The organism is Candidatus Pelagadaptatus aseana (genome assembly GCF_040362265.1).
Classification (GTDB): domain Bacteria; phylum Pseudomonadota; class Gammaproteobacteria; order Pseudomonadales; family Cellvibrionaceae; genus Pelagadaptatus; species Pelagadaptatus aseana.
This window is the reverse complement of the sequence record NZ_BAABNJ010000009.1, coordinates 114,878-163,501: the sequence shown is the minus strand read 5'-3', so window position 1 is coordinate 163,501 and position 48,624 is coordinate 114,878. Positions and strand designations below refer to the sequence as shown.

At 52.9% G+C, this 48,624-nt stretch carries 46 protein-coding genes, 2 tRNA genes and 2 rRNA genes (1 of these 50 running past the window's edge); 32 read left to right on the top strand and 18 right to left on the bottom strand.

The genetic code is table 11. The features are described from left to right. The 3 genes from ACPXV9_RS14190 to ACPXV9_RS14180 all read left to right on the top strand — a co-directional run. Positions 1 to 196 (top strand): 23S ribosomal RNA (locus ACPXV9_RS14190); the annotation flags it as partial. Between the two features lie 194 nt (positions 197 to 390). After that, positions 391 to 506: ribosomal RNA gene (rrf, locus tag ACPXV9_RS14185) — 5S ribosomal RNA — on the top strand. 347 nt (positions 507 to 853) lie between these two features. Next, positions 854 to 2,353 carry an aldehyde dehydrogenase gene (locus ACPXV9_RS14180; protein WP_423898338.1) on the top strand — a complete coding sequence of 500 codons (1,500 nt, stop codon included), beginning with the start codon at positions 854 to 856 and terminating at the stop codon, positions 2,351 to 2,353. Positions 2,354 to 2,402: 49 nt separating this feature from the next. Here the strand turns inward: ACPXV9_RS14180 and ACPXV9_RS14175 are convergent, their stop codons facing one another. Then, a complete protein-coding gene (locus tag ACPXV9_RS14175; RefSeq protein WP_423898336.1) occupies positions 2,403 to 3,770 on the bottom strand; it encodes a glutamine synthetase family protein in 1,368 nt (455 codons plus the stop codon). A 309-nt stretch (positions 3,771 to 4,079) separates the two neighbouring features. Here ACPXV9_RS14175 and ACPXV9_RS14170 point away from each other — a divergent pair, with 309 nt between their 5' ends. The 6 genes from ACPXV9_RS14170 (at position 4,080) to ACPXV9_RS14145 (ending at position 11,052) form a co-directional block, all read left to right on the top strand. Further along, complete coding sequence (locus ACPXV9_RS14170) at positions 4,080 to 5,426, top strand: glutamine synthetase family protein (RefSeq protein ID WP_423898333.1); 1,347 nt, start codon at positions 4,080 to 4,082, stop codon at positions 5,424 to 5,426. Between the two features lie 28 nt (positions 5,427 to 5,454). Next, positions 5,455 to 6,834 (top strand): aspartate aminotransferase family protein, encoded by a 1,380-nt coding sequence (locus ACPXV9_RS14165; RefSeq protein ID WP_423898331.1) that lies wholly within the window; start codon positions 5,455 to 5,457, stop codon positions 6,832 to 6,834. A gap of 117 nt (positions 6,835 to 6,951) precedes the next feature. Next, complete coding sequence (locus ACPXV9_RS14160; RefSeq protein ID WP_423898329.1) at positions 6,952 to 8,058, top strand: extracellular solute-binding protein; 1,107 nt, start codon at positions 6,952 to 6,954, stop codon at positions 8,056 to 8,058. 98 nt (positions 8,059 to 8,156) lie between these two features. Beyond that, positions 8,157 to 9,305: an ABC transporter ATP-binding protein gene (locus ACPXV9_RS14155; protein ID WP_423898328.1), complete on the top strand. Its 1,149-nt coding sequence runs from the start codon at positions 8,157 to 8,159 to the stop codon at positions 9,303 to 9,305. Continuing rightward, a complete protein-coding gene (locus ACPXV9_RS14150; RefSeq protein WP_423898326.1) occupies positions 9,302 to 10,207 on the top strand; it encodes an ABC transporter permease subunit in 906 nt (301 codons plus the stop codon). The genes ACPXV9_RS14155 and ACPXV9_RS14150 overlap by 4 nt, the downstream gene beginning before the upstream one ends. Next, a complete protein-coding gene (locus ACPXV9_RS14145; protein WP_423898323.1) occupies positions 10,207 to 11,052 on the top strand; it encodes an ABC transporter permease subunit in 846 nt (281 codons plus the stop codon). The genes ACPXV9_RS14150 and ACPXV9_RS14145 overlap by 1 nt, the downstream gene beginning before the upstream one ends. A gap of 73 nt (positions 11,053 to 11,125) precedes the next feature. Here ACPXV9_RS14145 and ACPXV9_RS14140 read toward each other — a convergent pair whose 3' ends face one another. Further along, positions 11,126 to 11,428, bottom strand: a complete 303-nt coding sequence (locus ACPXV9_RS14140; RefSeq protein WP_423898320.1) for a YhbY family RNA-binding protein — start codon at positions 11,426 to 11,428, stop codon at positions 11,126 to 11,128. 109 nt (positions 11,429 to 11,537) lie between these two features. On the opposite strand from ACPXV9_RS14140, the gene rlmE reads away from it, so the two are divergent. The 7 genes from rlmE to ACPXV9_RS14105 all read left to right on the top strand — a co-directional run bounded on the left by rlmE (position 11,538) and on the right by ACPXV9_RS14105 (position 17,911). After that, positions 11,538 to 12,173: a 23S rRNA (uridine(2552)-2'-O)-methyltransferase RlmE gene (gene rlmE / locus ACPXV9_RS14135; protein ID WP_423898318.1), complete on the top strand. Its 636-nt coding sequence runs from the start codon at positions 11,538 to 11,540 to the stop codon at positions 12,171 to 12,173. A 155-nt stretch (positions 12,174 to 12,328) separates the two neighbouring features. Further along, on the top strand, positions 12,329 to 14,242 hold the full coding sequence (gene ftsH / locus ACPXV9_RS14130; protein ID WP_423898354.1) for an ATP-dependent zinc metalloprotease FtsH: 1,914 nt from the start codon (positions 12,329 to 12,331) through the stop codon (positions 14,240 to 14,242). A gap of 73 nt (positions 14,243 to 14,315) precedes the next feature. Further along, the gene (gene folP / locus ACPXV9_RS14125) at positions 14,316 to 15,143 is read left to right on the top strand and encodes a dihydropteroate synthase (RefSeq protein WP_423898316.1); all 828 of its coding nucleotides are present in this window, start codon (positions 14,316 to 14,318) and stop codon (positions 15,141 to 15,143) included. 25 nt (positions 15,144 to 15,168) lie between these two features. After that, positions 15,169 to 16,512 carry a phosphoglucosamine mutase gene (gene glmM, locus ACPXV9_RS14120; RefSeq protein ID WP_423898313.1) on the top strand — a complete coding sequence of 448 codons (1,344 nt, stop codon included), beginning with the start codon at positions 15,169 to 15,171 and terminating at the stop codon, positions 16,510 to 16,512. Between the two features lie 112 nt (positions 16,513 to 16,624). Then, positions 16,625 to 17,362, top strand: a complete 738-nt coding sequence (gene tpiA / locus ACPXV9_RS14115) for a triose-phosphate isomerase (RefSeq protein WP_423898311.1) — start codon at positions 16,625 to 16,627, stop codon at positions 17,360 to 17,362. Between the two features lie 48 nt (positions 17,363 to 17,410). Beyond that, a complete protein-coding gene (secG, locus tag ACPXV9_RS14110; protein ID WP_423898308.1) occupies positions 17,411 to 17,812 on the top strand; it encodes a preprotein translocase subunit SecG in 402 nt (133 codons plus the stop codon). Positions 17,813 to 17,824: 12 nt separating this feature from the next. After that, positions 17,825 to 17,911 (top strand) — tRNA-Leu (locus tag ACPXV9_RS14105). 95 nt (positions 17,912 to 18,006) lie between these two features. On the opposite strand, the gene ACPXV9_RS14100 is transcribed toward ACPXV9_RS14105, so the two are convergent. Continuing rightward, on the bottom strand, positions 18,007 to 18,759 hold the full coding sequence (locus ACPXV9_RS14100) for a hypothetical protein (RefSeq protein ID WP_423898305.1): 753 nt from the start codon (positions 18,757 to 18,759) through the stop codon (positions 18,007 to 18,009). A gap of 174 nt (positions 18,760 to 18,933) precedes the next feature. Between ACPXV9_RS14100 and ACPXV9_RS14095 the strand changes: the two genes are divergently transcribed. Continuing rightward, a complete protein-coding gene (locus tag ACPXV9_RS14095) occupies positions 18,934 to 19,701 on the top strand; it encodes a hypothetical protein (RefSeq protein ID WP_423898302.1) in 768 nt (255 codons plus the stop codon). Positions 19,702 to 19,788: 87 nt separating this feature from the next. Beyond that, positions 19,789 to 20,367, top strand: coding sequence for a hypothetical protein (locus ACPXV9_RS14090; protein ID WP_423898300.1), 579 nt, complete (start codon positions 19,789 to 19,791; stop codon positions 20,365 to 20,367). On the opposite strand, the gene ACPXV9_RS14085 is transcribed toward ACPXV9_RS14090, so the two are convergent. From ACPXV9_RS14085 to ACPXV9_RS14075, 3 genes are all read right to left on the bottom strand, one after another. Beyond that, positions 20,368 to 22,008: a phospholipase D-like domain-containing protein gene (locus ACPXV9_RS14085; protein ID WP_423898297.1), complete on the bottom strand. Its 1,641-nt coding sequence runs from the start codon at positions 22,006 to 22,008 to the stop codon at positions 20,368 to 20,370. It lies immediately after the preceding gene. A 142-nt stretch (positions 22,009 to 22,150) separates the two neighbouring features. Next, entirely contained in the window at positions 22,151 to 22,534 is a 384-nt protein-coding gene (locus tag ACPXV9_RS14080) for a hypothetical protein (protein ID WP_423898295.1), read from the bottom strand. After that, a complete protein-coding gene (locus tag ACPXV9_RS14075; RefSeq protein WP_423898293.1) occupies positions 22,531 to 22,755 on the bottom strand; it encodes a hypothetical protein in 225 nt (74 codons plus the stop codon). Before ACPXV9_RS14075 ends, ACPXV9_RS14080 begins: the two co-directional genes overlap by 4 nt. A 259-nt stretch (positions 22,756 to 23,014) precedes the next feature. Here ACPXV9_RS14075 and ACPXV9_RS14070 point away from each other — a divergent pair. The 9 genes from ACPXV9_RS14070 (at position 23,015) to ACPXV9_RS14030 (ending at position 32,776) form a co-directional block, all read left to right on the top strand. Next, positions 23,015 to 23,091: transfer RNA gene (locus ACPXV9_RS14070), tRNA-Met, on the top strand. A 325-nt stretch (positions 23,092 to 23,416) separates the two neighbouring features. Beyond that, positions 23,417 to 23,872, top strand: coding sequence for a ribosome maturation factor RimP (rimP, locus tag ACPXV9_RS14065; RefSeq protein ID WP_423898292.1), 456 nt, complete (start codon positions 23,417 to 23,419; stop codon positions 23,870 to 23,872). Between the two features lie 39 nt (positions 23,873 to 23,911). Further along, entirely contained in the window at positions 23,912 to 25,414 is a 1,503-nt protein-coding gene (gene nusA, locus ACPXV9_RS14060; protein ID WP_423898289.1) for a transcription termination factor NusA, read from the top strand. A 22-nt stretch (positions 25,415 to 25,436) separates the two neighbouring features. Then, positions 25,437 to 28,058, top strand: a complete 2,622-nt coding sequence (infB, locus tag ACPXV9_RS14055) for a translation initiation factor IF-2 (protein WP_423898286.1) — start codon at positions 25,437 to 25,439, stop codon at positions 28,056 to 28,058. Between the two features lie 23 nt (positions 28,059 to 28,081). Then, positions 28,082 to 28,465, top strand: a complete 384-nt coding sequence (rbfA, locus tag ACPXV9_RS14050; RefSeq protein ID WP_423898284.1) for a 30S ribosome-binding factor RbfA — start codon at positions 28,082 to 28,084, stop codon at positions 28,463 to 28,465. Positions 28,466 to 28,470: 5 nt separating this feature from the next. Continuing rightward, positions 28,471 to 29,409, top strand: a complete 939-nt coding sequence (gene truB / locus ACPXV9_RS14045; RefSeq protein ID WP_423898282.1) for a tRNA pseudouridine(55) synthase TruB — start codon at positions 28,471 to 28,473, stop codon at positions 29,407 to 29,409. 168 nt (positions 29,410 to 29,577) lie between these two features. Continuing rightward, positions 29,578 to 29,847 (top strand): 30S ribosomal protein S15, encoded by a 270-nt coding sequence (gene rpsO / locus ACPXV9_RS14040; RefSeq protein WP_423898281.1) that lies wholly within the window; start codon positions 29,578 to 29,580, stop codon positions 29,845 to 29,847. 224 nt (positions 29,848 to 30,071) lie between these two features. Beyond that, entirely contained in the window at positions 30,072 to 32,219 is a 2,148-nt protein-coding gene (pnp, locus tag ACPXV9_RS14035) for a polyribonucleotide nucleotidyltransferase (protein ID WP_423898278.1), read from the top strand. A gap of 206 nt (positions 32,220 to 32,425) precedes the next feature. After that, positions 32,426 to 32,776 carry a hypothetical protein gene (locus tag ACPXV9_RS14030; protein ID WP_423898277.1) on the top strand — a complete coding sequence of 117 codons (351 nt, stop codon included), beginning with the start codon at positions 32,426 to 32,428 and terminating at the stop codon, positions 32,774 to 32,776. A gap of 7 nt (positions 32,777 to 32,783) precedes the next feature. Here the strand turns inward: ACPXV9_RS14030 and panB are convergent, their stop codons facing one another. From panB to dksA, 9 genes are all read right to left on the bottom strand, one after another. Continuing rightward, the gene (panB, locus tag ACPXV9_RS14025; protein WP_423898352.1) at positions 32,784 to 33,611 is read right to left on the bottom strand and encodes a 3-methyl-2-oxobutanoate hydroxymethyltransferase; all 828 of its coding nucleotides are present in this window, start codon (positions 33,609 to 33,611) and stop codon (positions 32,784 to 32,786) included. A 43-nt stretch (positions 33,612 to 33,654) separates the two neighbouring features. After that, positions 33,655 to 34,296 (bottom strand): deoxynucleoside kinase, encoded by a 642-nt coding sequence (locus ACPXV9_RS14020; protein ID WP_423898350.1) that lies wholly within the window; start codon positions 34,294 to 34,296, stop codon positions 33,655 to 33,657. A gap of 76 nt (positions 34,297 to 34,372) precedes the next feature. Next, positions 34,373 to 34,864, bottom strand: a complete 492-nt coding sequence (gene folK, locus ACPXV9_RS14015) for a 2-amino-4-hydroxy-6-hydroxymethyldihydropteridine diphosphokinase (RefSeq protein WP_423898274.1) — start codon at positions 34,862 to 34,864, stop codon at positions 34,373 to 34,375. A gap of 13 nt (positions 34,865 to 34,877) precedes the next feature. Further along, positions 34,878 to 36,230, bottom strand: a complete 1,353-nt coding sequence (gene pcnB, locus ACPXV9_RS14010; protein ID WP_423898273.1) for a polynucleotide adenylyltransferase PcnB — start codon at positions 36,228 to 36,230, stop codon at positions 34,878 to 34,880. Positions 36,231 to 36,903: 673 nt separating this feature from the next. After that, positions 36,904 to 38,304, bottom strand: coding sequence for a sigma-54-dependent transcriptional regulator (locus ACPXV9_RS14005; protein ID WP_423898270.1), 1,401 nt, complete (start codon positions 38,302 to 38,304; stop codon positions 36,904 to 36,906). A gap of 63 nt (positions 38,305 to 38,367) precedes the next feature. Then, the gene (locus ACPXV9_RS14000) at positions 38,368 to 41,316 is read right to left on the bottom strand and encodes an ATP-binding protein (protein WP_423898269.1); all 2,949 of its coding nucleotides are present in this window, start codon (positions 41,314 to 41,316) and stop codon (positions 38,368 to 38,370) included. Further along, positions 41,313 to 41,483 carry a hypothetical protein gene (locus ACPXV9_RS13995; RefSeq protein WP_423898268.1) on the bottom strand — a complete coding sequence of 57 codons (171 nt, stop codon included), beginning with the start codon at positions 41,481 to 41,483 and terminating at the stop codon, positions 41,313 to 41,315. Before ACPXV9_RS13995 ends, ACPXV9_RS14000 begins: the two co-directional genes overlap by 4 nt. Positions 41,484 to 41,591: 108 nt before the next feature. After that, positions 41,592 to 42,494, bottom strand: coding sequence for a tRNA glutamyl-Q(34) synthetase GluQRS (gene gluQRS / locus ACPXV9_RS13990; protein WP_423898267.1), 903 nt, complete (start codon positions 42,492 to 42,494; stop codon positions 41,592 to 41,594). 14 nt (positions 42,495 to 42,508) lie between these two features. After that, complete coding sequence (dksA, locus tag ACPXV9_RS13985; RefSeq protein ID WP_423898265.1) at positions 42,509 to 42,952, bottom strand: RNA polymerase-binding protein DksA; 444 nt, start codon at positions 42,950 to 42,952, stop codon at positions 42,509 to 42,511. A 208-nt stretch (positions 42,953 to 43,160) separates the two neighbouring features. Here dksA and sfsA point away from each other — a divergent pair, with 208 nt between their 5' ends. After that, complete coding sequence (gene sfsA / locus ACPXV9_RS13980) at positions 43,161 to 43,904, top strand: DNA/RNA nuclease SfsA (RefSeq protein ID WP_423898263.1); 744 nt, start codon at positions 43,161 to 43,163, stop codon at positions 43,902 to 43,904. Here sfsA and ACPXV9_RS13975 read toward each other — a convergent pair. The 3 genes from ACPXV9_RS13975 to ACPXV9_RS13965 form a co-directional block, all read right to left on the bottom strand. Next, positions 43,891 to 44,208, bottom strand: a complete 318-nt coding sequence (locus ACPXV9_RS13975; RefSeq protein ID WP_423898262.1) for a Rieske (2Fe-2S) protein — start codon at positions 44,206 to 44,208, stop codon at positions 43,891 to 43,893. The two genes, sfsA and ACPXV9_RS13975, sit on opposite strands and share 14 nt — an antisense overlap. A gap of 5 nt (positions 44,209 to 44,213) precedes the next feature. Continuing rightward, positions 44,214 to 45,104 (bottom strand): protease HtpX, encoded by an 891-nt coding sequence (gene htpX, locus ACPXV9_RS13970; RefSeq protein WP_423898261.1) that lies wholly within the window; start codon positions 45,102 to 45,104, stop codon positions 44,214 to 44,216. Between the two features lie 123 nt (positions 45,105 to 45,227). Beyond that, entirely contained in the window at positions 45,228 to 45,506 is a 279-nt protein-coding gene (locus tag ACPXV9_RS13965; RefSeq protein ID WP_423898258.1) for a TfoX/Sxy family protein, read from the bottom strand. 123 nt (positions 45,507 to 45,629) lie between these two features. Here ACPXV9_RS13965 and ACPXV9_RS13960 point away from each other — a divergent pair, with 123 nt between their 5' ends. The 4 genes from ACPXV9_RS13960 to ACPXV9_RS13945 form a co-directional block, all read left to right on the top strand. Next, positions 45,630 to 46,322, top strand: a complete 693-nt coding sequence (locus tag ACPXV9_RS13960) for a M15 family metallopeptidase (protein ID WP_423898255.1) — start codon at positions 45,630 to 45,632, stop codon at positions 46,320 to 46,322. Between the two features lie 86 nt (positions 46,323 to 46,408). Further along, the gene (gene cysE, locus ACPXV9_RS13955; protein ID WP_423898253.1) at positions 46,409 to 47,248 is read left to right on the top strand and encodes a serine O-acetyltransferase; all 840 of its coding nucleotides are present in this window, start codon (positions 46,409 to 46,411) and stop codon (positions 47,246 to 47,248) included. 391 nt (positions 47,249 to 47,639) lie between these two features. After that, entirely contained in the window at positions 47,640 to 48,278 is a 639-nt protein-coding gene (locus ACPXV9_RS13950; protein WP_423898347.1) for a GGDEF domain-containing protein, read from the top strand. Then, positions 48,275 to 48,624 carry the 5' portion of a hypothetical protein gene (locus tag ACPXV9_RS13945; protein WP_423898250.1) on the top strand. 448 nt of this gene lie beyond the right edge of the window, so 350 of the gene's 798 nt are visible here — the first part of the coding sequence; the start codon lies at positions 48,275 to 48,277; its stop codon lies beyond the right edge, outside the window. Before ACPXV9_RS13950 ends, ACPXV9_RS13945 begins: the two co-directional genes overlap by 4 nt.

Genomic DNA, 48,624 nt, shown 5'->3' with positions numbered 1-48,624 from the left:
GCATTGCCCGGTAGCTATGTTCGGACGGGATAACCGCTGAAAGCATCTAAGCGGGAAGCCTCCTTCAAGATAAGCTTTCCCTGGGAACTTGATTCCCCTAAAGGGCCGTTGAAGACTACGACGTTGATAGGCTGGGTGTGGAAGCGTTGTGAGGCGTTGAGCTAACCAGTACTAATTGCCCGTGAGGCTTGACCATATAACTGATGTAACTGAGTGATGACTCAGAGATAACATCGGACAGATTGAGTCAAATGCGACAGAACGAAACGTCATAGCGTTGTGTTTATTACATTACAACTTTTTACTCGAAAGAGTGCTTTTTACCACCCTATTTGAAGCGGCTAGAGCCCTGATTAATCAGATAAGACTCGAATCCTTCATACCAGTTTGTCTGACGACCATAGAGCATTGGTACCACCTGATCCCATCCCGAACTCAGAAGTGAAACGATGCATCGCCGATGGTAGTGTGGGGCTTCCCCATGTGAGAGTAGGTCATCGTCAGACACTAAACATAAATCCCTCAGCACCTCGTGCTGGGGGATTTTTTTTAGCTCGATGTTCTAGTGTTACTACAACGGCTCATGTGACTACGCCCTGTTCCACCGGAACGGGTGGAGGACTCCGAAGGAGCCCGAAGGGTCAGAAGCGGAGCTTCTGATCAATGTAGGTCATCGTCAGACTTTAATACCAAACCCCTGATCGCTAGCGCGATCAGGGGTTTTTTCGTTTAAACCCTGCAGAAAACGCACGATCCCCTGAACTTCAACTTTCATAAATGATTACCGACCTGACTCCTGCTATCGCTTAGGATTGATGCTTTACTAATAAGATCCTGAAAATAGGGGAATGGAATGTCTGCAAATACCTTTGAACACTGGAAAGAAAAAGCTGCATTGCTGAGTATTGAGGGGCGGGCTTTTATTAATGGTGCTTATTGTGACTCTGTTTCCGGTAGTACTTTTGACTGTGTTAGCCCGATTGATGGCAAGGTATTAGCTCAGATTGCTGAATGTAGCGGGGACGATGTCGAAATTGCTGTCGCTAATGCCAGAACGGTTTTTGAAGCAGGAACATGGTCTGAATTACCACCGGTAGAGCGCAAGAAGATACTGATTAATTTCGCCCGGTTAATCGAAGCTAACGCTGAGGAGTTGGCGTTGCTTGAAACACTGGATATGGGTAAACCCATCAGTGAAAGTCTCAGTGTGGATGTTGCCGGTGCTGCGCGCTGTATCGCCTGGAATGGTGAAGCAATCGACAAGGTATACGATGAAGTAGCGCCTACTGGCAGTAATGAATTGGGCTTGGTTACCCGGGAGCCTCTGGGTGTTATTGCGGCGATCGTGCCCTGGAATTTTCCGCTGTTGATGGCCTGCTGGAAGCTTGGACCAGCGCTCGCTACAGGCAACAGTGTGGTTCTGAAACCCTCTGAAAAGTCTCCTTTGACAGCAATACGCATTGCCGAGCTTGCGGTTGAAGCCGGTATCCCGGCGGGTGTTCTGAATGTTGTGCCCGGTTTCGGTAAACCGGCGGGTGAGCCCTTGGCGGCACATATGGATGTTGATGGTTTGGTGTTTACAGGCTCCACTGGAGTAGGCAAGCATCTGATGGGAATCGCTGGCACTACTAATATGAAGCGTGCCTATATGGAGTGCGGCGGCAAGAGCCCGAACATTGTGTTCCCGGATGCCCCTAATCTGGATGAGGCCGCACAGTCTGCGGCGGAAGCGATTTTCTATAATCAGGGTGAAGTGTGTACAGCCGCATCCCGCTTATTGGTGCACGAAGATATTAAGGATAAATTCCTGCAAAAAGTTATCGATGCCGGTCGTAAAATGCAACCGGGTCACCCGCTGGATCCAGACACCACTATGGGCGCCATCGTTGATGATGTGCAGATGGAGCGAGTTCTCTCGTATGTGGTTAAGGGTTCTGAACAGGGCGCTCAACTGGTGTTAGGCGGTGAGCGCGTACTGCAGGAAACCGGTGGCTACTACGTGCAGCCGACCATCTTTGATGGGGTAAATATGGATATGGCGATTGGCAGTGAAGAAATTTTTGGGCCGGTACTGTCGTGTATTACCTTTAAAACGGAAGAAGAAGCACTCGCAATAGCAAACAATACAGAGTTTGGCTTGGCTGCAGCGGTGTGGACTTCCGATATTACCCGAGCCCATAAGATGGCCAGGAAATTACGCGCTGGGAGTGTCTGGGTAAACTATTACGACGGTGGTGATATGACAGCACCCTTTGGCGGCTTTAAACAGTCCGGTAATGGCCGTGATAAGTCTATTCACGCGCTGGAAAAGTACACTGAGTTGAAAGCGACCTGGATTAACCTCAATCCGTAAGTAATCAGCTGCACAGAAAAATAAACCCGCTTAAAAGCGGGTTTATCGTTTATACCGAGTTCAAATACCAGTCGAATTCCAGCGGTGTAATTTGACTGTGAAAGACTTCCATTTCACTGTTCTTAATGCAGCAAAACAGGTTGTGAAATGTCTCGCCAAAAGCCTCTTTAGCCCATTCACTGTCTGCAAACAGGGCGATGGCTTCCTGCCAGTGACGGGGATTGGTCGCCTGGGTTTTCTCGTAGGCATTACCCTCAATCGCCGGTGTGCAATCCAGTTTATTTTCCAGACCGGTTGTAATGCCTGCCAGAACAGCAGCAACCACCAGGTATGGGTTGGCATCGGCACCGGCCACGCGGTGTTCGATACGTGTATTGGCTTCATCGCTGTAGGGTATTCTGAGGGCAACAGTGCGGTTGTTATAGCTCCAGTGAGGGTTCATGGGGACATAGGAGTCCTTCTGGAAACGGCGGTAAGAGTTGGCGTTGGGCGCGAACATCAGCATGGCATCACGCATGGTCTGTTGCAGGCCGCCGAGAGCATGCTGCATTGCTTCCGTAGGCTCACCTTCCGGTGCTGCAAACACATTGTTACCGTCTTTATCCAGCAGGCTGATGTGAATATGGGTGCCGCTGCCCGCTGTGTCAGCGTAGGGTTTGGCCATAAAGGTAGCCTGGAAGTTGTGTTTACGGGCCACGCTTTTGATAACACGTTTTAGCAGGATGGCTTCATCGCAGGCTTTCAGAATGTCATCGGAGTGACTGACGTTGATTTCAAACTGCCCAGGTGCGTATTCCGCGACGGCAGCCTCTGCGGGTATGTTTTGGGCTTTAGCAGTCTGGCGCACGTCCTCAATAAAATCACTGTAGCTTTCAAGATCAGCAAGGTAATAGACCTGGGTGTTGTCGTCGCGTTGGCCGCTGGCGGGATTGATGGGGGGTTGTGGTGCACCACTGGTTGTATTGTTTTGATCCAGCAAGAAGAACTCCAGTTCAACAGCGATCACCGGGTAAAAGCCCATGGCATTGATGCGCTCGAGACAGTGTTGCAATACCACCCGAGGGTTGCCGGTAAACGACTTGCCGCTTTCATCAACAATATCGAGAAGTAGCTGTGCCGAGGGGCGAGAATTCCAGTCGATGCTCGCTAGACTGCCGGGAATCGGGTAGCAAAATGTGTCTTTGTCACCAATATCCAAACCCAGACCGCTGTCCTCATTGCACTCGCCGGTAATTTCGCAGGCCAAGGTAGACAGAGGTAGATTGATGCCGTTCTTGTAGACCTTATGAAGTTTGTCTCCCTCGACCCGCTTGCCCCGCAGCAAGCCGTTACAGTCAGGGAGTAGCAGCTCGACGAATTCTGGGGGTCGCATTTGATCAAGAGTGGACTGATCGGCCGGATTTGGGATTGTGCTCATAGGGGCTCCACATTGGTTGTACTTGGCGTTCTTGTTATTAATCAGGTTGTGGTTTTACAGCTTAACCCAATCCGCAAGGATTCTTGTTCGCTTTTATGCAACAAATGTTGCATTTATGTTGAAGTTTGGTTTGAAAAAAACACATTGATTGAGGGGGCTCTGGCAAAGTAGTTTTTAGAAACGGTGAAACACAGCTGTCATAAACGCGCAGTGACAGAAACTGCTATCTTAAGACAGACCATTTGCCGTTCAGTGATTAGGCAGTTAACCGTTACATCAGAAAATTGAATTAAAACAACAAGGCTATTTATGACTATCGATATAGGCACTTACTTAAAAGAACACCGCGTTGAGGAGGTGGAGTGCCTGATCCCCGATATGACTGGTAATGCCCGGGGCAAACTGATCCCGGCCAAGAAATTCGTCAAAGAAGAATCGCGACTGCCCGAAAGCGTTCTGGTTCAGGCCGTCAATGGTGCCTGGTCCGATGAGCACGAAGAATTACTGGGCAGTGATCTGGATGGCGATATGGTGTTGCAGCCCGATCCCAGTACGGTCCGGGTTGTACCCTGGGCAAAAGAGTCGGAGCCGACAGTACAGATTATCCACGATTGTTACACTGCCGATGGCGAGTTACACCCATTAGCTGCCCGAAGTGTATTGCGCCGGGTATTGGAGCTCTACGAAAAAGAGGGCTGGAAGCCGGTTATTGCCCCCGAAGCCGAATTCTATTTTGTTCAGAAAAACGACAATCCGGACATGGAGCTGGTGCCGCCGATTGGGCGATCTGGTCGCCATGAGCGCCCGGGTCAGGCCTACAGTATCGATGCGGCCAATGAATACGAAGATGTCATTGACGATATGTACGACTACTGCGATGCCATGAATCTGGATCTGGACACCCTGATCCACGAATCCGGTGCCGCTCAGTTTGAGGTCAACTTCCTTCACGGTGATCCGCTGGATCTGGCTGATCAGATATTTATCTTTAAGCGCACCGTGCGTGAGACCGCATTGCGCCACGATATCTACGCCACCTTTATGGCCAAGCCTATGGAGAAAGAGCCTGGCAGTGCCATGCACATTCATCAGAGTGTTGTGGATATCAAAACGGGTAAGAACATTTTTGTGGATGACAAGGGTGAAGAAAACGATCTGTTCCGCCATTACATTGGTGGTTTGCAGAAATACACCCCCTATGCGTTGGCGTTCTATGCACCCAATGTGAACTCCTATCGTCGCTTTACCAAGGATATCGCCGCGCCCATCAATCTTTGCTGGGGCTATGACAATCGCACGACGGGGATCCGAGTGCCGGCAAGCAGTCCTCAGGCCAAGCGTGTGGAAAACCGTTTTCCGGGGATGGACGCCAACCCCTATCTGGCACTGGCAGCCTCTCTGGCATGCGGCTATCTGGGCATGAAGCAGAAAATCGAACCTTCTGAACCAACCGCTCACAGTGCTTATGAAGAAGACATTGCGGTGGCAAGAAGCCTGCTGGAAGCACTGGATCTGCTGCGCAGTTGTGAGCCTCTGGCGGAGGTGGTGGGCAATCGTTTTGTCAGAGCCTATTGCGCCGTAAAAGAAGTGGAATACGAAGAATTTAAGAAGGTGATCAGCTCCTGGGAGCGTGAATACTTGTTGTTGAATGTTTGATAGTTGAAATAAAAGTTTGGAGTAACCGATGACTGAGCAGTTAACTCAATTACAGTCTTTGGATGAGAAGCATCATATTCACCCGTTCACCGATCAGGGTGATTTGAATGATCGGGGCACTCGCGTCATTACCAGAGCCGAAGGCGTTTATCTTTGGGATGCTCATGGCCACAAATTACTGGATGGCATGGCGGGGCTCTGGTGTGTCAATGTGGGCTACGGCCGCAAAGAACTGGCGCAAACCGCCTACGATCAGATGATGGAGCTGCCTTATTACAACAGCTTCTTCCAGTGCACCACACCGCCGACTATCAAGTTGGCAGAGAAACTGGCGGAGTTGGCGCCCGAGCACATTAATAATGTCTTCTTCACCGGCTCTGGCTCCGATTCCAATGACACGATTTTACGTCTGGTTCGTCATTATTGGGCCTGTCGCGGTGAGCCAATGAAGTCGGTGATCATCAGTCGTAAAAATGGCTATCACGGCTCAACTGTAGCCGGGGCCAGTCTGGGCGGTATGACCTGGATGCACGAGCAGGGCAACCTGCCAATTCCGGGTATTGTTCACATCGATCAACCCTACTGGTTCGGGGAAGGCGGTGACGAAGATCCTAACGAATTCGGTCTGCGGGTGGCACGTCAGCTGGAAGAGAAAATTCTCGATTTGAGTGTTGATCGCGTCGCTGCCTTTATCGCCGAGCCGATTCAGGGCGCAGGCGGTGTCATTATTCCCCCTGAGACCTATTGGCCAGAAATTCAGCGCATCTGTGACAAGTACGGCATTCTCCTGATCTCCGATGAAGTGATTTGTGGTTTTGGTCGAACCGGCAAATGGTTTGGTGCCGATTATTTTGGTGTTAAGCCAGACTTTATGCCCATCGCCAAGGGCCTGTCTTCCGGTTATCTGCCCATTGGTGGCGTAATGATCAGTGATCGCGTGGCCGACGTCCTCAAGAACGATGGCGGCGAGCTGGCCCATGGGTACACCTATTCTGGCCACCCAGCGGCTGCGGCTGTGGCGTTGAAGAATTTACAAATCATTCAGGATGAAAAATTGGTTGAGCGGGTAGAGCAGGACATAGGCCCGTATCTGCAAAAACGTTGGCGAGAACTGGGCGATCACCCTCTGGTTGGTGAAGTGCGCGGTGTTGGCCTGATTGGTGCTTTGGAATTGGTCAAAGACAAGGCCAAGCGTGAGCGCCATCCGGGGAATGGCAAAGTCGGCACTCTGTGTCGGGATGCCTGTACGGCCAATGGCCTGGTGATGCGTGCGACAGGCGACACCATGCTGGTATCTCCGCCGTTGGTGATTACTCATGAGCAGGTCGATGAACTGGTTGAAAAAGCCCGTAAAGCGCTCGATGACACCTTGCAGGCGATCGAAGATGGTGCACTGGCTGAAGATTGATGACGCCTTGAAACGAATTAAAACAATTGACTGAAGAGCGGGAACTTTTTACTTTCAAGGTTCCTTATTGATGGTCATAAAAATAAAACTCTACTAAACCGAAAGGAAGGAAGAACTATGCATAAGCTTGTGAAAACGACTCTGGCAGCCGCCGTGCTGTCTGCCGGTGTAACCGGTACTGCAGTAGCAGAAGAGGAAAAAGTCCTGAATGTATACAACTGGTCGGACTACATTGCTGAAGACACTTTGGCGAACTTTGAAGCCGAAACCGGCATCAAAGTCACCTATGATGTGTTTGACAGTAACGAAGTACTGGAAGCCAAACTGCTGGCCGGTAACACCGGCTTCGACGTAGTGGTTCCATCCCTGTCGTTTCTGGCGCGTCAGATTCAGGCCGGTGTATTTATGCCTCTGGACAAGTCCAAGTTGACCAACTATGGCAATCAGGACGAAGGGCTGATGCAAACCATCGCCACCTTGGACGAGGGTAATACCCACTCCATCCCTTATCTGTGGGGTACCACCGGTATTGGCTTTAACGTCGATAAAGTGAAAGAAGTTCTGGGCGAAGACGCTCCGACTGATAGCTGGGATCTGGTTTACGATCCGGCCAACCTGGAAAAACTGCACAGCTGTGGCGTGGCCTTCCTGGATGCGCCAAGCGAAATCATTCCCGGTGTGCTGCACTACCTGGGTGAAGATCCCAATACCTTTGACACCAAGCTGATCAAAGGCAAGGCTCAGGATCACCTGATGAAGCTGCGCCCGCACATTACCTACTTCCATTCTTCTCAGTTCATTAACGATCTGGCCAATGGCGACATCTGTGTGGCTGTAGGTTGGTCTGGTGATATTCTGCAAGCCTCTGACCGTGCTGCCGAAGCTGAGAATGGCGTCGAAGTTGCTTACGTGATTCCTAAAGAAGGTGCGCTGACCTGGTACGATATGCTGGCCATTCCTAAAGATGCCAAGCATCCAAACAATGCTCACCTGTTCCTGAACTACCTGTTGCGTCCGGATGTAATGGCAGGTATTTCCAACTACGTTTGGTACGCCAGCGCCAACAAAGCGTCTTTGCCAATGGTTGATCAGGAAATTCTGGATCACCCGGGTATCTACCCAACTGAAGATGCGGCCAAAAACCTGTGGACCGGCAAAATGACGCCACCAAAAGTGGATCGTGCCTACACTCGTACTTGGACCAAAGTTAAAACCGGTAAGTAATACTGGTCAGGGGTCTGCGGGCCCCTGTTCGACCCTTTTTTTAAGGCCGTAGTTTTGCGGCTATTCTCTACAAAGCAAAGATTTTACTCTGGATTGTTATGGCTACATCAGATGGTAGCCCGGCTGTTGCGGTAACAGCGGCCGGCGCTCAAAAAGAAAAGAAGAAAGATTATCTGCAGATTAAAAATGTCAGCAAGCTGTTTGGTGACTTTACCGCTGTGGATGATGTCAGTGTCAATATTCACCAGGGTGAGATTTTTGCTTTGTTGGGTGCGTCCGGTTGTGGCAAGTCAACGTTGCTGCGCATGCTGGGTGGTTTTGATTTGCCTACCAAAGGTGAGATTTGGCTTGATGGTGAGAATCTCGGCACGCTGCCGCCTTATTCCCGCCCAATTAATATGATGTTTCAGTCCTATGCGCTGTTTCCGCATATGACTGTGGAAAAGAACATCGCGTTCGGTTTGCAGCAGGATAATATTCCCAAATCAGAAATCGGAGATCGGGTCACGGAAATGTTGCGGCTGGTGCAGATGGAGCGTTTTGCCAAGCGCAAACCCCATCAGTTGTCCGGTGGTCAGCAACAGCGCGTGGCTCTGGCGCGTTCTCTGGTTAAGAGTCCGAAATTGTTGCTGCTTGATGAGCCGCTGGGGGCGCTGGATAAAAAACTGCGCACTCAGGTTCAGTTGGAGATCGTCGACATTATTGAGCGTTTGGGTGTTACCTGTGTGATGGTGACTCACGATCAGGAAGAGGCGATGACCATGGCCAGCCGCATTGCGGTTATGAACGCTGGTGAGATTAAGCAGGTAGGTGAACCCCATCTGGTCTATGAGCAGCCTAACTCCCGTTTCTCTGCCGAGTTTATTGGTTCAGTAAACCTGTTCGAGGGTGAGCTGAACGAGGATCATCCCGATTGGTGCTCAGTAAGTTGTGACGCCACGGGCGGTGATTTGTACATTGGTCACGGTCTGACTGGTAGCAAGGGCATGGAGTGTGCTCTGGCGGTTCGTCCAGAAAAGATTGCGGTTTCTGCAACCGAGCCCCAGCAGGAAAATAACAAATTTAAAGGCAAGGTTGACGACATCGCCTATCTTGGCAGTCACTCTGTGTACCATGTGCGTCTGCCATCTGGCTTTATAGTGATGGCCAATGCCATGAATGCTGACCGACATTCGGATCGTTTTACCTGGGAAGATGACGTCTGGTTATCCTGGGAAGACGATGCCGGGGTGGTGTTGATGTCATGATCAAGAAGCTGCGCTCCTGGCTGCCAGCAAGGCACTGGTCGGTGACCAGCGTTCCCTATGTCTGGTTGCTGCTATTTTTTGCCGTCCCCTTTCTGATTGTTCTGAAGATTTCGTTTTCGGAGGCGCAGATTGCCATGCCTCCGTTTTCCGATCTCGTCGAATTTGACGGGGAGGTATGGGTTCTCAGCCTGAACCTGTTGAATTACCTCTACCTGCTGACAGACGATCTGTATGTCAGTGCTTATATGAGCTCTGTAGGCATTGCTATCAATTCGACCATTTTGTGTCTGCTGGTGGGCTATCCAATGGCCTATGCCATTTCCAGAATGCCGCAGTCCACCCGTAACATTATGTTGATGTTGGTGATTCTGCCCTCCTGGACATCGTTCCTGATTCGCATCTACGCCTGGATTGGCATCATCAAGAACAATGGGCTGCTCAACAATATGTTGATGAGCATGGGGTTGATTGATGAACCACTGAAAATTCTCCACACCGAGCTGGCTATCTACATCGGTATTGTTTACGCCTATCTGCCCTTTATGGTGTTGCCGCTGTACACCAATCTGGTGAAGCTTGATGGCCGTCTGTTAGAGGCTGCCTCCGATTTGGGTGCCGGCCCTGTGAAGACTTTTCTGACGGTTACCCTGCCATTGTCCAAGCCGGGCATTATTGCCGGTTCCATGCTGGTGTTTATTCCGGCTGTGGGTGAATACGTGATACCCGAGTTGCTGGGTGGTTCGGAAGCGTTGATGATCGGTAAGGTGTTGTGGCAGGAGTTCTTCAACAACCGCGACTGGCCCGTGGCCTCGGCGGTAGCAATCATTATGCTGATATTGTTGTTGGTGCCCATCATGATGTTCCACCAGAGCGAGGCAAAGCAGCTGGAGGAAAATAAATAATGAACGTATCCAATAAGACTTCCCTGCTGGGTAAGCTGTCACTGGTGTTCGGTTTTGGTTTTCTCTATCTGCCGATCCTGATCCTAATGTTTTACTCATTCAATGAGTCGCGTCTGGTGACGGTTTGGGCGGGCTTCTCGTTCAAGTGGTACGGCGAGCTGTTTCGTGATGCCCAGATGATGAACGCAGCCTGGATGAGTGTGAAAATTGCTTTCTGGAGCGCCTGGGGTGCTGTAATACTGGGTATTATGGCGGGACTGGTGATGGTTCGCTTTGGAAATTTCCGCGGTAAAACCCTGTTTGCCGGCATGATTACGGCACCGCTGGTAATGCCTGAAGTGATTACCGGCCTGTCGCTGTTGCTGCTGTTTGTGACCATGTCCGATCTGTTGGGCTGGCCAGAGGGCCGGGGCATGCTGACCATCTGGATTGCCCATGTCACTTTCTGCACGGCTTATGTGGCGGTGGTGATTACCTCGCGGTTGCGAGATATGGATGATTCGCTGGAAGAAGCGGCCATGGATCTGGGGGCTACGCCTCTCAAGACTTTCTTTGTAATCACCCTGCCGATTATCGCTCCGGCGATTATTTCTGGCTGGTTGCTGGCCTTTACCCTGTCCTTTGATGATCTGGTGATCGCCAGCTTTGTTTCCGGGCCTTCTTCGACGACGTTGCCAATGGAGGTGTTCTCTTCCGTGCGACGTGGTGTGAGCCCCAAGATCAATGCACTGGCTACCCTGATGGTGCTGGTGGTTACCATTGGTGTTGTTGCTGCCTGGTGGGTGGCGCGGCGGGAGGAGAAGAAGCGCATTATCGAGGAGCAAATGGCGGCAGCCGAGGGCTGATCAGCCGGATGATGTTGTTAAACCCCTGTCAGGTTCACCTGCAGGGGTTTTTTATTGCCTGTTTCTTTCGGCGTCAGTGGCTGACGTTGGACAGTTTCAGGTTGGGTCGTTTGGCGGCACGGAAAATCAGGGCGACTTTGCCGATTTCCTGAACCAGTTCGGCGTTGGCCTGTTTTACCATCTCGGCGGAAACCTGCTTGCGCAGTTCGCGGTCGCCAATCATCAGTTTTACCTTGATCAGCTCATGGTCATCCAGAGCCCGGTTCAGCTCTTCCATCAGACCTTCACTCAGGCCATTGCCGGCAACGGTGACGACCGGCTTCAGGTTGTGGCCAATATTGCGATATTGTTTTTTCCGCTCTGGGGTTAAAGGCATTATACTGTCTCTTTGGTTTGGAACATGAATGGGGGTATGCCCCTAGGGCCATTGTACCTCAAATGGTCTCCAGCCAAGTATCAATGAATCGCGGCAAATCACTTCTTTTATGACTAAATCCAAAGGCTCACGTTCAAAAAGCAGCAATCGCTGGCTCGATGAGCATTTCAATGACCAGTATGTACAGCGCTCCCAACAGGATGGCTATCGCTCCCGAGCCAGCTACAAGCTGATCGAATTAATAGAAAAAGACAAATTGGTGCGCCCGGGAATGACCGTGGTGGATCTGGGTGCTGCCCCTGGTGGCTGGTCGCAGGTGGCGGCTGAACTGGTTGGTGACAAGGGGCGGGTCATCGCTTCGGATATTTTACCCATGGATTCTCTGGCCGATGTCCACTTTATTCAGGGCGATTTTACCGAAGATGAGGTGTTTGAAGAGCTGATGACGGCACTGGGGCCAAATAAAGCAGACCTTGTAATGTCGGATATGGCCCCCAATATGAGTGGTATGGCCGACGTTGATCAGCCGCGGGCCATGTATCTGGTTGAACTTGCTCTGGATATGGCGCGTAACACCCTGAGACCCAAGGGGAACTTCGTCGCCAAGGTGTTTCAGGGCGAGGGCTTTGATGAATATCTTAAAGATGTGCGTGTATCCTTTCAGACAGTAGTCACGCGCAAACCCAGTGCCTCAAGACCCCGTTCGCGGGAGGTCTATATCGTTGGCAAGGGCTTTAAAGGTTAAGGAATCATCGAAGCGGTTGCTGATGGGTCAAGTTTTGTTGAATCCTGTTGCTGCTTCGGGGTCATAAGGCTATCTTAGAAACAGCAGTACATTTTTATAGAAGTAACTTGTTTGGTGAAGTCTGAGCAAGGTGTGAGGGTAACTCTTTGAACGATATGGCAAAAAATCTGGTGTTGTGGCTGATCATCGCAGCGGTGCTGTTAACGGTCTTCCAGAATTTCAGTCCACAAACCACTCAGGAAAATCTGACCTACTCCGAATTTGTTAAGGAAGTTCAGGCGGATCAGGTTCGCGAAGTTACAATTGACGGCTTGGTGATTAAGGGGCAACGTCACGACAGTTCGCACTTTGAGGCGATCCGGCCTCAGGTAATGGACGATCGCCTGATGGATGACCTGCTCAACCATGGCGTGGAAGTGAAAGGCACCCGTCCGGAGCAGCCCAGCATCTGGCAGCAGTTGCTGGTGGCCAGCTTCCCAATCCTGCTGATCATTTTTGTCTTTATGTTCTTTATGCGCCAGATGCAGGGCGGGGCCGGTGGGCGCGGTGGCCCCATGAGCTTTGGTAAGAGCAAGGCCCGGTTGCTGGGTGAAGACCAGATCAAAACCACCTTTGCCGATGTGGCAGGTGTTGATGAAGCCAAAGAAGATGTTCAGGAGCTGGTTGAGTTTCTGCGCGATCCCTCCCGCTTCCAGCGTCTGGGTGGCCAAATTCCCCGAGGCGTTCTGATGGCGGGCCCTCCGGGTACGGGTAAAACTCTTCTGGCCAAGGCTATTGCCGGTGAGGCCAAAGTGCCTTTCTTCTCAATTTCTGGCTCCGATTTTGTCGAAATGTTCGTTGGTGTGGGTGCGTCCCGGGTCCGCGATATGTTTGATCAGGCCAAGAAGCAGGCTCCTTGCATCATCTTTATCGATGAAATTGATGCCGTGGGCCGTCATCGTGGTGGCGGTCATGGCGGTGGTCACGACGAGCGTGAGCAAACCCTCAACCAGTTGCTGGTAGAAATGGACGGTTTTGAAGGCAATGAAGGCATTATTGTTATTGCTGCTACCAACCGCCCGGATGTATTGGATAAGGCGTTGCTGCGCCCCGGTCGTTTTGATCGTCAGGTGTTTGTCGGTTTGCCGGATATTCGCGGTCGTGAACAAATCCTCAAGGTGCACATGCGTAAAGTGCCGTTGGATGACAAGGTAAAAGCCTCCATCATTGCCCGTGGCACCCCCGGTTTTTCCGGTGCCGATCTGGCCAACTTGGTTAATGAAGCCGCTTTGTTTGCCGCTCGTGCCAACAAGCGTGTGGTGACCATGGAGGAGTTTGAAAAGGCCCGCGACAAGATCATGATGGGTGCCGAACGCAAGACCATGGTCATGAGCGAAAAAGAGAAAGAGAACACCGCTTATCACGAAGCAGGTCATGCCATTGTTGGTCGTTTGGTGCCTGAGCATGATCCTGTGCACAAGGTAACCATTATTCCTCGCGGTCGCGCTCTGGGGGTGACCCAGTTTCTGCCCGAGGACGACAAATACAGTTTGAGCAAGCGTGCTCTGGAATCCCAGATCTGTACCTTGTTTGGTGGCCGTATTGCCGAAGAGATGACTCTGGGCTTTGAAGGTGTGACCACCGGTGCCCAGAACGATATCGAGCGGGCTACCAGCCTTGCCCGAAACATGGTGACCAAGTGGGGTCTGACTGAAAAGTTGGGGCCATTACACTATGGCGAAGACGATGGCGGTATGCCCGGCACTCCCGGACCTCTCAATTACTCTGGCGCCACATCAAAAACAATCGATGAAGAAATTCGTCGCATTGTGGATGAGTGCTACAAGATTGCCGATAAACTGCTGCATGAAAACAGGGACATTCTGGAATCCATGAAAGATGCCCTGATGGAGTATGAAACCATTGATGCTGAGCAGGTTGATGATCTGATGGCTCGCAAGCCAGTGCGCCCGCCGCGTGATTGGCACGATGATGATTTTGGCGGTAATGCGCCAAAAGATGCTGGAGACGAGGTGCAAGAGAAAGATAAGGGCGCCAATCCGATTGGTGGTCCTGCTCAGCATCACTGAGCCTGACGGAAGATGTTATGGGCCCGGCGACTTTGGTCGTCGGGCCTTGTTCGTTTAAAGAGTGTCCTCTGTAATGATTGCCGATCTGGATTTATCTGTTCCCCGCATTATGGGGATTTTGAATGTTACCCCTGATTCTTTTTCCGATGGTGGCGCTCTGTATAAGAGTCGCCGACTGGATCTGTCTTCGGCCTTGTCGGCCGCCGAGAAGATGATCCGGGATGGTGCTGATATCATTGATGTGGGTGGCGAATCCACTCGCCCCAATGCCGATCCGGTTACTGTGGCTGAAGAGCTCGATCGGGTTGTACCGGTGGTTGAAGCATTGGTTACAGAGCTGGGGGCCAGAGTGTCGGTGGATACCAGTACTCCTGAGGTGATGGCCCAGTCAGCGGCTGTTGGTGCCGCTATGCTCAATGATGTGCGTGCGTTGCAGCGGCCGGGCGCTGAAGCGGCGGCATTGGCAACGGGATTGCCTGTTTGCCTTATGCACATGCAGGGGCAGCCCAAGACCATGCAGATTGAGCCCGTTTATCAGGATGTGGTGGCTGAGGTGATGGCTTTTTTATCCGGACGCATTGGGTCACTTCTGAGCTTGGGCTTCGAGCGTGACAAGTTGCTTGTGGATCCGGGGTTTGGTTTCGGCAAGACCGTTGAGCACAATTTGTTGCTGCTGCAGCAGTTGCCTCGCTTTGAGGAGCTTGGTTGTCCGGTTTTGGTGGGTATTTCCCGTAAATCAATTTTTCAGCAGGTGCTCGGCCGGGCCGTGGATCAGAGACTGGCGGGTAGTCTCAGTGCGGCACTCTTGGCTGTTCAGCGTGGGGCCAGTATCATGCGCGTCCACGATGTTGCCGCCACTCGGGATGTGTTGCTGTTTATGAGTGCGGTTGAGCAGGCTTAGGTCTGCGTAAGTAATGGGGAAGCAAATGACGCGTAAATATTTTGGTACCGATGGCATCAGAGGTGAAGTTGGTAAGGGGGTCATTACGCCTGATTTTGTGCTGCGTCTTGGCTGGGCCGCCGGTAAGGTTCTTGCGGAGCGCGCCGAAGGGGATTCAAAGCTGATCCTGATCGGTAAGGATACCCGCATTTCCGGCTATATGTTCGAATCTGCGCTGCAGGCGGGGCTGATCAATGCCGGTGTCGATGTCGGTTTGTTAGGGCCTATGCCCACGCCGGCTATTGCCTATCTGACCCGGACTTTTCAGGCTCAGGCGGGCATTGTCATCAGTGCCTCCCATAACGCCTATCAGGATAACGGCATCAAATTCTTCAGCGGTACTGGCACCAAGTTACCCGATGATATTGAGCTGGCCATTGAAGAGCAGCTGGACAAACCCATGGAGACGGCGGCCCAACTGGGCAAGGCGTTGCGGATCAATGATGCTGCCGGTCGCTATATTGAATATTGCAAAGGTACCATGCCCTGGGGGTTCAGCCTGAAGGGCTTGAAACTGGTGCTGGATTGCGCCAATGGTGCCACCTATCATGTGGCGCCCGATGTGTTTCGCGAACTGGGTGCCAGCATCGATGTCATCGGCGCAGAACCTGATGGCCTGAACATCAATGAGCAGTGTGGTTCTACCAAGCCTGGTAGATTGCAGTCGCGGGTACTGGAAACTGAAGCCGATCTCGGAATTGGTTTTGATGGCGATGGTGATCGGCTGGTGTTTGTGGATCACAAGGGCGAGCTGGTTGATGGTGATGAGATTCTCTACCTGATTGCCGCGGATCGTCAGCGTTTTGGTTCCGGGTGTGATGGCGTTGTCGGGACCTTGATGAGTAACTTTGGCTTTGAGCTGGGGCTTGAAAGATTGGGTATTCCCTTTGAGCGCGCCAAAGTCGGTGATCGTTATGTCATAGAGAAAATGAAGCAGAATAACTGGCTGCTGGGTGGTGAGAACTCTGGTCATATTGTCTGTGGTGACGTCAGTACCACCGGTGATGGCATTATTGCTGCGTTGCAGGTGTTGCTGGCCCTGTCCAGATCTGAGCAGAGTTTGCATGAGACCAAGCAGGGCATGCGCAAGTTGCCCCAGACCATGATCAATGTGCGCATCAACGGCAAGGTTGATCTCAACCATTCCGAGCTTGATGATGCCGTGTCTAAAGCCGAATCCGATCTTGATGGTAAAGGCCGGGTGCTGTTGCGTCCCTCAGGTACCGAGCCTTTGATTAGAGTGATGGTGGAAGGGGAAGATCTGCCTCTGGTTAACCAGTTGGCACAGGATCTGGCGGCTGTCGTTGAGAAGTTGTTTGCCAGCGCATAGGCCGCTCTGTCAGCGATTGTAAGTTACAGCGTTCTCCTATAAGATTGGCGCCCCTTTTTAGGGGGCTTTTGTAAAGCTCGGAACGGAACCTGAACAATTGGGTATAGAGAACATGCGCCAACCACTGATACTCGGCAACTGGAAGATGAATGGTTGTACCGACAGCAATCGGGCTCTGTTGCAGGAGCTTGCTGCAGGTTGGTCGGGGCAGGCCCAGGTGGGAGTTTGTCCGCCAGCGGTTTACATTGCTCAAACTCTGGAGCTGCTGTCGGGTACTGATATTGCTGTGGGTTCACAGGATGCGAGTAAATACCAGTCCGGCGCTTACACCGGTGAGCTGGCTGCGCCCATGTTGGCAGAGCTGGGTTGTCGTTACGCCATCGTCGGTCACTCTGAGCGTCGCCAGTATCATGGCGAAACCGATCAGGATGTTGCCGATAAGGTAGCCACTGTTTTGGCGGCCAAAGTGACACCGGTACTGTGCGTGGGCGAGTCCCTTGAGCAACGTGAATCCGGTCAGGCGCTGGCAATCATTGCTGAGCAACTGGATGCCGTCTTGAGTCAGATTGGTGAAGAGGCCTTTGAGGATGTCGTTGTTGCCTATGAGCCTGTTTGGGCCATTGGTACCGGTAAAACGGCATCCCCAGAGCAAGCTCAGGAAGTGCATCAGTTTATCCGTGAAAAGCTTGGACAGGCTGGTGCCAGTGTTCAGGTTTTGTATGGTGGTAGTGTTAAAGCCGATAATGCCAGCGAGCTGTTTGCTCAAGCCGATATTGATGGCGCGCTGGTTGGTGGCGCTTCCCTGAAGGCGGAAGATTTTCTGGCCATTTGTGAAGCGGCGAATCGCTAAAGATTATTTATAAATGGTTGCCTTGTTGGCAACTTGCAGGATGGAAAAATGGAAAGTGTAATTCTCGTAGTTCATGTGTTGGCGGCAGTTGCGATTATTGCCCTGATTCTGCTGCAGCAGGGCAAGGGTGCAGAGGCTGGTGCTTCATTTGGTGGCGGTGCCTCTCAGACTGTTTTCGGCAGTGCCGGTGGCGGTAACTTTTTTACCCGCGCTACAGCAATTCTGGCAACCATATTTTTTATTACCAGTTTTGGTTTGGCGGTTGTTGCCAAGCAAAAAGCCGGTATTACCGATCTGCCAGATATGCCTTCCGTGGAGTTTTCTGAGGAAGTTCCAGCAGCTGTTGAGGCTGGTGCTGATGAAGTAATTGGTGATATCCCTCAGGCGGAAACTTCTGTAAAATCGGCCGCCGGTGATATCCCGGCAGCAGAAATTCCTGCTACTGAGTAATTCTCTGAATATGCCTAGGTGGTGAAATTGGTAGACACGCCATCTTGAGGGGGTGGTGAGCGATAGCTCGTGCGGGTTCAAGTCCCGCCCTAGGCACCATACAAATAAAAAGCCCGGCTGTGAAAGCAGTCGGGCTTTTTTATTCCCACATATTCACGCGCTTTCATAGCGCGAGTTGAAGAGAATGGTACCAATCAGGCCTTGGTTGAGATGCCAGAGTCCCCGAGTCTTTCCACTCCTGAGAAAAGCAATGTCTGGCGAGTGCGGGCATCGATTGCCTCGTTTGCAAGTTCAACCGCCGGGTTAGAGGATGAGGCTCCAGAATTGGTGTTGTCATCCGGTTGGGCAATATTCAGGTAGGTGTTTGCCAGATTCTGCTGGTTGCGGGCGACAGCCAGCGTTTCTATGTCGCTGTTATCCAAGTCTGCATTGCGCAGGGTGGCCCGGGCAACAGGGCCGGGTTGATCAATTCCAAGCGCAGCTCTGGCCAGAGCTTGTTGAGAGCGATCCTCTGCGTTGTCTGCCACCTCTTGCCGGGTGACTTCACGGCTGATGCTGAGGTTGGGGGTTTCCAGAGTGATGGTGGCGCTGTTGTTGGAGCGATCACCAGTACTGACGTTATCTTCTGATGGGGTGATCTCAATGCTCAGGCGCGGCGCCGGTTCGCTGGGTTCCAGTGGGGTCAGCGGGACGGATTCCGGAGGCTGTTCGGGCGTGTCATCCGCGGGTGGGCCTGAATCGGGTGCTTGTCTCGGCGGTTGCTCCGGTGTGTCAGTTTCCAGTCGCTCCGGAGCTTGGCTTTGACGGACTCGAACCTCTGGTCGATCATCCGGTTCAGGGCGTGTCGACGATGGGTTGCTGGCTGGATTTACAGGAGGGCTCTCAGCCGCAGGATTGGGGCGGCTGGTGGCAAGAGGAATGGAAAAGCCGGCACCAGAAATATTCATGTTGGAATTATACGCCAAGGCTGCACGGGCCGTTATATTGTTGGGGTTTAAGAGGAACCGTGATTGGTCAATCCTGTCATAACCATTTGTCTGTTGAGTGTAACTAGTCAGTTATCGGTCCCGAGGTTGAAGGCTGTGTCTATACTGATTTGAGTCTTGGAAGAGGTGGTGGCAATGAAGTTGATCAAGTGGTTAATGATAGTAGGTATTGGTGGTCTCAATTCTGTGGCGGCATCGGCCGGTGATTGGGAGCATGGAGTGGGGGTCACCCTGACGGGGCTCAATGTGCAGGGTGAATCCGGCTTCGATACGGTGCTGTTATCGGGGCCACTGAATACCGATGTGCATCTGGATACCGGCACAATTGCCGAGCTGTTTGAGTCGGGTCTTAGTCTCGATGGTTTTTCCACCAACGGCGATCTGACATTCCGTTATTCGATCGACAAGCTGGAACTGGAAGATAAGGGCTCTGCCTCCGTTGGGCCACTAACCGCTTCGGCTGATATTACCTATTACACACTGGTGGCAGAAGGGTTGGTCGATTACACCTTTCACCGCTCGGGTAAGCATGCCTGGGGCGCCATTCTGGGCCTGCGCTATGGGGTTCAGGAATATGATACCGACATCGCCATTGGCGGTTTGACCGCTTTCGATGGGGCGGTGGATGAAGACAGGACCGATCTGTTGTTGGGGGTGAGTTACAACTACCAGATTTCACCGACCCTCACATGGAGCAATCAATTGGATTATGGCTTCAATAACTCCGATACGGTGCATTTTGTCACATCGCTGGATAAGACATTTGGCGAAAACTGGATGTTGAGAGGCTTGATTGATGTGAAAGACATCAATTTCGAGAAGCATTCTGAGGGCGATGACGATTGGTTTAAATACGATGTGACAGAAATTGCTGCCGGTTTTAGCCTGTTGTATCTGTATTGATCGGCAATCATGGAGCCTGTGTTCGGCTTGGGGGCAAATGGTGCGGGAGTGAAAAGGATATGGGGATGAAAAGGAGATGGAGAAGTTATGTCAGTTAAGGGTCTGGTGGTAGTGGTTGCCTCGCTTTGGTTTTGTGTGGCTTGTTCCAGTCCGCAAACTGTGGACATGGCACCACGAGTCTTGGATAAGCCGCGTTTATCGGAGGTGTCTGTTACGGCGCCGGGTTTTTATCTGGAGGCTGGTGATACCTTGAATTGGCGTCGGGACGTTATTGTTGTCGAAGGTGAGGTTATGCCGGGGGCCATTGAGCATGTCGAAGCGCGGCAGGTGCGTAACGTTTTTGAGCAGGGTTTTATGGCTCTTGGTTTTCCTGTCGTGCCGGGTAAAGGTGGCCGTTACGAAGTCGTGGCGGCAATCGTTCTCGGTGATTCTCCAGCTGGTGATGCGGTATTGGAGGTGGCTCAGCTCTACCCCTCTCTCGGGGCTTCTCCGGATCAGTTGCAGCAAGGTATGTTGTTGGTGGGGTTGGCCCGCCCGGGCAGTCGTCAGTTTCTCTGGCGCTCGGCCATACAGGGAGCTTTGCACCCGGAATTTTCTGCTGCCCAGCAACAGGAGCGAATTAAAGTGGTGATTGCTGACCTGCTGCAGGATATTCCGCGACGTTGATCATAACTGGGATTCAGCGGGCAGCAATTTCATCAGGTTGATGCTGAATCGATCCCACCAGGAGCTGTGGGGCTCCTTGTAAAAAGTTTTAATGTTGCCTTGGTTGCCGTGGCGGTGCCAAACGATCCGGTTGTCTTGCAGTTTTAATTCAAAGGCAATTTTCTTGATGTACTGGTCGAACTCCTCGGCCAGTTCGGTTGCGAGTTCTGGTGAATCCACAACCGCGCCAATTTCTGTATTTTCCACTACCGACCGCGGATCAAGATTCAGTGAGCCGATAAAAGCCGTCTTGCGATCCATTATAAAATATTTGGCGTGCAGGCTGGCTTTTGAACCCTTAAGTCCCTCTCGTGTGAGTCGGCTCTTATGGCGTTTAAAGTCCTGTCCCAGAGCTTCTTTGTCCAGCTCAAAAATTTCAACACCGGCCTTTAGCAGGCGCTTTCGGTACTTTGAATAACCGGCGTGAACTATGGGAACGTCATTGGATGTCAGCGAGTTGGTGAGTACTTTCACCTGAATTCCCCGGGCCTTCATGGCGGAGAAGAATTCCACCCCCTGTTTGCCCGGTACAAAATAGGGCGAAATAACCAGCAGTTCGCTCTGGGTGCCGGTGATATAGGGAGCCAGTTTCGGTGTCAGATGGAATTCAATCTGGTCGCGATCGGAGGATATTTTATTCGGGTGGTCGTAGAGTATCTCCACCTTGCCAGAGTGGTAGGGGGTGGTACCGGACTCGATTCGCTGAATGAACTCACTGTTGATCAGTCGCTGGATGTATTCGGAGTCTTTGTGCTCTTCGGCAAATTCCGCGACATAGTGTTCCACCGAGGCAAGTTCTTCGGGAGTGGTTTGCTTGGGTATTAATGTTGCCACCGGGTAGGCCAGCTGGTTGTTCCAGTAAAGATCGAATTCAGCAGAAATATCCAGTGCTCCCGGGCGGGTGATGGCGATGTCGAGGTCGCCAAACTCCATATTGGGGTCGGCAGAAAAATATTCGTCGCCAATGTTGCGGCCGCCGATAATGCCGATCTGGTTGTCGGCAATCATGGCTTTATTGTGGGAGCGTCGAGTGACGCTGCCAAAACGGGTAACAAATTGGCTGGTTCTGGCTTTGCCGCGGATAAAGGGGTTAAAGATCCTTATCTCTATGTTTTTGTGAGCATTGAGAATGGCCAGATTTTTGTCTCTGCCGGCCATGTCCATATCGTCCAATAGAACCCGTACCCGGACGCCTCGTTCAGCCGCTCGCCAGAGTTCTGAAGTCAGCAAGCCGCCGGCCAGATCGTTGTGGTACAGGTAGTATTGGATGTCGAGTGTCTCGCTGGAGAGTCGGGCGATGGCAATGCGGGCGACAAAGGCATTGACTCCGTCCTTCAGCAGTAGCAGGCCAGAGTCTTCGTCCGATACACTGTTTTTATTGCGCCATTCGTAGATGCCCTTTCCCAGTTGAGTGTGTGCCGTGTCTTTCATCGCGTATGAGGTTTTCTGTTGGTCGTTTTTGGGGAGGCTGCCGCAGGCTGAGGTCAGGCAGATGAGCAGGGCGCAAAACAGGCTGCGCCAGTGCCTGGGGGTGATGACATGATTGATCCGCAAGCCAGCGAGGCCCCAAGGAAAAGTAGTTGGCTGTGCCCATATCGTCATAAGTTGGTGCCCGAATGCATTCTATTATTGGAGTTTGTATGATCTTAGATTACATCACAGATGGTGCACAAACATAGATCGGGAAGGCGGTGATTTGAGCAGGGTGGGGCCCGGCCATTGAGGCCGGGCTGAGATGATGGGGTTATTTCTTCTTGGTGGTGGTCTTTTTCAAGTCCTTGAGGATTTTCTTTTGTTCGTCCATCAGTTTCTGGGCGACTTTCTTTTCTTCTTCGTAAGCCAGCTTCAGCAGGTTTTCCTGTGCTTTGGCAATGGCTCGGAAGTCCTTCACGGTTTTTTGGTAGCGCTTGCGAGTATCGTCATAGTCTTTTTTCAGGTCCTTCAGCGCCTGTTCCGCGCGTTTGGTGTTCAGCAGTTTTTCGCTGCGACTGCGCAGGTCCTTTTCGTAACTGCGTAACTTCTTGGTGGTATCACTCAGAAAACCTTCCAGCTTTTCTCTGGCTTCTTTATAGGACTGCTGGCTCTTGGCTTTCAGGTTTTGGGCTTTGCTGACTGAGCGTGGCGTCACGGTTTTTTTGCGGGCGCCTTTTTAGCAGCGGCCTTTTTGGCCGGTGCTTTCTTGGCGGGCGCCTTTTTCTTTGCTGGGGCTTTTTTGCTTGCCGCCTTTTTGGCCGGTGCCTTTTTTGCAGCGGTTTTCTTGGTTGCTGCTTTGGGCTTGGGTGCCGTGCTTTGTGTTGCTTGCGGCGTGGAGGGCTTGCTCTCGTTGGTGTTGGTTTGCTCTTCGTTCATGGTGGCTTCCTTGTTTGCATTGAAAGATGGTGGTGGCAGTTTGTGTAGCAATTTTAGAATACCGTGCCGCTAAATAAAGCTGCTTGTTCTGATATTAATCAACTCTTCCGCCTTCTTCTGCATCGCTGCTATTTTATTACTGTAAAAGAACAATTAAATGCCAACTTGGCCTTGACCGCTTGGTGCGGCTTCCCTATAATTCGCGTCCTCAGTTAGGGGGTCAGCCTCATTTGGTGAGGGACTTTAGCTGAGTCATGGATGCGGGGTGGAGCAGTCTGGTAGCTCGTCGGGCTCATAACCCGAAGGTCGTTGGTTCAAATCCAGCCCCCGCTACCAATTCATGAGTTGGTGAGATAGAGACGCTGACGCCCTCGGGCTCCTCTTTATCTGGGCGGCATGGCCGGCGAAGGTCGTTGGTTTAGATTCAGTCTCCGCTACCAATTTTCATAGATCTGTGAAGTTTGCAGGTCGGGCCGGGCAAGTGTTGTTGTGCCGGCAGTCAAAGGCCCCTCTTTAGGGGTTTTTTTGTATCTGGAGTTTGGTGCGGCGAGAGTCGTACATGTTGGATGGGCCTTGAGCCCATTTTTTGTTTTTGGGGCTCGCGCTCTTCGAAACGTTGTTAGCGGATCGCAGGGGCAGGGCACGGAATGGGTATTGAGTGATGGCATCTAAGCACGATCAGTTGACAGAAATGCTGACTCCTGTAGTCAAATCTTTGGGGTGTGAACTCTGGGGTTTGGAGTATTTCTCTCAGGGGCGTCACAGCACCTTGCGTCTTTATATAGATAAGGAGGGCGGTGTTGGTCTGACGGAATGTGAGTCTGTCAGTCGCCAGGTCAGTAGTGTGCTGGATGTGGAAGATCCGATTGCCGGTGAGTACACCCTGGAGGTGTCTTCGCCGGGCATGGATCGTCCGCTCTATACTCTTGAGCAGTTTGCTCGCTATAGCGGTGAGCAGGTAAACATCAAATTGCGTTCGGCCTTTGAAGGGCGTCGCAAGTTTTCCGGTGTTTTGCGCGGCGTCGAATCTGACGAAGTGCTGGTTGTGGTGGATGAGCATGAATATCTTCTGCCCATTGAATTGATTGAGAAAGCTAATATTGTGCCCCGTTTTTAACGGATTATGTTGATAAGTGCGGTTGAGTGAGGCATACGCATGAGCAAAGAAATTTTGTTGGTCGCCGAGGCGGTTTCAAATGAAAAAGGTGTCGATCAGGGCGTTATTTTTGAAGCTATTGAGCTGGCTCTGGCCACTGCAGCTAAAAAACGCTACGACGAAGAGTCCACCATTGAGGTTGTGATTGATCGCAAGACTGGCGACTACGTCACCACAAGAAGCTGGGAAGTGGTTGCAGATGATGTGCTGGCGGAATTGGGCACTCAGCTGACCACCGAAGAAGCGGCGGAAAAAGACTCTGATCTGAAGGTGGGCGATATCTACCAGGAAGTCGTAGAAAACGTTGAGTTCGGCCGTATTGCTGCCCAGACCGCCAAACAGGTTATTGTGCAGAAGGTTCGTGAAGCCGAGCGTGCACAGATTGTTGAACTCTATCGTGATCGTGTGGGTGAACTGATCAGCGGTACCGTGAAAAAAGTGACCCGTGACAGCATCATTGTTGATTTGGGAAATAATGCGGAAGGCTTGTTGCCCCGTGATCAACTGGTTGGCCGTGAAGTATTTCGCATGGGCGATCGGGTGCGTGCGCTGCTGCTGGATATTCGTACCGAGACGCGTGGTCCACAGCTGTTCTTGTCGCGCTCCTGTCCGGAAATGCTGATTGAGCTGTTCAAGATTGAAGTGCCGGAAATATCCGAGCAGGTCATCGAGCTTAAGGGTGCTGCCCGTGATCCAGGGTCTCGCGCCAAGATCGCCGTAACCACCAATGATGGTCGCATTGATCCAGTGGGTGCCTGTGTGGGTATGCGTGGTTCACGTGTTCAGGCGGTTTCCAATGAGTTGGGTGGTGAGCGCATTGATATCGTGATGTGGGACGATAACGTGGCTCAGTTTGTTATCAATGCCATGGCGCCGGCCGAGATTGAATCCATTGTGGTTGATGAAGATGCCGGTTCCATGGACGTTGCCGTCGACGAAGAAAACCTGGCTCAGGCCATTGGCCGTAGCGGTCAAAATGTACGTCTGGCCAGTGAGCTGACCCAGTGGTCCATCAATGTAATGAGCATTGAAGACTGGCAGGCCAAGCAGGAAGAAGAGGCTGGCAGCAGTATCGAGTTGTTTATGAATGCCCTCGATGTGGATGAGGACGTGGCTGGCGTTTTGGCGGAAGAAGGTTTTACCACGCTGGAAGAAGTAGCTTACGTACCATTGGAAGAAATGGCAGAAATCGATGGCTTCGATGAGGACATCGCCGGTGAATTGCGCAGCCGCGCCAAGGATGCCCTGTTGACTCAGGCTCTGGCTACCGAAGAGCAGCTCGATACCGAGCCTGCTGAAGATCTTCTGACTATGGAAGGCATGGATAAGCATCTGGCCTACTTGCTGGCGAGCCGTGGTGTGATCACCATGGACGACCTGGCTGAGCAGGCGGTGGATGAGTTGCTGGATATTGAAGGCATGGATGAAGAGCGTGCCGCAGCATTGATTATGAAGGCGCGCGAGCCGTGGTTCGCAGAGGCGCAGGACGAGGACAATCAGTAACTACTGAGGACGAGGAAAGAACATGGCAGAAGTAACCGTTAGTGAACTGGCCAAGTCAGTAGGTGCCTCGGTAGAGCGCCTGTTGAAACAAATGGCAGAGGCGGGCCTCAAGCATACTGATGAGAATGCGTTGGTGTCCGATGAAGAAAAGAAAACCCTGCTGGCTTATCTGAAGACCCAGCATGGTGAGTCCACAGAGACTCCCAAGAAAATTACCCTGAAGCGTAAAACTACGACCACCCTTAAGACGGGCAGTGGTGCCTCTCGCAAGACGGTCAATGTCGAAGTGCGTAAAAAACGTACTTTTGTGAAACGCGATGCAGAAGAAGTTGTCGAAGAAGCGCCACAGGCTGAAGTAGAACAGCCGCAAGAGGCTCCTGAGCAGCCAGCGCCTGAGCCGGTCAAGGTTGAGGAAGCGCCTAAAGCTGAGCCTTCAGTGGATGATATTCTGGCCAATGCAGAGAAAAAGCGTATTGCGGCGCTGGAAGCCCGTCGCCAGAAAGAGGAAGAAGAGCGTCAGCAGGCTGAGCAGAAGCAACAGTCGGCTGAAAAACCTGTCGAAGATCCTGTGCAGCAGCGTGCTGCCGCCGAAGCTGAAGCCTTGAAAGCCCAGCAGGAAGAGGAGAAAGGCAAGCATGGCAAGAAGAAAGAGAAGCCTGTTGATGCCATCGATGAGGTTGATGAAATTGAAGAGCAGCGTAAGAAAGCTGCTAAGCCTGCCAAAAAGCTGGGCAATAAAAAGACCAGTAAGTCTGATTTGCTTCACGAGCTGGATGAAATGGAAGAGCTGGAGCGCGATGACGAGCCGGCCAAGCCAGCCAAACGCAAGTCTGCGCCCCGCAAGGCCATCAAGCTGAGCAATAAGCATGGCTTTAAACGACCCACAGGAAAAATAGTGCACGAAGTAGAAATTCCAGAAACCATTACCGTTGCCGATCTGGCGCAGCGTATGTCTGTCAAAGCCGGTGAAGTGGTTAAAAACCTGATGAAGATGGGTACCATGGCGACCATGAATCAATCCCTTGATCAGGAAACTGCTCAACTGGTGGTTGAGGAGATGGGCCACAGTGCCAAGCTGCTGAGTGGCAACGAAGTGGAAGAGTCCCTTGAGCAAGCCATTGCTCATGAAGGTGATATGGAAGCTCGCGCACCGGTCGTTACCGTTATGGGTCACGTTGATCACGGTAAGACCTCACTGCTCGATTACATTCGCAACACCAAAGTGGTGTCCGGCGAGGCTGGCGGTATTACCCAGCACATTGGTGCCTACCGCGTACAAACCGAGAAGGGCGAGATTGCGTTTCTGGATACCCCGGGCCACGCCGCCTTTACCTCTATGCGTGCCCGCGGTGCCCAGTGTACCGACGTGGTGATTCTGGTTGTGGCTGCCGATGATGGCGTTATGCCGCAAACCGAAGAAGCGGTTCAGCATGCCCGTGCTGCTGGCGTGCCTATCGTGGTTGCGGTCAACAAGATTGATAAAGAAGCGGCCGATCCGGAGCGCGTTAAGAACGAGCTGTCTGCCAAAGAAGTGATCCCGGAAGAGTGGGGTGGTGATACTCAGTTTATCCACGTATCTGCTCACACCGGTGAAGGTATTGATGAGCTGCTGGAGGCGGTGTCCCTGCAGGCAGAAATGCTGGAACTGGAAGCCCCTGTCGGTGTTCCCGGTCGCGGCGTGGTGATTGAATCCCGCATGGACAAGGGTCGTGGTGTGGTTGCGACTGTTCTGGTGCAAGCCGGCGAGCTGAAAGGCGGTAATATTATGCTGGCTGGTCAGAGCTATGGTCGCGTGCGCGCTATGACCAATGAGCTGGGCAAGAAAGTCAAAGAAGCGGGCCCGTCTACTCCGGTAGAAATTCTGGGTCTGGACAGTCCTCCGGAGGCAGGTGAAGAATTTGTTGTGGTGGCCGACGAGCGTAAAGCCCGTGAAGTGGCTAACTTCCGCGCCGAGAAAGAGCGCGAAGCCCGTCAGCAACGTCAGCAAGCGGCCAAGCTGGAGAACATGTTTGCCGGTATGGGCGCAGGTGAGAAGAAGATTCTGCCTGTGGTTCTGAAAACCGACGTGCGCGGTTCTCTGGAAGCCATTCAGTCTGCCCTGATGGATATCGGTAACGATGAGGTTCAGGTCAATGTGATTGTGTCCGGTGTCGGTGGCATTACCGAGAACGACGTCAATCTGGCATTGACCTCTAACGCGATTGTGCTGGGCTTTAATGTCCGTGCCGATGCCTCTGCCCGTAAACTGGCTGAGCGTGAGTCCATCGAGATTCGCTACTACAGCATCATTTATCAGCTGTTGGATGAGGTGAAAGGTGCGCTGGCTGGCATGCTCGAGCCTGAGCGTATTGAAGAGATTGTTGGTATTGCCGACGTGCGTGAAGTATTCCGTTCGCCCAAGTTTGGTCAGGTGGCTGGTTGTATGGTGGTTGAGGGTACCGTGTACCGCAACAAGCCGATCCGTGTACTGCGCGACAATGTGGTGATCTTTGAAGGCGAGTTGGAATCTCTGCGCCGCTTTAAAGACGACGTGGCCGAAGTACGCAGTGGTACCGAGTGTGGTATCGGTGTTAAGGACTACGACGTTAAGGTTGGCGATCAAATCGAAGTGTTTGATGTAAAAGAGGTTGCGCGCGAGCTTTAAGTCGCGCGGAGAAGTAGAGACCTATGGCAAGAGAATTTAATCGTACCGATCGTCTGGCCGACGCTATTCAGCGTTTTCTGGCTCAGGCGATCCAGTTTGAAGTGCGCGACCCGCGAGTTGGTATGGTCAATATCAACGACGTAGAAGTCAGCCGCGATCTGTCTCACGCCAGAGTCTATGTGACTTATGTGGATCGGGAAACCGATGCGGAAATCGAAGAGTCTACCCAGGCTCTGAACAAGGCGTCCGGCTTTTTGCGCTCAATGTTGGCCAAAGAGCTGGATATCCGCATGACACCACGTTTGAATTTTATCTATGACAAGACGTCCGTGAAGGGGCAGGCCTTGTCATCCCTGATTGATCGGGCTGTGGCTCAGGATCAATCCCGCTCCGACGACGAGCAATAACCTCCATGGGGCGCAGACGAGCCAAAGGTCGTGCCGTGCACGGCGTTTTGTTATTGAACAAACCTCAGGGTGTGACGTCTAATGGTGCGCTGCAGATGGCGAAACGGCTGTTTTTTGCGGCCAAGGCCGGTCACACCGGCAGTCTTGATCCGCTGGCTACTGGCGTGTTGCCTCTGTGTTTTGGTGAGGCCACCAAGTTTTCCCAGTTTTTGCTTGATGCTGATAAGCGTTATCAGGTGACTTATCGCTTGGGTGCTTTTTCGACCACGGGTGATAGTGATGGTGAGTTGCTGGACCCGGTTGATGCCTCGGCCATTACGCTGCAATCAGTGGCAGATGCTCTGGCAGATTTTGTAGGCACCATTCAGCAGGTGCCCCCGATGTATTCGGCGTTGAAGCATAATGGTCAGCCGCTCTACAAACTGGCCCGTCAGGGGATTGAAATTGAACGTGACGCTCGGGAAGTGACCGTTTACTCAGCCGATATTCTTGATTTCAGGCCGGGTGTCGAGGCGGAAGTCGACGTCGACGTGCACTGCAGTAAGGGGACTTACATTCGCAGTATTGGCGAAGATCTCGGTCACAAGCTAGGCTGTGGTGCCCATGTGGTAAAACTGCACCGCACTCAGGCCGGCCCATTTGAGGTGGCCGATACCATTACCCTTGATGCGCTGGAGACCGAGCGCGGTGAGGACCGGGCCGAGACTCTGGATCACCATCTGCTGGCGGTGGATGCCCCGGTGGCAAGCTTGCCGAGACTGGATCTGCCGGAAGATTCAGCCTACTACTTCAAGCAGGGCAACCCGGTAATGGACTCTCAGGTCTATCGCATTGGCGATGAAGGTGATATGGTTCGCGTTTTTGTCGACCAAGGTCCTTTTTTAGGGGTTGGTGTGATCGACGATGAGGGGCGCATTGCGCCGAAGCGGCTGGTCGTTATGTAACTGTTAAGTTGCAAGGGTCGCCGTTGCAAGAATTGCGCTGTCTGGTTCTGATTTTAATCGGTGCCGGGCAACACAATAAGCCGGTTTAGGTCGGCTTTTATGAGTAGCCAGTCTGTAAATATGCACGGATGTGGCTGAATTTATTAAGCATATTAAGAGGAAAATATCATGGCATTGAATGCTGCTGAAAAAGCTGAAATCGTAAAAGAGTATCAGCAATCCGAAGGCGATACCGGTTCTCCAGAAGTGCAAGTTGCTCTGTTGACTCACAACATCAACAAGCTGCAAGGTCACTTCGCGGACAACAAGCAGGATCACCACTCTCGTCGTGGTCTGATCCGCATGGTAAACCAGCGTCGTAAGCTGCTGGACTACCTGAAAGGTAAAGATGCCTCTCGCTACTCTTCTCTGATCCAACGCCTGGGTCTGCGTCGATAAGCGATTCAAAGTGCCCGCATTAGCGGGCACTTTGCTATTTATTGTTCTGTCAGCGCCTGATTAACTCATGCAGAGTGCAGTCCATGTTGCGAGCAAACCCAATTGATTTCGCTGGAAATTGCTTGGGTTTGCTCACAATCTTCGTACGAGACTGTGGCAAGTTGTTAAACGGGTCTAAGACTGAATAGATTGAATTAAACGCAATAGAAGAAAAGGAAAATATTGTGAATCCCGTAGTTAAAACGTTTCAATATGGTGGCGAGACTGTCACTTTAGAAACCGGCCGCATTGCCCGTCAGGCAACCGGTGCGGTTATGGTTACCATGGGTGATACCCAGGTGCTGGTTACTGTTGTAGGTGCCAAGAGTATGCGCGAAGGTCAGGACTTCTTCCCGCTGTCTGTGCACTACATCGAGAAAGCCTACGCGGCTGGCAAGATCCCTGGCGGTTTCTTTAAGCGCGAAGGTCGTCCGAGCGAGAAAGAAACTCTGACTTCCCGCCTGATCGATCGCCCGATCCGTCCGCTGTTCCCTAACGGCTTTATGAACGAAGTACAGGTTGTCTGTACTGTGATGTCCGCCAACAAAGACGTTGATCCGGATATCGCTGCCATGATCGGTACCTCTGCGGCGCTGGCTATTTCCGGCATTCCGTTTAACGGCCCAATTGGTGCCGCTCGTGTGGGTTACACCCAGGCTGACGGTTACCTGCTGAACCCAACCTATTCCGCTCTGGAAACTTCTGAGCTGGATATGGTGGTTGCCGGTACTCAGGACGCGGTACTGATGGTTGAATCCGAAGCCAAAGAGCTGCCGGAAGACATTATGCTGGGTGCTGTTCTGTACGCTCACCAGGAGCTGCAGGCGGTTGTTCAGGCGGTTAACGAGCTGGCCAAAGAAGCGGCCAAGCCCACTTGGGAGTGGACTGCCGAGCCACAGAACGAAGCCCTGAAAACTGCTGTTGCCGATGCTTTCGGCGCCCAGATCAAAGAAGCTTACAAAATCACCGACAAGATGGAGCGCTACGGCCGTTTGGGCGAGCTGCGCACCGCTGCGGTTGAGCAGCTGGCTACTGAAGAAGTGAGCGGTGATGAAGTTGCTGGCGTATTCAGCAAGCTGGAAAAACAAACGGTACGTCAGTCTGTGGTTGCCGGTGAGCCACGCATCGATGGTCGTGACACCAAAACTGTTCGTCCTATAGCTGTGGAAGTGGGCAGTCTGCCTAAAACTCACGGTTCTGCATTGTTTACCCGTGGTGAGACTCAGGCCATCGTTGTTGCGACTCTGGGTTCTGCCCGTGACGCGCAGATGATCGATGCACTGGAAGGCTCCCGTCGTGACCCATTTATGCTGCACTACAACTTTCCTCCCTACTCTGTGGGTGAAGCGGGTCGTATGGGTGGCACAGGCCGTCGTGAGATTGGTCATGGTCGTCTGGCTCGTCGTGGTGTCGCTGCGGTACTGCCTACCGAAGAAGAATTTCCATACACCATCCGCGTTGTCAGTGAGATCACCGAGTCCAACGGTTCTTCCTCCATGGCCTCCGTATGTGGTTCCTCTCTGGCACTGATGGATGCTGGTGTACCGTTGAAAGCACCGGTTGCCGGCATTGCCATGGGTCTGGTGAAAGAAGACAACGGCTTTGCGGTCCTGACTGACATTCTGGGTGACGAAGATCACCTGGGTGACATGGACTTTAAAGTGGCCGGTACTGCCGACGGTATCACTGCTCTGCAGATGGATATCAAGATCGAGGGTATCACCGAAGAGATCATGGATATCGCTCTGGAGCAGGCTCTGCACGCTCGTCTGCACATCCTGGCTGAGATGAACAAGGTGATCGACAAGTCTCGTGACGGCGTTGCCGACACCGCGCCTCAGTTCGAAACCATCAAGGTTCACCCAGACAAGATCCGCGATATCATTGGTAAGGGCGGTGCGACCATTCGCTCCATCACCGAGGAAACCGGCGCATCTGTCGATATCGATGACGATGGTACCGTGAAGATCTACGGCGAAGATCAGGACTCTCTGAAGGCGGCTCTGGATCGCATTGGTGAGATTACTGCCGAAGCTGAAATCGGTGAGATCTATGAAGGCAAGGTTGTTCGTATCGTCGACTTCGGTGCTTTTGTTAACTTCCTGCCTGGTAAAGATGGTCTGGTGCACATCTCCCAGATTGCTGAAGAGCGTGTCAACAGCGTTTCTGATTATCTGGAAGAAGGCCAGATGGTGCGCGTTAAGTGTCTGGACGTTGACCAGCGCGGTCGTATCAAACTGTCCATCAAAGAGGCCAAGGCCGAGGAAGCGACTGAAGAGGCTCCTGCCGCTGAAGCGCCAGTCGAGTCTGCCCCTGAGCAAGGTGAAGAATAAACTTAATTCTTTGTCCTGTTTCGAGAGCCCGCATTAGCGGGCTCTTTTGTTTCTGCGGTATGATAATCAGCTTTCAATGAGTACTTCGGTGGCACCGAAAAATAAGTATGCGCGTTTTTCCTTTATTCTTGTTTGGTTTGCTGGCAGTCGCAGTGACGGCAGAACCCGTTAAGCAACAAAAGCCTCAGTATGACCTAGTGTACAGTGTGCAAGTGGCCACTTATCAGTATGCCGACTACGGACAGCGCATTGCTTCACAGTACCAGGAGATTCCGTTTCTTTGTCGTGTTCGCGATAACGGTTTGTTCGCCCTCTATTACGGTGTTTTTGAGACCCACGCCGACGCCAAGCTGCACCTGCGCGACTACGCGTTGTTTTCTGATTTGAATGCCTATGTGGTGAAGTTGCGCAAGGTATCGTTTGAGCCCTGTGCACAGTTGGGACAACAGATTAAAGAGTCAAAGGCTAAGGCGTTCAGTCGCCGCGACTGCAGCGACTGCGATGTGGAAGGTCTGGTCGAATCGTTCTTGCCAGAGATGGACGTGATTCCCCAGTAGCGAGTCTTTACAGGAAGATATGCTCGGCGTCTGGAAATACGCCGGTTTTGACATCATTGACGTATTTCTCCAGTGCGCCCGGAATGTCCTTGGCTTCCACCAGAAAGTTCTTGGAAAATTTCGGTGGTTGTTCTGTCAGGCCCAAAATGTCGTTAATCACCAGTACCTGTGCGTCGGTTTCGGTACCGGCACCAATGCCAATGGTGGGCATGCTGACGGCATCGGTAATCTTCTTGGCCAGAGTGCTGGGTACGCATTCCAGTACCAACAGATCGGCTCCGGCGGCATCCAGAGCCATGGCGTCTTCGAGTATCTCGTTGGCCTTGGCGTCATCGCGGCCCTGAACCCGGAAACCTCCCAGCTTATTGACGGACTGAGGTGTCAGCCCCAGATGAGCACAAACCGGAATGCCCCGGTCACTGAGCATTTGCACGGTATCCACCAGCCAGGCTCCGCCCTCCAGTTTTACCATGTGGGCGCCGGCCTGCATGATGCGAGTGGCATTGGTGAGTGCTTGCTCGGGAGTGGCGTAGGTCATAAACGGCATGTCACCCATAATCAGGGATTTGTCGTTGCCCCGTTTAACCGCTTCGACGTGATAGATCATTTGTTCCATGGTGACTGGCACGGTGCTGTCATAACCCAGTACGGTCATACCCAAACTGTCACCCACGAGCAATACTTCTACACCGGTTTTCTTGGCCATGGCGGCCATTGGAGCGTCATAGAGGGCGACGGTGGCGAACTTGATTCCCTCCTGCTTCATTTTACGCAGGGTCAGGGTAGTAATGGCTTTGGTCAGGCCACCGGTGGTGGCAGGGGTTCCATAGGGCATAGTCATATCGCTCTGGTGGTTACATCTGGGGTTGTATATGGCGTTACAGCGTCGGTGTCGGGTTGTAGTAGTGGCGACCACTTTTGATGGTCAGCATAAACTCCACCAGCTGTCGGTAGTGATCCGGGTTGGATGCCAGATCCAGTTCTGCCGCATTGACGATCAGCAGTGGTGCCTTGTCGTAAAAGTGAAAGAACTCCATGTAGGCGTCATTAAGTGCTGTCAGATAGCCGCTGTCAATGTTTCTTTCCGCGGGTACGCCCCGCATCTGAATGCGTTCCAGCAGGATATCGTTGGGGGCCTGCAAGTAGATCACCAGATCCGGTTCGGGGGCATCAATGGTGAGGCGGTCGTAGACCTGGTCGTAGATGGCCAGTTCGTCTTTATCCAGTGTTACCTGGGCAAATAGCCGATCCTTGTCCATTAGAAAGTCGGCAACGTGATTGGTTTCAAACAGATCTTCCTGACGCAAATCCTGAATCTGTTGGGCCCGCTGAAACAGAAAAAACAGTTGGGTGGCCAGCGCCGAGTTTTTTGGGTTTTTGTAAAAGCGCTCCAGAAAGGGGTTCTCCTCGGCTCTTTCCAGTAGCGTGTTGTAGCCGAGCGTGGCGGCCAGATTGTGGGTCAAGGTGGTTTTCCCGACGCCTATGGCGCCTTCAACGGCAATAAAGCGGGGGAGGTCCATGGCGTCAATTTGCAGATCAAAACCTTGGGTCACAATGGTTCCTGTTGTTGTCAGTGGTGGTTGTCAATGGTGGGTGTTAGTTGTCATCCAGTGGCCAGATGCCTTGTTTGGGGCATTGCTGTAACAGGCTGGCTAGGGTGTCACCCGAGGGCAGCGTCAGATTGGGGTCTATGTCTGCCAGAGGGTATAGCACAAAGCTTCTATTGGGTAGCTCTCTGTGGGGAACGGTGAGTCTTTCTGTCTGTATCTGTCGCTGGCCATAAAGCAGTAAGTCCAGATCCAGCGTGCGTGCCCCCCAGCGCTGTTGGCGCACCCTCAGGTGGCGGTTTTCTATGGCCTGCAGCTGATCCAGCAGGTCGTGGGCTTCCAGTTCTGTGGTGATGGCCGCGGCAGCATTGATGTAGTCCGGTTGATCCTGTGGGCCCATGGGACTGCTGCCGTAGAGTCTGGAGCTTTGCACCAGCTTGGTGGCTGGGATCTGGTCCAACTCCTCAAGAGCACTTAGAACCTGTTCTGCGGGAGTTTCCAGATTGCTGCCGAGGCCTATGTATGCCGTGACTCGTGTCATGGGTTGATGGCTGTCAGTGATTGCTGGGCTGTTGCTTGGTGTTGGTTTTGCGCCGGCGTGGGCGACGTCGCTTGTTGCCGCCGCTGCCCTTGAGTTGTGATGCCATTTGTTCGCGCTCTTCTGCAGGGGCCTCCTGCAGTTTGGTCCACCAATCCCCCATCTTGTTCAGTGGTTCGCCGGCTTGCTCACGCAATAGCAGGAAATCATAGGCGGCGCGGAAGCGGGGGTGTTCCATGACTTTTAATGAGCGTACACCCTGGGGTTTTTCCAGTCGGTACTGCAACTCCCAGATTTCCCGCATGCTTTGGGTGAAGCGTTTGGGTATGGCGGTGGCTTGGATCTGAGCGCTGATGGCCTTCTGGGCCGCAAGCTGGTGAGCTCGGGCGGGGTGTTCGCCTTTATCCTTTAATTGTTGCTCCTTCTGCTGTACCGCAGGCCAGAGCATGGCGGCAAAGATAAACGCCGGTGTCACTCGAAGTTCCCGTTTGATGCGCTTATCGGTGTTGGCCATGGCCTGATCGATCAGATCAAAGGCAAAGGGCTGGTCCTTGTCCAATGCTTCGGCTGCTGACGGAATCAGGTATTGCAGCAGCTTGTAGTCCTGCAGGCCCTTGAGGCAGGCGCGGCCATAGCCGCCCATAAACAGCTTCAGGGTTTCATCGAAGCGCCGTGCGGCTGGAATGTTATGCAGTAGCTCGCCCAGCTGCAGGATGGGTTTGGCTGTGGCTGGGTCGATATGGAAATCCAGCTTGGCGGCAAAACGCACGGCGCGTAGCATGCGAACCGGGTCTTCTTTGTAGCGCTCACCGGGATTGCCGATGATCCGTATCTTGCGTCGGGCAATGTCCTGCATACCGCCGGTGAAATCGTATACCGAGAAATTTTCGCTGGTGTAGTAGAGGGCGTTGACAGTGAAATCGCGACGCACGGCGTCAGAGCGGATATCGCCATAGACGTTGTCGCGCAGCAGCATGCCGGACTCGGAGCGAGAGGCTTTGGCCTTGCCGGCGTCTTCATGGTGATGGGCGCGAAAGGTGGTAACCTCGATGATTTCACGGCCAAAGCGCACATGCACAATTTTGAAGCGACGGCCGATGATGCGCGAGTTGCGAAATAGCTGTTTGACCTGCTCCGGTGTGGCGTCGGTGGCTACGTCAAAGTCTTTGGGGTGGCCTCCGAGCAGAATGTCTCTGACCCCGCCACCGACCAGATAGGCCTCATGGCCTGACTGATTCAGGCGTTGCATAACCTTCAGGGCGGATTTACTGATGTTTCGGCGTGAAATATTGTGCTTTTCGCGCGGAATGATATTCAGTCTGACTTTGGGGGCGGATTTTGAGAAGTAGCTGGCCAGCTTTTTTAGCATGATGTTATCTTTTCTCCGGCCTCGGTGGATTGATCGTGGGCCGAACCGTGGTTAGTGGCTGTGAATGAAAGGCCCGAAGTTTACCATGGGTCGATCAAAAATGGGGTGTTTGCGAGGTGGAATGTTACAGGTGGGCCAGAAAGCAAAACGGGAAGGCCAAGGCCTTCCCGTTGATAGAATTTTGAGCAGCCTGAACGTTGCAGTCGCAAGCGTTCGCTTCTCCGGCAAACTCTAATTAGTCAGTTGTTACGTATTTGTTATTTTTAAGTAACTCTAATAACTATTTTTATTATTCAAGTTTTTGGTTTTTATTATTTTTGTAGTTTTGTTTTTATTATTATTGTCAATTAAAGCTTTTTTATTATTGTTTTATTTCGTTTTTATTATTTGTTGTTCTTATTATGCGGATCTATATAGCAGTCCGCGTGCCAACTTTTAAAATGTCTTATTTATCAATGGGTTATATTTTCTTTGGGTGTTTTTATTTGGATTTGCTATTAAAACCCGTTACTTATTGTGTCGTAAATCGTTACGAATGTGTGATTGGGGTAACACTTTGTGTGCGCCTGTTACGAGGGTAACGGGTAACAGATGGACGAGGCACCAAACGGGGGCGGAAATACAGCAAGGCGCTATCAATTCGAAGGGGAGCCCGATACAGGATGACCCGCGATCAGGCGTTTTTGGCAGAACTTTTCTTTCTCGGAATGCCAAGGCGCTGGCGTCTTTCCCAGAGGCATTTGCGGCTGACGCCCAGTTTGCGCGCCAGTTCGGTCTCGCTCATGGTGTCCTGATTTTCCAGAACAAAACGCTGGAAGTAGTCCTCCAATGACAGATCTTCGGCGGGATCGGTGCTTTCCGAGCTGAGGCTGTCGAGCTGCTGTCGAGCGTTATTGGGCTCGATGCCGGCCTCCCTGAGATTGATCAGGTCCAGTTCGATATCCAGCAGGTCGTGGCTGATTTCACGTTCATCTTCACAGAGGATCACGGCACGCTGAATCGCGTTTTCCAGTTCCCGGACATTGCCGGGCCAGGTATAGGTGGTGATGGCCTGAATGGCTTCCGGTGATAATTGCAGGCTTGGTTTGCCCATCTCTTCGCAGTAGCGCTGCAGAAGGTTGGTGGTGAGCGCCAGAATGTCTTTGCCACGATCGCGCAGGGGCGTCAAAGTGAGTTGCAGGACGTTAATGCGGTAGTAGAGGTCTTCCCGGAACTTGCCTTCTTTACAGAGTTTATGCAGGTCGCGGTGAGTGGCTGCTACCAAGCGCACATCCACTTTTCTCGATTCAATCGAGCCGATGGGGCGCACTTCGCCTTCCTGTAGCACCCGGAGCAGTCGGGCCTGAGCTTCCAGCGGCAATTCACCAATTTCATCGAGAAACAGAGTGCCTCCGTCGGCCGCTGCAATCAGGCCCTCGCGCTGACTGGCTGCCCCGGTAAAAGCCCCTTTTTCGTGACCAAACAGTTCGGATTCGATCAGGGTTTCGGGAATGGCGGCGCAGTTCACCGATATCATGGGATTCGAACTGCGCGGGCTCTCCTGATGCAGGGCCTTGGCCGCCAGTTCCTTACCGGTACCGGTTTCACCATGGATCAGTACCGAGGCACTGGTGGGGGCAACTTTGTGGATGCGGCTGTAGAGCTTTTGCATGGCAGGGCTGTCACCGATCATGCCGGGCGCCTTGGCTTTGGGCGGTTGCTCCGGGGCCTGTCTGGCCACGGTTCGCGCTTTACTGAGCACCCGTTTGACTGCGCTGATCATCTCTTCGTGATCGAAGGGTTTGGCAATGTAGTCGACAGCGCCGAGGCGCATGGAGTCCACCGCCGAGCGCAAGCTGGCGTAGCTGGTCATGATCAGTACCGGAATCTGGCCGGCCAGTTCTATCAGATCTGTGCCGGGGGCCCCCGGGAGGCGCAGGTCGCTGATGATCAGATTGTAATCGCTGAAGTTGTGTTTGCTGGTGGCTTCGGTAACCGAGGCCGCCTCACGGACATCAAAGCCGTTGCGCTCAAGTAATTTGCGCAGTGCGGTGCGAATGATGTCTTCGTCTTCAACGATCAGTATTTTGCTCATGCTGGTGCCGATATCTTTGCTGTTTGTTACCTATGGTAAGTGTTACCTGTGAGGGTGTTACTTTCAAGAGGTTGTTACAGGTAACAATGGAAATTTGATGGTGAATCGGGTGCCCTGTGTTTGTCCCGGTGGCGGGCTGTCGATTTCAATATGGGCTTTATGCTGTTCGGCGATACTGTACACCATTGCCAGGCCCAGGCCGGTGCCTTCCCCCGGTTCCTTGCTGGTAAAGAAAGGCTCGAACACCTGAGGTTGCTGTTCTTCGCTGATACCACTGCCTTCGTCGGTAATCTCAAGCACAGTGTATGGCGGCTGCAGTTCCGAGGCGACCGTGACGCGATCTCCTTCGTTGCTGGCGTCCCGGGCATTGGACAGCAGGTTGATAAATACCTGAATCAACCTCTGGGAATCACCGGTAATGCGGTGCTCCGGATCAATGTTGTTGATGTACAGCACCTGAGTCTTGTTTTTGTCCAGTGACAGCAATTGGATGGCTTCCTCTGCGCAGTGGCGCAGGGTGACACTTTCAAGCTGGGTGTCGGAGTGTTGCCCGGAATGGGAAAAGGTCACCAGAGACTGAACGATACGGCTGATGCGCTCGGTTTGGCCGACGATCTGGGCCGAGGTTTCCTGAATGTCGTCTGTCTCGGTTTCGTATTTGAGGTTTTGCGCAAGGCAGGCGATGCCCGTGACCGGATTGCCGATTTCATGTGCCACCCCGGCGGCCAATCGACCGATGGACGCCAGTCGTTCGCTGTGAATCAGCTCCTGCTCCAGTCGTTGGATTTCGGTGGTGTCTTCCAGCAGGATGACCTGATTGTCATCGCCGCTGTTGGCCGGGGTGCGGATATTCGCCTTGTGCAGACTTAGCCAGTGCTTGTTGCCGGCAATGCTGACCTGACGATTGTGCTCGTGATCTGAGGGAGATTCGGTAAAGTCGCTGATCAGTTGGTTCCATGGTGACGGCAGGCTCTCAAGGCTCGAGCCGATGGTGGCTTCCGCGGAAATACCGGTGAGCTTTTCCATGGCCCGGTTCCACATCAGGATCTCGGTGTCGCGGCCCAGTGAGCAGGTTGCCAAGGGCAGGCGCTCCAATGTGTTGCGGTGGAATAATCGCAGGTCGTCGAGTTCCGCCGCCATACCGGTCAGTTGGTTGCGGTACTCGGACAGGCGCGATTCAATCAGATTGATGTCGGTGCTGCCTTTGCCCTCGGGCAGGCTGTAGGGGATGTGGCGGTTCACCAGTTCCGTAGCCATGGTGGTACCCATCAGCCCGGAAAGGTTGATTTCCAGTTGGTCGCGCAGGCGTCTCAGGGCGTAGGGGCGGCGTTCGCTGGGAGACAGTTTGAGATCTTCCAGGGCGCGCATGACTTCCAGATTGGCGTCTTTGTCACCGAGCGATTGTGCCAGCTGATCGACAAAATCCTGGACGCTGTGAAGGCTCAGCACCCGCCTCAGCGGGTGGCTTAATTCGTCATCGGTACACAGTTCCGCGCTGTAGCGTTCTTCTTCGCTGGTGTCGGACACGGAAGACACGATAAACATCAGGATAATGTTCAGGGTCAGGGACCACAGGGTGATGGTCTGCCAGTTTTCGACACCGAGCTGAATCTCGTGGCCCAGCAATTCGGCGGGAATGCGATCCGCACCGGTGATTGCCGGCAGCAGCATGCCAATGGCCCAGATGGCGATGCCCGCTGTCAGGCCGGCCATAAACCCTTTGCTGTTGTTGCCGGGCCAGAACGACACAGAAAAGATGCCGGGCAGAAACTGCAGGGTGCCAATAAAGTACATCAGGGCCATGTCAGTGAGACTGTAGTTGTTGGCGAGCAGACGATAGAAACCGTAGCCGGCAGCAAACAGGGTAATGGCGACGACGCTGTGGGTCAGCTGCAGCTGACGATGCAGGCGGCCATGGCGGATGGGGGTGAAGGGCAGTACCCAGTGATTCATCAGCATGGTGCTGAGGTGAATGGTGATCGCCATCAGGGCGCCGGTCGCCGCAGAGATGCCGCCGAGAAAGGCGAGAATGCTGAGGGCTTTGGATTCCAGCATCAGCGGCACACCGATGGTGAAATACTGGGGAGGCAAGGGCGTACCCAGCTCGAAGCCGGCCCACATGATCGGGAAGATGGGCAGGGCCAGAAACAGCAACATCAGCGGGAAACCCCAGCTCAGAGTGGCGGTGACTTCGCCGGGCTCCGATTTGAGCGATGCCATATGAAACAGTTGCGGCAGGGTGACGGCTGAGGCGCAAAAGACCACCAGTAATGCGTGGCTGGAGGAATCTCTGGCCGCCTGGTGCAAAATATCAAATTGATTGGGGTTGTCTAAAAGCCACTGATCAAGTGATTGCAGATCACCAAAGACATAGTAGATGGCGGCCAGTCCCACGGCCCCCAGAGCGATGACTTTGATCAGGGATTCCGCGGCCATGGCCAGCATCAGGCTGTTTTCGCTGCGGGTGTTGTGGCCATAGATTACCGTGAACATGGCTAGGATGGCGCAGTAGCCAATGGCTACCACGTCGCGAAAGGGCAACTCCATGGCAAATATATGGGCGGTTTTATTGGCCGTCATGATTTGCACGGTATCGGCGACCGCTTGAATTTGCAGGGCGATAATGGGCAGGGAGGCAACCAGCAGGCAGATTGCGGTCAGAGCTCCGGCTGCCTGACTGTGGTAGCGAAACACCATCAGATCGGCCAGTGATCGTAGCTGGAAGCGTCGCGCCAGTTGCACCAGCGGCAGCAGCACCACTGGCGCAAATAGAAACAGCGCGCAAGAGCCCAGATAGTAAGCCAGAGAGCCATAGCCAAACTGAAATGCCAGATCGACCACGCCATAATAGGCCCAGGCACTGATGACCACGCCAGTGGAGAGGATATAGATCAGGGGGTGGCGAGACCATCGCTCCGGGAACACGCCTCGGTCGGTCAAAAAGGCAATCAAAAACAACGCGGCCGTGTACAGAATACCCAGAACACTGATTTCAGTAATGCTGAAGGTCATTTCCTGCTCCGCTGCAGCTGCAGGACAAAAGCAACTGCAATCAGTAATACCCAGATGATGTAAGGGCGATACCAATTGCCTGCGGGATTGACGATCCAGTTAAAGATGATTGGCGAAAAGATGTAGACGATCAGCATCGCTACAATCAATAGCCTTTGATTATTCATAGTGTTGCCGGCTGGCCCAGAATTCGAAGTGCGAATCTTACTCAAGTCTTTTGGCTGTTGCCATCGCTTGGCTTTACCCGAGGTGGTTGGGAGTCGCGGGCGAAGGCATCAGGACTGTGCCGCAATGGTCTGGCCTTGCGGCACCTTGGCCCTTTGCCAATGGGGTGTGGCCCAGAGTAGCAGAGTGTTGCAGTCTGCGCCGATCAGGTCCCCGGGGGCTGGTATGCCCAGCTGCTTAAGTGCCAGCAGTAAATTATCCGCAGCGGTGCGGTTGTCGAGGGGTTTGGCAAAGGTCTGTTTGCTGAGCTTTTGGCCTTCGCTGTTAACGATAACCGGCAAATGACCATAAGTGGGTGGTTCGGTATTGAGCAGTTCGAACAGCCTCAGTTGTCTGGGGGTGGAATCCAGCAGATCGCAGCCGCGAATCACATGGGAGATGTTCTGGTGGGTGTCGTCGACGCTAACGGCCAGTTGATAGGCAAACAGGCCGTCTTTGCGGTGAATCACAAAATCTCCCACTTCGCGAGCAAGGTTTTGTTGTTGCGGACCTTGAAACAGGTCGTCAAAGCGGATGTCCCTGTCCTCTGTGCATAGCCGGGTAGCGAATGGCGGTCGGTCGGCGGGAAATGTCCGGCAGTGGCCGTCATAAATGCCGTTGAGGTTTTTCATGCGCTGGCGATTGCAGTTGCATGGGTAGGTCAGACCCTGTTGCTGGAGCTGGTTGAGGATCTCTTGATAATCATCCAGGCGCTGGCTCTGAAACAGCACGGGTCCATCCCAGAAGAGGCCGTGGGCTTCCAGCGATTGCAAAATGGCGGTTGCGGCCCCTGGCTGTTCGCGGGGAGGATCGAGATCTTCCATGCGAACCAGCCAGCGCCCCTGATGGTGACGCGCGTCTAAATAGCTGGCCAGAGCGGCGAGCAATGAGCCTTGATGGAGTTTGCCGGTAGGGGAAGGGGCAAAACGCCCGGTGTAGGCCGGGCGATGGGTCGAGTCGGGGGGCTCGATCATGACGGCCAGAAGGCTTAGCCGCCCAGCTGTTTTTCCTTGATCTCGTCGAGGGTTTTGCAGTCGATGCATTGAGTGGCTGTCGGGCGGGCTTCCAGTCGACGAATGCCGATTTCAACACCGCAGGTGTCACACCAGCCGTAGTCGTCGTTCTCAATCAGCTCCAGAGTGCTGTCGATTTTTTTGATCAGCTTGCGCTCGCGGTCGCGGGTGCGCAATTCCAAACTGAACTCTTCTTCCTGGCTGGCGCGGTCGGCAGGGTCGGGAAAGTTGGCGGCCTCATCTTTCATATGAGATACGGTGCGATCAACTTCTTCCATCAGTTCTTTTTTCCAGCTGAACAACAGGGCCTTGAAGTGTTCCTTCTGGTTGTCGTTCATATACTCTTCACCCTTCTTCTCTTTATAAGGAGTGAAGTCCCGCAGGGTGATAGGGTCGTTTTTCTTAGCGCTCTTCGGCATTGTTCTTGTCGCCTCTATATTGGAGTTGCGTCTGGTGGTGCTTAATGATCAAATCCGCAGCCGACTGGTCTCGTAAGGTTATAAGCCTGGTCGGGTTAACTGTAAAAAGCTAACAGATCTGCTGGGGGGCTGCCACTGTTTTATGGTTCCCACTTTTTATTTGGGCGCGGATACTGCGCCGCTTCGAGCCTGCTGTCAACCACTTGATATGACCGAGGATTCAGTTGTGAAAATCGAGCCCGCCCTGGAACGGGGAATTTTACTGAAACGCTACAAACGTTTTCTGGCTGATGTGCGTCTGCCCGATGGCTCGGAGATGACCATTCACTGCCCCAATACCGGCTCCATGAAGGCTTGTCTGGCCGAAGGGGAGCCCTGCTGGTTTTCCCGCTCCGACAATCCTAAACGCAAATACCCCTGCACCTGGGAGATCGCCACCACCCCTGCCGGTGATTTGGCCGGTATCAATACCGGGCGGGCCAATGGCTTGGTGGTCGAGGCGGTAGAATCGGGGATTATTGCCCAGTTACAGGGCTATTCCAGTCTGCGCACGGAGGTGCGTTACGGCGATGAACGCAGTCGCATTGATATGCTGCTGGCGCGTGACGTCGATGACCGGCATGAGCAGTGCTACGTCGAAGTCAAAAATGTCACTCTCTGTCAGGACGGTGGTCAGGGGTTGTTCCCGGACTCGGTCAGCACCCGAGGGACCAAACATTTGCGCGAGTTGTCCCTGATGGTGCAACAGGGGCATCGGGCCGTTTTGCTCTTTTGTGTACAGCACACCGGGATTGAGAGCGTGGCTCCGGCGGTAGATATTGATCCTGACTATGCCGAGGCTTTTTATCAGGCTGTGGCGGATGGGGTTGAGGTCTATGCTTACCGCGCCCGCATCAGCGCCGAGGAGATTGTACTGGATACCGAGTTGCCGGTTTCGACTACGCCAGAGTGATCAGCACTTTGCCCTGATCAATGGTGACGGGGATGGCTTCCAGAGATTGGCCGCTGCAGGGGCCGGCGACACACAAGCCGTTGTGAATGTTGAACAGCGCTCCGTGGGTTGAGCACTGAATCAGTTCTTTTTCATAGGTGAGAAAGCTGTCTTCTTGCCAGTTCAATTGAATTCCCAAATGGGGGCAGTGATTCTTGTAGGCAAACACCTTGTCATTTTTTCGTACCACAAACAGAGCCTGATCGTTCACCACAAAGCCTTTGCTGTGGTGATTGATCAGGTCTTCAAGCTCGCACAGTTGCACTGTGCTCAACCCTGCTGCAGCGCTTCGATGCGGCGCTCCAGCGGTGGGTGGCTGGCAAACAGGTCACTCATTCTCTCCTTGAAGCCGCCACTGATGCCGAAGGCATAGATGCTGTCGGGCATGGAGCTTGGCACCTTGGCATCCACTTCCATTTTCAGACGCTGCAGAGCGCGGATCATCGCACCCCGGCCAGCCAGCTCGGCGCCTGCGTGGTCGGCGCGAAATTCTCGGTAGCGGGAGAAGCGCATAACGATAATCGAGGCCAGCAGGCCCAACACCATTTCGGCGACAAATACGCTGATGTAATAGGCAAAACCGTGACCCTGATCGTTTTTGAATACGGCGCGATCAATGGTGTGACCGATGATGCGGGCAAAGAACATCACAAAGGTGTTAACCACGCCCTGAATCAGTGACAGGGTGATCATGTCACCGTTGGCAACGTGACCGATTTCGTGGGCCAGTACCGCACGAATTTCTTCTTTGTCAAAACGCTGCAGCAACCCAAGGCTGACGGCCACCAGAGCATTATTGCGGTTCCAGCCTGTGGCGAAAGCATTGGATTCCTGAGCGGGAAAAACCCCCACTTCTGGCATGCCAATGCCGGCCTTTTGCGCGAGATCGGCAACGGTGTCTACCAGCCATTTCTCGTCGGCACTTCTGGGCTGAGTAATGATCTGGGTGCGGGTGCTCATCTTGGCCATGGTCTTTGACAGCAGCAGCGAAATAATCGAGCCGCTAAAACCAAAGACGGCACAGAACACCAGCAAATTGTTAAGGTTCAAGCCGGAACCGCTGGCGTCCAGATAGGAACCAACCCCCAAAATATTGAGGGTGATGCTGGCCATCAGTATTACCGCGAGGTTGGTTAACAGAAACAGACCGATACGCAACACAATAAGCTCCTTATGAATTTTGGCTTCAGTAATGGCTTATATGATGCGCGCTAAACGGCAAAATTCAATTGCTGGGGTGAGAAATTTGTGTGAATAAAAGCAAAGAATGTGGCGCACCCTGTTTCAGGATGCCTGTTCCAGTCGCTTGTTGGCCTGATCCACCAGTTCTTGCTTGATGGTGCTATCGAGTTCATTCCAGGGAACATTGAGCAGGGCCCCTTCCAGTGCGTAAAGCATGACCTTGGAGACATTGATGCCCCGATTTTTGATTTTGGTGTAGGCCTCGACCGAGCCGGTGCTCTTCAGGTCTTCGTAGTTGTTGATGCCGATGGCGTGCAATATATTCACGCTCGCTGCGCCAAGATTCTTAAGCTCCAGCAAATCGCTTTGTGACTGGGTCATCCAGCAAGATCCCCGCAAAAATTATTATATTTATTGTATTGTTAGGCCTAAAAGGAATATCAGGCCGATCCAGTATAGTACACTGAGAGGCCTGTGCAATGTCCCCAGAGTTGATATTGGCTTATGAAAAACGCCTCCAGTGTCCGTTATGATTTTTTAACCGGGCGAGACGAATCGCCGTTATGTCCCTGCTGGAGTGGTCATCTGGTTCATCGTGATGTTGTCGCCCCCTTGCAGCGCATGCGCGAGGCTGCAGCCGAGGCGGGGTTTGAACTGGCTGTTGCCAGTGGTTATCGCAGTTATCAGCGCCAGCTGGTGATTTGGCAGGATAAGCTGGCCGGCCGCCGGCCGCTGCTGGATGCCGATGAGCAGCCGTTGGATATCAATCACCTGTCAGAAACCGAAGCGCTTTGGGCGCTATTGCGCTGGTCGGCCATTCCCGGTGCTTCCCGTCATCACTGGGGTACTGATCTGGATGTGTTTGCCGCCGATGCACTGCGTAAACAGGGGCTGGCCTTACAGCTTACTGCCGCTGAGTGCGTGGCGGGTGGTCCTCTGGCGGAGTTTCACTGTTGGCTGGGTGAATACCTCAAAGGGGAGGGTGGAGAAGATTTTTGTCGCCCCTATGCCCTTGATCGCGGTGGAGTAGCTCCAGAACCCTGGCACATCAGTTATTACCCTCTGGCAGATTCGCTACAGCAGGCCTACGATTTCGAGTTGTTTCAGCGCCTGTTGTCTGAAAACAACTTGCCCCTGAACCATCTGCTGGATAATCACGCTCGTGAAATATTTGAACGCTACATTTCTCTTTGTTGAACCTGTGGTGAGAGCCCTATAATAGACACAATAGTGGCGGTGTAATGCAGCGCCAAGGGCGCAGTAATTGCTCATAAAGGATAAGCATGAAACCCGAAATTGCAGTGCCGGCCTCGGTACTGACTACAGAAAATACCGCTGGTGACAGCGTCGAAGACAACGTATGGCAACGGTTACGCCGGGAGGCCCGCGAGGGCAGCGAGTCGGAACCGGTGCTGGCCAGCTATTACCACGCCGCGGTTCTCAATCACAGCAACTTTGAAGCGGCCATCAGTTACCAGTTAGCCAATTTGCTGGGCAGCAATACGGTGCCAGCGATGACCATACGCGAAGTCTTTGAAGAGGCACTTGCGTCCGACCCGGCAATTGGTCAGGCGATGCGTGCGGATTTGCTGGCCTACTACGATCGCGACCCGGCCTGTGACAAGTACATCATGCCGTTTCTCTATTTCAAGGGTTATCACTCGCTGCAGGCTTATCGTGTCAGTCACTGGCTGTGGCGTAATCAGCGCAAACCTTTGGCCATGTACTTTCAGAATCAGATATCCCAGTCATTTTCGGTGGATATTCACCCGGGCGCCCGGATAGGCAGCGGCATCATGATCGATCATGCCACTGGCGTGGTGATCGGTGAAACCGCCGTGCTGGGCAACGATGTGTCGATGTTACACGGGGTGACTTTGGGAGGTTCGGGTTGTGCTGCCGGTAAGCGTCATCCCACCATTGGCAATGGCGTCCTGATCAGTGTCGGTGCCAAAGTGCTCGGCAATATTACGGTTGGTGACGGAGTCAAAATTGGTGGTGGCAGTGTGGTGCTCGAATCTGTGCCGTCCCACAGCACGGTTGCCGGTGTGCCGGCGCGCATTGTGGGCAGACCAAGTTGTGACAGTCCGGCATTGGATATGGATCAGGATTTAAAGGATTAAACAGATGAGTGACAATCGCATTGCTTTAGCGGCTCAGTTGGTGGAGCGCGCTATGGAGCAAATGAGGCCGTTAAAGATTGCGCCAACGCCCCAGAATCTGACGGTTTGGTATCACCATCTTGAAGGCAGTGTGCCGCAGCTATCGAAAGAACTCGATAAATTGCTGGCCCGCCAGATAGCTTTTTCTGAAGAACTCTGTGAGCAACTTTATACCTGCTATTTTATCGATTCCGATCGACGCCAGCTGGATTTGCTGCGCGAGGCCATTGGTCACTTGATCGAGCAGCTCTCCAATAAAGTGGTGGGCGAGTTCAGTGAAGAGCTGGATGCCTACGATGCAGTCCTGACTAGCTGCGGTCAAAAGCTCGATGAGATACCCAACGCCGAAGACATGAAAATGCTGGTGACGTTGTTGGCCGACGCCTCGGAGAAGGCTCGTCAGAATGCCGCATCGTCGAAGCAGGAACTGGATAAAATGCAGCGGGAGCTGGCCGAGCTTAGGACTGCCTTTGGCGAATTGGAAAAGCACGCCCTGGAAGATCCGTTGACCGGTGTCGCCAATCGCCGGGCTTTCGATCAATTATTCCGCGAGCACCTATTCGAGGCCCAAAGCACAGAAGACAATTGTTGTCTGCTGCTGGTGGATATCGATGAGTTTAAGAAATTCAATGATACCCATGGTCATTTGGTTGGCGACAAGGTGTTGCGCTTTGTTGCGTTGATGTTGAAGAAGATGATCAAGGGGCGCGATCTTCTGGCCCGCTATGGCGGTGAAGAGTTTGCCATTATCCTGCCGGAAACCGATTTTGACGGCGGCATGAGTCTGGCACGCAGTATTGTCGCCAGTATTTCCAAAACCCGTTTGATTGTGGGTGATAATCAGCAAACTCTGGATCCTGTGACGGTCTCGGTTGGCGTCAGTGCCAATCTGGAGGGCGATGTGGCTGAAACACTGTTTCGGCGGGCGGATAAAGCCCTCTATGATGCCAAGCACGCGGGGCGCAATCAGGTAAAAGGAGTGATGTCGTGACCACACCCCTATTCGATATTGTGTTTCGTGGCGACATTTTACCCGGCAAAAATCTGGTTGAGGTGAAACAGCGTCTGGGGCAGTTGTTCAAAGCCGATGAAGCCAAAATCAATGGTCTGTTTGCCGGCGGTGCGGTGCCATTAAAGCGCAATCTGGAAAAGGCCGTGGCGGATAAATACGTGGCGGCGTTGAATCAGGCCGGTGCCGATGTGCAGTTGATGGAAGCGGGTAAGCTGGCTGAGCGTCAGGCCCGTAAACCAGCTCCGCGCCGAGCGACACCTGCTGCAACCAGTGCCGTTGCCACACCGCAAACGCCCGTTACTACACCTCAAGCGCAGGCGCCGCG

Coding starts and splice junctions, on each gene's coding strand:
- gluQRS (WP_423898267.1), bottom strand. CDS start 42,494: ATGATCGAGCCCCCCGACTCGACCCATCGCCCGGCCTACACCGGGCGT.
- cysE (WP_423898253.1), top strand. CDS start 46,409: ATGAAACCCGAAATTGCAGTGCCGGCCTCGGTACTGACTACAGAAAAT.
- ACPXV9_RS14165 (WP_423898331.1), top strand. CDS start 5,455: ATGACTGAGCAGTTAACTCAATTACAGTCTTTGGATGAGAAGCATCAT.
- ACPXV9_RS14170 (WP_423898333.1), top strand. CDS start 4,080: ATGACTATCGATATAGGCACTTACTTAAAAGAACACCGCGTTGAGGAG.
- ACPXV9_RS14090 (WP_423898300.1), top strand. CDS start 19,789: ATGTCAGTTAAGGGTCTGGTGGTAGTGGTTGCCTCGCTTTGGTTTTGT.
- ACPXV9_RS14095 (WP_423898302.1), top strand. CDS start 18,934: ATGAAGTTGATCAAGTGGTTAATGATAGTAGGTATTGGTGGTCTCAAT.
- ACPXV9_RS14145 (WP_423898323.1), top strand. CDS start 10,207: ATGAACGTATCCAATAAGACTTCCCTGCTGGGTAAGCTGTCACTGGTG.
- pcnB (WP_423898273.1), bottom strand. CDS start 36,230: ATGCTAAAAAAGCTGGCCAGCTACTTCTCAAAATCCGCCCCCAAAGTC.
- ACPXV9_RS14085 (WP_423898297.1), bottom strand. CDS start 22,008: ATGACGATATGGGCACAGCCAACTACTTTTCCTTGGGGCCTCGCTGGC.
- rpsO (WP_423898281.1), top strand. CDS start 29,578: ATGGCATTGAATGCTGCTGAAAAAGCTGAAATCGTAAAAGAGTATCAG.
- dksA (WP_423898265.1), bottom strand. CDS start 42,952: ATGCCGAAGAGCGCTAAGAAAAACGACCCTATCACCCTGCGGGACTTC.
- ACPXV9_RS13995 (WP_423898268.1), bottom strand. CDS start 41,483: ATGAATAATCAAAGGCTATTGATTGTAGCGATGCTGATCGTCTACATC.
- infB (WP_423898286.1), top strand. CDS start 25,437: ATGGCAGAAGTAACCGTTAGTGAACTGGCCAAGTCAGTAGGTGCCTCG.
- ACPXV9_RS14150 (WP_423898326.1), top strand. CDS start 9,302: ATGATCAAGAAGCTGCGCTCCTGGCTGCCAGCAAGGCACTGGTCGGTG.
- glmM (WP_423898313.1), top strand. CDS start 15,169: ATGACGCGTAAATATTTTGGTACCGATGGCATCAGAGGTGAAGTTGGT.
- ACPXV9_RS13950 (WP_423898347.1), top strand. CDS start 47,640: ATGAAAATGCTGGTGACGTTGTTGGCCGACGCCTCGGAGAAGGCTCGT.
- secG (WP_423898308.1), top strand. CDS start 17,411: ATGGAAAGTGTAATTCTCGTAGTTCATGTGTTGGCGGCAGTTGCGATT.
- ftsH (WP_423898354.1), top strand. CDS start 12,329: ATGGCAAAAAATCTGGTGTTGTGGCTGATCATCGCAGCGGTGCTGTTA.
- panB (WP_423898352.1), bottom strand. CDS start 33,611: ATGCCCTATGGAACCCCTGCCACCACCGGTGGCCTGACCAAAGCCATT.
- tpiA (WP_423898311.1), top strand. CDS start 16,625: ATGCGCCAACCACTGATACTCGGCAACTGGAAGATGAATGGTTGTACC.
- ACPXV9_RS14175 (WP_423898336.1), bottom strand. CDS start 3,770: ATGAGCACAATCCCAAATCCGGCCGATCAGTCCACTCTTGATCAAATG.
- ACPXV9_RS14075 (WP_423898293.1), bottom strand. CDS start 22,755: ATGAACGAAGAGCAAACCAACACCAACGAGAGCAAGCCCTCCACGCCG.
- sfsA (WP_423898263.1), top strand. CDS start 43,161: ATGACCGAGGATTCAGTTGTGAAAATCGAGCCCGCCCTGGAACGGGGA.
- ACPXV9_RS14160 (WP_423898329.1), top strand. CDS start 6,952: ATGCATAAGCTTGTGAAAACGACTCTGGCAGCCGCCGTGCTGTCTGCC.
- rimP (WP_423898292.1), top strand. CDS start 23,417: ATGGCATCTAAGCACGATCAGTTGACAGAAATGCTGACTCCTGTAGTC.
- ACPXV9_RS13965 (WP_423898258.1), bottom strand. CDS start 45,506: ATGACCCAGTCACAAAGCGATTTGCTGGAGCTTAAGAATCTTGGCGCA.
- truB (WP_423898282.1), top strand. CDS start 28,471: ATGGGGCGCAGACGAGCCAAAGGTCGTGCCGTGCACGGCGTTTTGTTA.
- ACPXV9_RS14100 (WP_423898305.1), bottom strand. CDS start 18,759: ATGAATATTTCTGGTGCCGGCTTTTCCATTCCTCTTGCCACCAGCCGC.
- rbfA (WP_423898284.1), top strand. CDS start 28,082: ATGGCAAGAGAATTTAATCGTACCGATCGTCTGGCCGACGCTATTCAG.
- rlmE (WP_423898318.1), top strand. CDS start 11,538: ATGACTAAATCCAAAGGCTCACGTTCAAAAAGCAGCAATCGCTGGCTC.
- ACPXV9_RS13960 (WP_423898255.1), top strand. CDS start 45,630: ATGAAAAACGCCTCCAGTGTCCGTTATGATTTTTTAACCGGGCGAGAC.
- ACPXV9_RS14020 (WP_423898350.1), bottom strand. CDS start 34,296: ATGGACCTCCCCCGCTTTATTGCCGTTGAAGGCGCCATAGGCGTCGGG.
- ACPXV9_RS14005 (WP_423898270.1), bottom strand. CDS start 38,304: ATGAGCAAAATACTGATCGTTGAAGACGAAGACATCATTCGCACCGCA.
- ACPXV9_RS14180 (WP_423898338.1), top strand. CDS start 854: ATGTCTGCAAATACCTTTGAACACTGGAAAGAAAAAGCTGCATTGCTG.
- ACPXV9_RS14140 (WP_423898320.1), bottom strand. CDS start 11,428: ATGCCTTTAACCCCAGAGCGGAAAAAACAATATCGCAATATTGGCCAC.
- ACPXV9_RS14155 (WP_423898328.1), top strand. CDS start 8,157: ATGGCTACATCAGATGGTAGCCCGGCTGTTGCGGTAACAGCGGCCGGC.
- folP (WP_423898316.1), top strand. CDS start 14,316: ATGATTGCCGATCTGGATTTATCTGTTCCCCGCATTATGGGGATTTTG.
- nusA (WP_423898289.1), top strand. CDS start 23,912: ATGAGCAAAGAAATTTTGTTGGTCGCCGAGGCGGTTTCAAATGAAAAA.
- folK (WP_423898274.1), bottom strand. CDS start 34,864: ATGACACGAGTCACGGCATACATAGGCCTCGGCAGCAATCTGGAAACT.
- ACPXV9_RS14000 (WP_423898269.1), bottom strand. CDS start 41,316: ATGACCTTCAGCATTACTGAAATCAGTGTTCTGGGTATTCTGTACACG.